This is a genomic window from Mesorhizobium sp. WSM4849, assembly GCF_055811385.1.
In genome coordinates this window covers 134,718-191,615 of the sequence record NZ_JBVVPW010000001.1, presented here as the reverse complement: position 1 = coordinate 191,615, position 56,898 = coordinate 134,718, and the positions used below count along the sequence as shown (strand labels likewise).

Sequence of the window (56,898 nt, the reverse complement as noted above, 5' to 3'; positions counted from 1 at the left end):
GCGCAAACGGCGCTGGCCGCGGGAACAGCAAGCCCCGGCAGGTTGGAGCGGGTACCGGCACCTCGCCCGGGAACGCCTGCAGAGACCGAGTTCCGGCACAATGTGCTCGGTTCGCCGCTAGACCCGCGCTACACGTTCGGCTCCTTCATCGAGGGACCGTCAAACCGGGTGGCCTTCGCCGCCGCCAAAGCGGTGGCGGAATCGCAGTCGAGCGCGGTGCGCTTCAATCCGCTGTTTCTTCACGCGACGGTGGGACTGGGCAAGACTCACCTGCTGCAGGCGATCGCGGCGGAATCGCTGAAGCAGAATCCGAAGTCGCGTGTAGTCTATCTCACCGCCGAATATTTCATGTGGCGGTTTGCCACCGCGATCCGCGACAACAACGCACTGACGCTGAAGGAACAGCTGCGCGACATCGATCTTCTCATCATCGACGACATGCAGTTCCTGCAAGGCAAGTCGATCCAGCATGAATTCTGCCATCTGATCAACATGCTGCTCGACAGCGCCAAGCAGGTGGTGGTCGCAGCCGACCGGCCGCCGTCGGAACTGGAATCGCTGGAGCCTCGCGTCCGCTCGCGCCTCAACGGCGGCGTCGCGCTCGAAATGTCGGCGCCGGATTTCGCCATGCGGATCGGCATGCTCAAGCTGCGCCTTGCCACCGCCAAGGCCGATGATGCGTCGCTCGACATCTCGGAGGAGATCCTCAACCATGTCGCTCGCACGGTGACCGGCAGCGGGCGCGAACTCGAAGGTGCGTTCAACCAACTCCTGTTCCGCCAGTCGTTTGAACCGCAGATCACAATCGACCGCATCGACGAGATCCTCGGCCACATCTATCGTTCGGGCGAGCCGAAGCGGGTGCGCATCGAGGACATCCAGCGCATCGTCGCGCGCCACTACAATGTGTCGAAGACCGAACTTCTGTCTAACCGTCGCACGCGCACGATCGTCAAGCCGCGGCAGGTCGCAATGTACCTGTCGAAAGTGATGACACCGCGCTCCTTGCCGGAGATCGGACGGCGTTTCGGTGGCCGCGATCACACGACGGTGCTGCATGCCGTGCGCAAGATCGAGGATCTTTCAGGCGTCGACAACACGCTGGCGCAGGAGCTCGAATTGCTGAGAAGACTCATCAACGATCAGGCCTGACCGGCCCGAAAAACAAAAGCGCGTCGCATTTGGATGGCTGCGACGCGCTTGAAATCTTTGTTTTTTATGCATGTCGTTGCCCCACAACCGCTGCGCACTTTTGGGCGACAAGCATTGGCTTGCGGACTTCGCCAGTTTTATCCCCAGAAAGCCCGCGTAACCGGCCCGAACCGGTAGCACGGGCTTGCGCTTACGGGTTTTTTCCTGTCAGTTTGTGCAGATTCTGAGCCTGTTCAGAGCTTTCGCGGGTTGCCGCTTGCCGGAGACCCGCTCATTCATTCAAGCGAGCCTGTTTCGTCATGCGTGTTATCCTGGAACGGTCAAATCTCCTGAAGTCGCTCAACCACGTTCATCGCGTGGTCGAGCGGCGCAACACCATACCGATCCTTTCGAACGTGCTGCTGAGCGCCGAAGGCGCCACCCTCGAAATGAAGGCTACCGACCTCGATCTGGAGGTGACCGAAGCCACGCCCGCCAAGGTTGAGCGCGGCGGGGCGACGACGGTTCCGGCGCATCTGCTCTACGACATCGTGCGCAAGCTCGCCGACGGCGCGGAGGTCATGCTGAAGACCGACGAGGACGGCAACGCCATGACGGTGACCTCGGGCCGCTCAAGCTTCCGTCTCCAGTGCCTGCCGCAATCCGATTTCCCGGAGCTTTCGGCCGGATCGTTCTCGCATATCTTCCGGCTCGATTCGGTCGCGCTCAAGGGCCTGATCGAGAAGACCCAATTCGCCATCTCCACCGAAGAGACGCGCTACTACCTGAACGGCATCTATCTGCACACGCATGACGCCGACGGCAAGCTGAAGCTGCGCTCGGTAGCGACCGACGGCCATCGGCTGGCGCGCGCCGAGATCGACGCGCCGGCAGGATCCGAAGGCATGCCGGGCATCATCATTCCGCGCAAGACGGTCAGCGAGCTGCAAAAGCTTGTCGATGACCCGGACGTCGCCGTGACCACCGAATTGTCCGACACCAAGATCCGTTTCACCATCGGCAGTGTCGTTTTGACCTCGAAGCTGATCGACGGCACCTTCCCGGACTATCAGCGGGTCATCCCCACCGGCAACGACAAGAAGCTGATCATCGACCGCCAGAGTTTCGCCGCCGCCGTCGACCGCGTCTCGACCATTTCGTCCGAACGCGGCCGGGCGGTGAAGCTTTCGATTGGAGAAGGCCAGGTTACGCTTGCGGTCAACAATCCGGATTCGGGCAGCGCCACCGAGGAACTGGCCGCGGACTATTCGTCCGACGCGATCGAAATCGGCTTCAACGCCAAATATCTGCTCGACGTCGCCGCCCAGTTGACCGGCACTGAGGCAAAATTCATGCTGGCGGACGCCGGTTCGCCAACGCTGATCCACGATATGGCCGACGAAACCACACTCTACGTGCTGATGCCGATGCGGGTATAGGCCGGAACGAGGCCATCTTGCTGTCATGACCGGAGTTGCGAAGCAGCCTGAGCACGATCAGCAGACTCGTATAAGTAAGCTGTCACTTACGAATTTCCGCAATTACGCAACGCTGTCGATCGGCCTCGACCCCGGCGCCGTGGTTTTTTCCGGCGACAATGGCGCCGGCAAAACCAACCTGCTGGAAGCGATTTCCCTGCTGACACCGGGTCGCGGTCTGCGCCGTGCACCTTATGCCGACGTGGCGCGTGAAGGCGGCGACGGCGGCTTTGCCATCCATGCCCGGCTCGATGGGCCGGACGGACCGGTCGAGATCGGCACCGGCGTTGCAGGCGGCGATGCCGCCGGCGAGAGCGGCCGGCGGGTGCGGATCAATGGCGCGGCAGCGCGCTCGGCGGAGGACATGCTGGAATGGCTGCGCGTCGTCTGGCTGACACCGGCGATGGATGCATTGTTCACCGGGCCGGCCGCTGACCGCCGGCGCTTTCTCGACCGGCAGGTGCTGGCGATCGATCCCGGCCACGGCCAGCGCGCGCTCGACTACGAAAAAGCGATGCGCGGCCGCAATCGGCTGCTCGCCGAAGGCTCGCGTGACGGCGCCTGGTTCGATGCGATCGAGACGCAAATGGCCGAAACCGGTGTGGCGATTGCCGCGGCGCGTGCCGAACTGGTGCGCCTGCTCGCCGCCATGATCGACAGGCTGCCAAGCGCCGGTCCGTTTCCGCAAGCCGACATCGGCCTGTCGGGTACGTTGGAAAGCGAAGTCGGCACCACCGCGGCTGTCGATGTCGAGGAGCGGTTCCGCCAAGCGCTTGCCGAAGGCCGCGATCGCGACCGCGCCGCCGGGCGCACGCTCGACGGCCCGCACCGTTCGGACCTCGTGGTGCGGCACCGGCCCAAGGCGATGCCGGCCGAACTCTGTTCGACCGGCGAGCAGAAGGCGCTGCTGGTCGGCATGGTCTTGTCGCATGCCCGGCTCACCGGCGAGATGTCGGGCATGACTCCGATCCTGCTGCTCGACGAAATCGCTGCCCATCTCGACAGCGGCCGGCGCGCCGCGCTGTTCTCGATCCTGGAAGAGCTGAATTGCCAGACTTTCATGACCGGGACCGATGCGGCGCTGTTTTCCAGTCTCAAGGGACGCGCGCAGTTCCTGACCGTCGATCACGGCACGGTCGGGCCAACCATTTGACTTCCTTGATATCGTTATCCCAAAAGTGCTGCGTACCCCGATGGCCGAGCCCGAGGGCAGGCTTTTTGGCACCATGCATTGGCGCCTGACAAGGTTTTTCTCCCGCTAAAGCGCGTCGCGTTCGACCGGCCTCATGCGACGCGCTTTAGGTTGTTGTTTTATGCATGTCGTCATCGCAAAACCGCTGCACACTTTTGCGCGACATGCATATATGGTCGGGCGATGATCACCACCGCGCTCACTAACGAAGAACTCGAACGCTACGCCCGCCACATCGTGCTGCCCGAGATCGGCGGCGCCGGCCAGCAGCGACTGAAGCGGGCTCGAGTCCTGGTCATCGGCGCCGGCGGCCTGGGAGCGCCGGTGCTTGAATATCTTGCCGCAGCCGGCGTCGGCACACTCGGCATCGTCGACGACGACAGCGTCTCGCTGTCGAACCTGCAAAGACAGGTGATCCACGGCACCGACGCTGTCGGCATGGCGAAAACCGACAGTGCCAAAGCGGCCATCGCCCGCATCAACCCCAACGTCGCCGTGGAACTGCACAATCTCAGGCTGACGGCGGACAACGCCCCTGCCCTCGTCGCCCGTTATGACATCATCGTCGACGGCTCCGACAATTTCGAAACACGTTATGCAGCGGCCGACGCCTGCGCTGCGGAAAAGCGGCCGCTGGTACATGCCGCCGTCGGCCGCTTCGACGGCTCGGTGACCGTGCTGAAACCGTTCGAGACCGGCGCGGACGGCAGGCCGAATCCAAGCTATCGCGATCTTTTTCCGGAACCGCCGCCACCCGGCCTGGTGCCATCCTGCGCTGTGGCCGGCGTACTTGGCGTGCTGACCGGTGTCGTCGGCACGCTGCAGGCTATGGAGGCGATCAAGCTGATCGCCGGCATTGGCGAGCCGCTGGTCGGCCGGCTGCTGCTTTACGATGCGTTGACAGCGCGCTTCGACACGATCCGCTACAAGAGAAACTAGACCTTGGGCAGCCTGGTTTCCGTCGAGCAGCTTCCGGCCGATTTCGACCGCTGGGACGAGGTGCTGGCGCTGATCATGCGCGCCTTCGCCGCCATGGACGGTGTCATCGCTCCGCCATCCTCGGCGCATCGGCTCACGGTCGAAAATCTCCGGGACAAGGCCCGGCAAGAGACGGGCTTTGCGGCGCTGAAGGACGGCAGGACCGTCGGCTGCGTTTTTGTTCTGGAGCGGGCCAACGATTTCTAAAGCGCGTCGCGTTTGACCGGCCTCATGCGACGCGCTTTAGTTTGTTGTTTTATGCATGTCGTTATCGCAAAACCGCTGCACACTTTTGCGCGACATGCATTATATCGGAAAGCTCGCGGTCGAACCGGACTTTCAGGGACAGGGCATTGCCAGGCAGCTGTTGCAAGCTGTCGAGGACCTCGCCCGCAACCGCGGCAAGCCTGCGATCGAGCTTCAGACGCGGATCGAACTGACCGGGAATCACGCGGCCTTTGCCCGGCTCGGCTTTCGCGAAACGGAACGGACAGCGCACAAAGGCTATGACCGTCCGACCTCGATTACCATCCGCAAGGTGACTTCGTAAGCCTGCGCTAACTTAAGATGGCATCACGTCCGCAGTGGCAGTACGCGATCCGGTGGACGGTGGCCATCGAAGAAGGCGCGGATGTTGATGATCACCTTCTCGCCCATGTCGATCCGGCCTTCGAGCGTCGCCGACCCCATGTGCGGCAACAACACGACCTTGCCCTTGGCGGCGAGCTTCAGCAATTTGCTGTTCAGCGCCGGCTCATGCTCGTAGACATCGAGGCCGGCGCCGGCGATCTTGCCGTCCTGGATCAGCTTGACCAGAGAGTCCTCGTCGATGATGTCGCCGCGCGCTGTGTTGACGATGTAAGCGGACGGTTGCAGAAGCGCCAGCCGCCGCGCCGAAAGCAGGTGGAAGGTCGCCGGCGTCGACGGACAATTGACCGATATGATGTCCATGCGGGCAAGCATTTGGTCGAGGCTTTCCCAATAAGTCGCCTCCAGCTCGTCCTCGACTGCCGGCAGCACGCGATGGCGGTTGTGATAGTGGATCGACAGGCCAAAGGCCTTGGCCCTTCGGGCGACAGCGGTGCCGATGCGGCCCATGCCGACAATGCCGAGGCGTTTGCCCCAGATACGCCGGCCGAGCATCCAGGTTGGCGACCAGCCGGCCCATTTCTTGTCGCCGGTCAGCACATTGGCGCCTTCCGCAAGCCGCCGCGGCACCGCCAGCATCAGCGCCATGGTCATGTCGGCCGTATCTTCGGTCAGCACGTTCGGCGTATTGGTGACGGTAATGCCCTTCTTCGCTGCTGCCGACACGTCGATCTTGTCGACGCCGTTACCGAAATTGGCGATCAGCTTGAGGTTGTCGCCAGCCTGAGCGATCAGCGCCGCGTCGATTTGATCGGTTATGGTCGGCACCAGCACGTCGGCTTCCTTGACCGCCGCGACCAGTTCCGGCTGCGTCATCGGCCTGTCTTCGACATTCAGCCGGGCGTCGAACAGCTCACGCATGCGGGTCTCGACCGGGTCGGGGAGCTTGCGCGTGATGACGACGAGGGGCCTTTTTCTGCCTACCATTGTTTCCTCGAACCCGACCTCGTTGAGACCTCTTTAACCAAGACAGGCGAAACTGCAGGCCGGTCGCGGTGCCAGTTCTTCATGTAACAAGAGGTTCCGCCGAAGACAAAGAAAAAGGGGCGCCAAGGCCGATGAGCCGGCGCCGAAAGGAATGAAAGTGTCTGGTTTCGCGTCGCTCCGCCTGGCCCTCAGCGCAGCATTTCTCGGCGCTCTCCTTCATTCCTCGCATGTGGCGGCACAGAATGCGGCAGCACCCGCCCAGAGCACAACGCTCGGCCCGAGCGGCCTGCCGCTGCCGCGTTTCGTCAGCCTGAAAGCGGGCCGCGTCAACTCCCGCGTCGGACCAGGCGTCAACTATTCCGTCGACTGGATGTATATGAAGCCCGGCCTGCCGATGGAGATCATCCAGGAATTCGACACCTGGCGTCGTGTGCGCGATGCCGACGGCTCGGAAGGCTGGATCAACCAGTCGCTGCTTTCAGGCCGCCGTACGGCGATCGTGGCTCCCTGGCAGCGGGGCAAAGATGCCCGAGTCAATCTTCTCGGTGACCCGGAAAAGGATGCCAGCATCGTCGCGATCATCGAGCCGGGCGCCATGGGTACGATCAAGTCCTGTGACGGCCAGTGGTGCGAGATGACCTTCAACGGCCACACCGGCTGGCTCGCCCAGTCGCTTGTCTGGGGCGCTTATCCGGGCGAACGGGTCAAGAACTGACTTCTTCTTGTCGGTCGGGATCATGGTCTAGAGGCCGATACTGGCGAGACGGTATCTCGCGGCCTTATGAAGAGCGGATCAACCGGAGCGTTTGGGGCGCAGCCTCACCACGATGTCGACATTGGCGATCTCCATGCCTTCCGGCGGCTCCGGCAGGTTGGAAACCGTGACAGGACCACTGGCGATATCGAAGATCCTGTTTTCGCCTTCAATGTAGAAATGATGGTGATCGGAGGTGTTGGTGTCGAAGTAGGTCTTCGACCCCTCGACGGCCAGGATGCGCAGAAGGCCCGCCCGGGTGAATTGATGAAGAGCGTTGTAGACGGTGGCAAGCGAAACCGGCACGCCGGCGGTGATCGCCTCCTCGTGCAGCTCCTCGGCCGACAGATGGCGGTCGCCTTTGGCAAAAAGCAGATCGGCCAGCGCAATGCGCTGACGCGTCGGCCTCAGGCCAGCTTCGCGAACCCGCTTGTCCACAGAGACATTTTCCTTCCGGCAGCCCAGATCCATCTATCCGTCCAAGCTCAAAGTTTCGCCTCAAGATATGCCCAGAATGGCAAAAAACGAATATTGACCGAAACTGGACACCCCCCGACATATATTCTGTCGCCCGAATACGATCAATAGCGCGCATTGACCCAGGCAGACGGGCGGGTTAAGCGCAAACGCCGGTTTCCGGCCTGAAATAGATTGTGTTAGGAAACCAACGACAAGGGCGCGCTACCGCCCGGACGATTATTGGGGACGGAGATTGATGGCGGTTTCGAAATCCAGCTACGATTACGAGGAACTGCTTGCCTGCGCCCGCGGCGAGCTGTTCGGACCTGGAAACGCCCAGCTCCCCTATCCGCCGATGCTGATGTTCGATCGCATCACCGAAATCAGCGAGACGGGCGGTGCCTTCGACAAGGGCTTCATCCGCGCCGAATTCGACATCAAGCCGGACCTGTGGTTTTTCGCCTGCCATTTCATCGGCAATCCGATCATGCCGGGGTGCCTGGGCCTCGACGCCATGTGGCAACTGACGGGCTTCTATCTCGGCTGGCTCGGCGAGCCGGGCAAGGGCATGGCACTGTCGACCGGCGAAGTGAAATTCAAAGGCATGGTGACGCCGTCGGTCAAGAAGGTGGAATATGGCGTAGACTTCAAGCGCGTGATGCGCGGGCGGCTGGTGCTTGGAATCGCCGATGGCTGGCTGAAGGCGGATGGCGAACCCATATACGCAGCAACGGATCTCAAGGTGGGTCTGTCCAAGCAATCGGCCGCCGCCTAACCGGCGCCTTCACAGCGCCGCGAGTCCGCGGGACGCGCAAGGAAGCTGTAGAACTTTAATTTGCGCATGATCCTGGTCCGACAGGTTTCGGGTTCATGCGCTGGAAGGAGTTGCGAATGAGACGGGTCGTAGTGACGGGCCTCGGCATCGTGTCGTCGATCGGCAACAATGCCAACGAGGTGCAGGCCTCGCTCCACGATGCCAGATCCGGCATCAGCTTCTCCGATTCCTTCGCCGAACACGGCTTCCGCTGCCAGGTCTGGGGGGCGCCGACGCTCGACCCTTCCGCGCTGATCGATCGTCGCGCCATGCGCTTCCTGTCGCAAGGCGCGGCCTGGAACCATGTCGCCATGGACCAGGCTATCGTGGACGCTGGACTGGGCGAAAACGACATCACCAATGAGCGCACCGGCATCGTCATGGGATCGGGCGGACCGTCGACCCGAACCATCGTCGAAGCCGCTGAAACCACGCTCAAAAACGGCAGCCCCAAGCGCATTGGTCCGTTTGCGGTGCCGAAGGCGATGTCGTCGACCGCTTCGGCGACGCTCGCAACCTGGTTCAAGATCCACGGCGTCAACTATTCGATCTCTTCGGCCTGCTCGACCTCGGCGCATTGCATCGGCAATGGCTACGAACTGATCCAGTGGGGCAAGCAGGACATGGTCTTTGCCGGCGGCCATGAGGACCTCGACTGGACGATGTCGGACCTGTTCGACGCGATGGGCGCCATGTCCTCCAAGTTCAACGACCGGGCATCGGCCGCCTCGCGCGCCTATGACGTCGATCGTGACGGCTTCGTCATTGCCGGCGGCGCCGGCGTGCTGGTGCTAGAAGAGCTCGAGCACGCCAAGGCGCGCGGCGCAAAGATCTACGCCGAGGTCGTCGGCTATGGCGCGACCTCCGACGGCTACGACATGGTGGCGCCCTCGGGCGAAGGCGCGGTGCGCTGCATGCGGCAGGCGCTGGCGACCGTTTCTTCGCCGGTCGACTACATCAACACGCACGGCACCTCGACGCCGGTCGGCGACTCCAGGGAAATGGGCGCAATCCGCGAGGTGTTCGGCGACAAGATGCCTTTCATCACCTCGACGAAATCACTGACCGGCCATTCGCTGGGTGCGGCCGGCGTGCAGGAATCGATCTACTCGATCCTGATGATGCAAGGCGGCTTCATCGGCGAGAGCGCCCACATCGAGCAGCTCGATCCGGAATTCGAGGGCATGCCCATCGTGCGAGAGCGCATCGACGATGCCAGGATCGACACCGTTTTGTCCAATTCGTTCGGTTTCGGCGGCACCAACGCAACGCTGATTTTCCAGCGCTATTCCGCATAAGGATTGCCGACCATGGACGGATTGATGAAAGGCAAGCGCGGGCTTGTCATGGGTGTCGCCAACGACCATTCGATCGCCTGGGGCATCGCCCGGAAACTGTCCGAACATGGGGCAGAACTCGCCTTCACTTTTCAGGGCGAAGCCTTCGGGCGCCGGGTCAAGCCGCTCGCCGACAAGCTCGGCTCCTCGCTGGTCGTGCCTTGCGACGTCGAGGACAGCGCATCGGTTGCCGCTACCTTCGAGACCTTGGGCGAGGCCTGGGGCGGGCTGGACTTCGTCGTCCACGCCATCGGCTTTTCCGACAAGAACGAGCTGAAGGGCCTTTACGCCGACACCAGCCGCGACAATTTCGTCCGCACCATGGTCATCTCCTGCTACTCCTTCACCGAGGTCGCCCGTCATGCCGCCGCGCTGATGAAGGGCAGCGGCTCGATGATCACGCTGACCTATGCCGGTTCCGTCCGTGTCATGCCGAACTACAACGTCATGGGCGTCGCCAAGGCCGGTCTGGAAGCCAGCGTCCGCTATCTCGCCAACGACTACGGCCCGCGCGGCATCAGGGTGAATGGCATATCGGCCGGTCCGGTGCGGACATTGGCGGGCGCCGGGATTTCCGATGCACGCCACATGTTTTCCTACCAGCAGCGCAACTCGCCGCTGCGCCGTACGGTGACCATCGACGAAGTCGGCGGTTCCGCGCTCTACCTCCTGTCCGACCTGTCGTCGGGCGTCACCGGCGAAATCCACTATGTCGATTCCGGCTACCACATCGTCTCGATGCCGACGCTCGACGAGTTGAAACGGACCGACAACGGACGAGAGTAATTTCGGCCTTTAGAAGTTGCCTTGATCCCCGTGAACGCCGCCTCAGCGGCGCGCCGCGAGAACCTTGAACATGCCGTCGCGGGCGATCTCGGCATGGCTGGAGAAGGCGGCCGCCAGCACCGGCTCGTAGGGAAGCTGACGGTTCGCCACCATGAACAGCCGCCCACCCGGCTTCAGCGCCTTTGCCGCGGCGCGGATCATGCCGGCACCGATCTCCGGCTCGGCCGCCCGGCTGCGATGGAAGGGCGGGTTCATGACGATGGCGTCATAGCGCCGCTCGACCGGCTCGCTCAAAAGATCGATCCAGAAGAAACCCGGTTCCGCCGCTGTATTGCCGATATTGCCTTTCGCCGCCTCCAGCGCATCGAACTCGGCCTCGTAGAGATCGAGCGCCGATATGCCAGGTGAGCAGGCGGCGACCTCGGCCGCCACATAGCCCCAGCCGGCACAGAAATCGGCAACGCTGCCACGCAGGTCGCCGGGCAGATTGTCGACCAGCAATTTCGAACCTGTATCGATCTTGTCGAAAGAGAACATGCCTGGCGCGGTGCGGAACCGGGCCTCGAGCAGAAGGGTTGGATTGGCGGCGCGAAGCGCTGCCGCGATCGCAGCATCGGCAGGTCGGTGGAACCAGAAGGCGATGCCGTGATGTTTCGGCAAATGGCCGTCGAGCGGCACAAGCTCGCCGATGCGCTTGCGCAGGCTGGCAATGCCATCGTCCTTGGCGCCGGCAACGATAATCGATCCGCCCGGCCTCACACGCTCAATCGCCTCAGCGATGTGCAATTCGTTTTGCCCGCGATGACGGCCGGCAAGCACCAGGGCCGCATCGAAACCTTCGCCTTCCGGGCGCGGCGTGACCGTGAAGCCCGACCCCTGCAGCGCGCGAAAATGCGGGCGGAAGCCTTGCACCAGATGCAGTGCCGCATCGAAACCTTCGGGCAGGCGGAAGCCGGGTTCAGCGCGGAGAAAGAGGACACGCTCGCCCTTACGCGGCAGGGGGACAGCCTCGGCCTCGAACGGATGGAACAGTGTCTTCAGCGGCTCGGCGGACATTCTTCGATCTCGAAATGCAGCTGGCTTGTCTAGAAAATGAAAACGGGCGCGACCTGTCGGCGCGCCCGTTTCGACTGTATCGCTTCGCATCGGCCCGAATCGGAATCGATTTCGGAAAGCACAATGCGAACATTCAAAGCCTTAGAGCGTACTATGTGCGTCCATTTTGGACGCACGTCGCTCTAAATCGCTCAGGCGGCGTCTTCTTCGCCTTCGGCCTTCTTGTCGCGGGCGATTTCCTTGCCCGTGGCCTGGTCGACGACCTTCATCGACAGGCGGACCTTGCCGCGTTCGTCGAAGCCCATCAGCTTGACCCAGACCTTGTCGCCTTCCTTGACGACGTCGGAGGTCTTGGCGACGCGATCGGTAGCGAGCTGCGAGATGTGGACGAGGCCGTCACGCGGACCGAAGAAGTTGACGAAAGCGCCGAAGTCGGCGGTCTTGACGACCGTGCCCTCGTAGATTTCGCCGACTTCCGGCTCGGCGACGATGGTGTGGATCCACTTCTTCGCCGCCTCGATCTCCTTGGCATTGGACGAAGCGATCTTGACCGTGCCGTCGTCCTCGATGTTGATCTTGGCGCCGGTCTTTTCGACGATCTCGCGGATGACCTTGCCGCCCGAGCCGATCACGTCGCGGATCTTGTCGGTCGGGATGTGCATGACCTCGATGCGCGGCGCGAATTCGCCGAGTTCGGCACGCGCGCCGGACAGCGCATGGCCCATTTCGCCGAGGATATGCTGGCGGCCGTCCTTGGCCTGGTCCAGCGCGATCTTCATGATCTCCTCGGTGATGCCCTCGATCTTGATGTCCATCTGCAGCGAGGTGATGCCGTTGGCGGTGCCGGCAACCTTGAAGTCCATGTCGCCGAGATGATCCTCGTCGCCGAGAATGTCGGAGAGCACCGCGAAGCGCTCGCCTTCCTTGATGAGACCCATGGCAATGCCGGCGACCGGCTTGGCCAGCGGAACACCGGCATCCATCAGCGCCAGCGAGGTGCCGCAGACGGTGGCCATCGACGACGAACCGTTGGACTCGGTGATCTCCGAGACGACGCGCAGCGTGTAGGGGAACTGGTCTGATGTCGGCAGCATCGGGCGAATCGCGCGCCAGGCCAGCTTGCCGTGACCGATTTCGCGGCGGCCGGGCGAACCCATGCGACCGGTTTCGCCGACCGAATAGGGAGGGAAGTTGTAGTGAAGGAGGAACTTCTCCTTGTACATGCCGGTCAGCGAATCGACATACTGCTCGTCCTCGCCGGTGCCGAGCGTGGCGACGACCAGCGCCTGGGTCTCGCCGCGGGTGAACAGCGCCGAGCCGTGGGTACGCGGCAGGACGCCGACTTCGGAGACGATCTTGCGGACCGTCTTCAGATCGCGGCCGTCGATGCGCGAACCGGTGTCGAGGATGTTCCAGCGCACGACCTTGGCCTGGAGCTCCTTGAACACGGTGCCGATCTGTTCGGACGTGTATTTTGCTTCCTCGCCTTCGGCGGGTGCGAACGCAGCCTTGACCTTCGCCTTTACGGCGTCGACGGCGGCATAGCGCTTCTGCTTGTCGGTGATCTTGTAGGCATCGCGAAGCTCGCCTTCGACGATCTTCAGCATCTCCGCTTCAAGCGCCGAATAGTCCGGCGCGGTGAAATCGCGCGGATCCTTGGCGGCGACCTCGGCCAGCTTGATGATCGCGTCGATCACCGGCTGGAAGCCGCGATGGCCGAACATAACGGCGCCGAGCATCAGGTCCTCGCCGAGTTCTTTGGCTTCGGACTCGACCATCAGCACGGCGTCGGAGGTGCCGGCGACGATCAGGTCAAGCTTGGATTCCTGCATCTCGTCGACATGCGGATTGAGCACATATTCGCCGTTGATGTAACCGACGCGGGCGCCGCCGATCGGACCCATGAAAGGGACGCCGGACAGTGTCAAGGCCGCCGAGGTGGCGACGATCGACAGGATGTCCGGGTCGTTTTCGAGATCATGCTGGACGACGGTGACAACGATCTGCGTGTCGTTCTTGTAACCGTCAGCGAAGAGCGGGCGGATCGGACGGTCGATAAGGCGGGAAACCAGCGTTTCCTTTTCGCTCGGACGACCTTCGCGCTTGAAATAGCCGCCCGGGATCTTGCCGGCGGCATAGGTCTTTTCCTGATAGTTGACGGTCAGCGGGAAGAAATCGAGGCCGGGCTTCGGTTCCTTCATCGAAACGACGGTGGCGAGAACCTTGGTTTCGCCGTAGGTGGCGAGCACCGCGCCGTCAGCCTGGCGCGCAATCTTGCCGGTTTCGAGGATGAGCGGGCGGCCGCCCCATTCGATTTCCACTTTGTGGTGATTGAACATGTCTTGTCCTTCATATGCGGAAAGGGCCGCGCCGTTTCACCGTGCGCGAGTGCCCCTTTCCCTTGGCTTCGTTTCTCGGGCAGCCACGGGCAAGACAACGGGAAGCTCGGGTAAATCCGGCGCGGTGCCGGGCGAGCGTCCTGCAATCCTGCCCCATGACCGTCCATGGGCGGTTTCGAATGGCCCTGTGCTATCTCGAAACCGGGTCTGGCCAATCGATCCGACTGGCCTTGCGCATGACCCCGAAAACCGCGGCTCTCGGAAAATGCCTTGCGCAAATTCAAAGTTTCAGAGCGTCCAAATCGTTGCGCGGCGCTCTACTTCCTTCATTAGAGCAATGGACTGCTCCAATGCGCGACCGGCGGGCCCTCGAAAGAACCCGCCGGTCAATTCGTCAACGGCGCAGACCGAGCTTCTCGATCAGCGTCTGATAGCGCGCGTCATCCTTGCGCTTGAGATAATCAAGCAGGCTGCGGCGCTGGGAGACGAGAGCGAGCAGACCACGGCGGGAATGGTTATCCTTCTTGTGGTCCTTGAAATGGTCGGTCAGGTTCTTGATGCGCTCGGAAAGGATGGCCACCTGGACTTCCGGGGACCCGGTATCGCCCTTGGCGGTTGCGAATTCACCCATCAATTCCTTCTTGCGCTCGGCAGTAATCGACATCGTGTTTTTCCTTATCTGTTTGAGGAAACGGGACGCCCTCGGCCGGGATGTCGTCCAGCAGGGGCCGGTACAAGCAACGTGTCATTGCACGATGCTGCGGCGCATATAGTGCAATTCAGGCAAAAACACCAGCCCAATTCACAAGCCGGCTTTTGGCTGCACAAACGAAGATTTGTTTTCGGCTAAAGCCACTTCTTCCATCTGAAGAAAGCGATAAGCCCGAGCGCGACAACGGCCATGAACACGAGCGCCGCCGGATATCCGTATTGGGCCTTCAGCTCCGGCATGTTCCATGGCGAGGTTTCGGGATCGAAGTTCATGCCCCACACGCCAGCGAGAAAGGTGAGCGGGATGAAGATCACCGAGACGATCGTCAGATAGCTGATGACATCGCTGGTGCGCGCCTGGCTCAGCGACAGATGCATCTCGATCAGACCGGTCAGCATGTCGCGCTGGGTTTCGACCAGTTCGATGAGCCGAAGCGAGTGATCGAGCGTGTCGTTGAGGAAGATCTTGGTCTCGGGCTTCACATAGGGCACGTCGTTGCGGATCAGCGTCGCCAGCGCATCGCGCATCGGCCAAAGCACCCCCTTCAGCACATTGGCGTCGCGCCGCAACTCGTGAAGCCGCCGCATCTGGTGCTTGTCCGCCGCGCGCAGCATCTGATCCTCGATGCTGTCGACCAATTCGCCGGCAGTCTCGATCGGCGGGAAATAGCTGTCGACAATGGCGTCGATCAGCGCATAGGCGAGATAGTCAGCGCCGCGTGCGCGCAGCCGGTTGGGCATCGAGCTTGCGATGCGCTTGCGCACGGGATCGAACGGATCGCCTTCGCGCTCCTGGAAGGTGACGACGAAGTTCCTGCCGAAAAAGACCGCGATCTGCTCGTAACGATGCGCGGTGACGTCGTCGATCATCCTGACGACGACGAAGGCATGGTCCTCGAAGAAATCCACCTTCGGCCGCTGGCCAGTGTTGACGACGTCTTCCAGCGCCAGCGGATGCAGGCTGAAAATCCGGCCGATCTCCTCGATCAGCGGGATGTTGGCGAGACCGGTACAATCGAGCCAAATGACCGGCCATGTGTCGCAATGAGCGTTGACGTCGTCGATGCTGGCATTTTCGATTGTCTCGAATTTGTCGGGCGACATCAGCGTCAGTCGCAGTTCGCTGCGCCGCGCCGCCGGGTCGGCGATCAGCGTGCCCGGTGATGCGCCGACCGGCGGCCGCCGCGCTGTCACCGGCGCCCGCTTCTTGATCGTCTCGGCCTTTGCCATGTGCCCCTCGGATGTTACGTCTGATCGAGATTAGACGACGGGACTCACCCGGCAAAGACCCGCTTCGGCTTGAACATGCCTTGTTCGACGGCGCCGATGGCGACCAGCTTGCCGCGCGCCGTAGCGCAGGCTTCCTCGGCTTCCACCGGCGCGTCGCGGCCACGGATGATGACCGGATTGCCGAGGCGGATTTTTGTTGCAGCGTCGTCGCTGATCGCGATTTGCGGCAGGCAGTCGAGCGCGGCCGATGTGTCGACCAGAAGCGCATCGATGGCGTCGAAATCGACCGGCACCGTGTCCGCTGAATCCGAACGTTCATCGCCCTGTTCGCCGAATCGAGCGGCTTCCAGCTCGGCGATGGTGACGAAGTCTTCCTGCGTGAACGGCTCGACCTCGATCCGGCGCAGTTCGGCGATATGACCGAAACAGCCGAGGTCGCGGCCCATGTCGCGGGCCAGCGAGCGCACATAGGTGCCCTTACCGCATTCGACCTCGAAAATGGTGCGATCCGCACTGTGCTCAATCAGGTCGAGACGGCCGATCTCGACCTCCCGCGCCGGGATGTCGACCGTCGCGCCGTCGCGGGCAAGGTCATAGGCGCGCTCGCCTGCGATCTTGATGGCCGAAAATTGCGGCGGTGTCTGCATGATGATGCCGGTGTATTTCGGCATCAGCAAAAGCACATCGGCTTCTGCCGGACGCTGGTCGGAGCTTTTCGTCACCGGCCCTTCGAGGTCATCGGTCGAACGCTCCTCACCCCAGGCAACCGTGAAGCGGTAGACCTTGGCGCCATCCTGGACATAGGGCACGGTCTTGGTCGCTTCGCCGAGCGCAATCGGCAGCATGCCGGAAGCGAGCGGGTCGAGCGTGCCAGCATGGCCGGCCTTTTCCGCCTGGAACAACCATTTGATCTTGGAGACGGCTTCGGTCGAGCCCATGCCGACGGGCTTGTCCAGCACCAGCCAGCCGGAGATCGGCCGGCCCTTCTTCTTGCCGCGACGCGCCACTATTCTTCGTCCTTGTCGCTGTGTTTATTCTGGTCGCCGGGGCCGAGATCGCGCGCCACTTCGGGCGAGTGCAACAATTCGTTGATCTTCTGGAAATTGTCGTAGCTGGTGTCGAGCCGGAAGCGGAATTCCGGCATGTACTTCATCTGCCGGAGCGCGCCGGAAACGCGGCCGCGGATGAATTTCGCATGCTTGTTGAGCGCTTCGACCACCGCATCGGCATCGCCAGCGCCGAGCGGCGAGACGAAGGCGGTGGCGATCTTCAGATCGGGCGACATGCGCACCTCCGAGACCGAAACCACGGCGTTCTCGACCAGCGGATCGATGATCTCGCCGCGTTGCAAGGTTTCCGACAGCGCATGGCGCACCTGCTCGCCGACGCGAAGCATGCGCTGGGATGGACCTGACGTGGTTGAACGGGGCATTTTTCTCTATCCTGAAATCGTGAGGCACGGGATGGGACCGCGCCGCATGTCTCATATGCTTTGGGCGGCAGCCTTTCGACCACCGCCCGGTCTCAGTAGATGCTCGAACTCAAGTTGCTCGAAACTCAGAGCGTCCTGGTCACCATCTCGACGCGGAAGCACTCGATGACGTCGCCGACGCGCATGTCTTCGTAGTTCTGGAAGGCCATGCCGCATTCCTGGCCGCCCGGGACTTCCGCGACTTCGTCCTTGAAGCGCTTCAGGGTCTTCAGCGTGCCTTCGTGGATGACGACGTTGTCGCGGATCAGGCGAACGCCCGCACCGCGCTCGACCTTGCCTTCGGTGACACGGCAGCCGGCGATCTTGCCGACCTTGGTGATGTCGAAGATCTCGAGGATCTCCGCATTGCCGATGAAGGTCTCGCGACGCTCCGGCGAAAGCAGGCCGGAGAGCGCCGCCTTCACGTCATCCACGAGGTTGTAGATGATCGAGTAGTAGCGGATCTCGATGCCTGCCGCCGCGGCAGCAGCACGCGCCTGCACATTGGCTCGGACGTTGAAGCCGATGATCGCGGCACCCGAGGTTTCCGCCAGCGACACATCGCTTTCGGTGATGCCGCCGGCGCCCGCATGAACGATGCGCGCACGCACCTCGTCGGTGCCGAGCTTGTCCAGGGCCGCGCTGATCGCTTCGATCGAGCCCTGCACGTCGCCCTTGATGACCAGCGGGAATTCCTTCAGGCCGCTCGTCTGCAGTTGCGACATCATCTGTTCGAGCGAGCCGCGCTGGCCGGCATGCTTGGCCACCGCCTTCTCACGCGCCAGACGCTGGCGGTATTCGGTGATCTCGCGGGCGCGGGCTTCGTTGTTGACCACCGCGAAGCGGTCGCCGGCCTGCGGGGTTCCCTGCAGACCGAGCACCTCGACCGGCATCGCCGGCGGCGCTTCCTTGATCTGCCCGCCGCGGTCGTTGACCAGCGCGCGCACCCGGCCCCATTCGTTGCCGGCAACGAGGATATCGCCAGGCATCAGCGTGCCGGTCTGGACCAGCACGGTGGCGACGGGGCCGCGGCCCTTGTCGAGCTGGGCTTCGATGACGACGCCCTCGGCGGTGCGGTCCGGATTGGCCTTCAGGTCGAGGATTTCGGCCTGCAGCAGGATCGCTTCGAGCAGCTTGTCCAGATTGGTACCCTTGGTCGCCGACACTTCGACGTCCAGCACCTCGCCGCCCATCGATTCGACGAAGACTTCGTGGCGCAGCAGTTCCGAGCGCACCTTCTGCGGGTCGGCATCATGCTTGTCGATCTTGTTGATCGCCACGATGATCGGAACGCCGGCCGCCTTGGCATGGCTGATCGATTCGATCGTCTGCGGCATCACGCTGTCGTCGGCCGCCACCACGAGGATGGCGATGTCGGTCGCCTGGGCGCCGCGGGCGCGCATCGCCGTGAAGGCGGCGTGGCCGGGCGTGTCGATGAAGGTGACCTTGTGACCGTTCTTCTCGACCTGATAGGCGCCGATATGCTGGGTGATGCCGCCGGCCTCGCCGGACACGACATTGGCATTGCGGATGGCATCGAGCAGCGACGTCTTGCCGTGGTCGACATGGCCCATGATGGTCACCACCGGCGGACGCGGCTCGAGATCTTCGGGACGATCGGCGATGTTGAACAGGCCTTCCTCGATGTCGGACTCGGCGACGCGGCGAACCGTGTGGCCGAATTCGGTGGCGACCAGCTCGGCCGTGTCGGCGTCGATGACGTCGCCCGGCTTCAGGATCTGGCCCTGTTTCATGAAGAACTTGACCACATCGACGGCGCGCTCGGACATGCGCTGCGCCAGCTCCTGGATGGTGATGGTTTCGGGCAGTATCACTTCGCGCATGACTTTCTCGCGCGGTTCATTATGCAGCGCGCGCTTGAATTTCTCCTGGCGCCGACGCATCGACGACAGCGAACGCGCTCGCGCATCCTCATCGGAAAGTGCGGCATTCAGCGTCAGCTTGCCGCGGCGGCGATCTTCCTCGCCCTTGGTCGGCTTGGCCGGTCGCGCCACTTCGGGCGTGACCGGACGGCGCACCGGCGCTCCGGCGCCAGTGCGCTTCGGCTTGACGTCCTCGTCGTCGACCGTCGCCAGTTCGGCAGCCAGCGGCGCGCGGCGGCGCGCCTCTTCCTCGGCACGCCGGCGGGACTCCGCTTCGGCCTGCAGCCGGGCTTCTTCCTCGGCCTGGCGGCGCGCGGATTCCTCGCGCTCGCGACGGCGGCGCTCTTCATCCTCGGCGCGGCGCTTGGCCTCGTCGATGGCGCGCTGGCGATCCTCGACGTCGCGCACCTTCGAGCCCTCAAGAGCCCGGCGGCGCGCCTCCATCTCATTGCGCGACAATTCGTTCAGCACCATGCCGCCGCGTTCGACAGGCGGCAGAGGCGGCGGCGCCTTGGGCGCCTCCTGCACAACGGGCGCTGCCGCGACCGGCGCCTTCGGCGTGAAGACGGACGGGGCAGCGGCCGGCTCCGGCTTGTCACCGGGCAGCGAGAACTTGCGCTTCTTGGTCTCGACCACGACCGCCTTGGTGCGGCCATGCGAGAAGCTCTGGCGCACGGTGCCCTGTTCCGTACCGGGGCGCTTCAGCGTCAAAGTCTTCTTCGGCGTAACACTCAACGTCTTGTCGTCGCCCGATTTCGTATCGTTCATTCCATATCCTCTGCGGCATCATCTTCGTCAGCAACGGCCGCAAGCATTGCCAGATCGTCCGGGGAACCGCCCCGATATCGGTCGAGCGCAACCATGCGCTTCTGGACCGCCCTGCCCGCGTCTCCCGCGAGAACGGCAGCATGTATCACATTTGTACCCCCCAATGCCAAGCTCAACTCGGCCTCGGAGAAAAGTTTGTAGGCAGGGATGGCGGGGCCGCCAAGGTGGACGGTTGCCCGTCGCGCCTGGCTGATCTTGCGGACGCCGTCATCTGACGCCTCGGTCGCATGCAACACGAAAAGCGCCAGCCCACCACGCACCGCGCTCTCGACCTTGGTGGCGCCGAGCGCGATCGCGCCTGCCTTGCGGGCAAGACCGAGCATGCCCAGAGCGGATCTGGAAAGCAGCCCGTCGACCATGCCGCCGAGATCGGTCGCCACGGTCACCTGCGCCTTGAAGGCGCGAGCGAACAGGTTTTTCGCTGCCGCCTTGTCGATATGTAGGCGGTCGGCCGTCACCCAGCAACCGCGGCCGGGCAGGTTTTTCTTGATATCCGGAACGACGGCCGAATCCGGGCCGACGACGAAACGGATCAATTCATCCGGTTCGGCTTGTCTGCGCGTGACGATGCAAGTGCGATCGTTCATCTCGTCCAAGGGCGGGTTGTGTGCGATGCGGTTTCACCTCACGCACCAACGGCTTCGTCAGCCGTCACGTCTTCGGCTGCAAGCTCGTCTTCGGTGATCCAGCCGGCCTTGAGGCGGGCGGCCAGAACCATCTGCTCGGCATCGGCACGCGACACGCCGTGACTGGCGAGCACGCCGGGGAACACCTTCGTCTCGCCGTCCTTGCGTTCCTTCCAGCCGGTCAGGTCATCGGCCGCATAGCCGGCGAAATCCTCGATCGTCTTCACGCCGTCCTCGCCGAGTGTCACCATCATGGCGGTGGTCACGCCGGGAATCTCACGCAGCTCGTCCTTGACGCCCAGCGCCTTGCGCTTCTCGTCATGCTCGGCTTCGATCTTCTCCAGATACTCGCGGGCGCGGGCCTGGATTTCCGAGGCGGTGTCCTCGTCGAAGCCGTCGATCGACGCGATCTCGTCAGCATCGACATAGGCGACTTCCTCGACGCTGGTGAAGCCTTCGGAGGCGAGCACCTGGCCGACCATCTCGTCGACGTTGAGCGCATCCATGAACAGAGCCGAGCGTTCGACGAACTCCTTCTGGCGGCGCTCGCTCTCTTCCTGCTCGGTCAGGATGTCGATATCCCAGCCGGTGAGCTGCGAGGCGAGCCGGACATTCTGGCCGCGGCGGCCGATGGCCAGCGACAGCTGGTCGTCCGGCACCACGACCTCGATGCGTTCGGCGTCCTCGTCGAGCACGACCTTGGCGACTTCCGCCGGCTGCAGCGCGTTGACGATGAAGGAAGCGGCCGAAGGCGACCACGGAATGATGTCGATCTTCTCGCCCTGCAATTCGCCGACCACTGCCTGAACGCGGCTGCCGCGCATGCCGACGCAGGCGCCGACCGGATCGATGGAACTGTCACGCGAGATGACGGCGATCTTGGCGCGCGAACCCGGATCGCGGGCGACCGACTTGATCTCGATGATGCCGTCGTAGATTTCCGGCACTTCCATGGTGAACAGCTTCGCCATGAACTGCGGATGGGTGCGCGACAGGAATATCTGTGGACCGCGCTGCTCGCGGCGCACGTCATAGACATAGGCGCGGACGCGATCGCCATATTTGTAGTTTTCGCGCGGGATCAGCTCGTCGCGGCGGATGATCGCCTCGCCGCGGCCGAGATCGACGATGACATTGCCGTATTCAACGCGCTTGACGGTGCCGTTGACGATCTCGCCGATGCGGTCCTTGTACTCGTCATATTGGCGATCACGCTCGGCCTCGCGCACCTTCTGCACGATGACCTGCTTGGCCGACTGGGCGGCGATGCGGCCGAAATCCATCGGCGGCAGCTGTTCGGCAATGAAGTCGCCGAGCTGGGCGTCGGGATTGCGCTCGCGCGCCGAGGAAATGGCGATCTGCGTCGCATAGTCGTCGACCTTCTCGACCACCTCCATCAGCCGCTGCAGCTTCATCTCGCCGGTATTCGGATTGATGTCGGCACGGATGTTGGTTTCCTGGCCATAGCGCGAGCGCGCCGCCTTCTGGATCGCATCGGCCATGGCGGCGATGACGATCGACTTGTCGATCGACTTTTCACGCGCGACCGCATCGGCGATCTGCAGCAGTTCAAGCCTGTTGGCGCTTACAACCATCGTTTTTCTCCCGAGCTTGTTGCCGAGCCTTGCGCCCGGCAGCCCAATCACATTTCCTGTTCGGTTTCATCTTCCGCGCCCGCTTCTACGCCCTCTGGCGCGTCTTCGGGTTCGCCGCGGCGCTTCTTAGCTTCCTTGCGCGCCCTGTTGTCCTTCGACAGTGCGTCGCGGATAAGGTCGTCGGTCAGGATCAGCCGTGCTTCGGCAATCGCATCGTAGGGCACACGCACCGTCGGCTGTTCGCCATAGGCCGCCTTGTCGCGCTCGATCAGCACGCCGTCCGCGTCGCTCTCGGCGATCTTGCCCTTGAAGCGCTTGCGGTCGGCGACAAGGACCGAGGTTTCCATCTTCACCAGATGACCCGTCCAGGTCGCGAAATCCGACTTACGGACCAGCGGCCGGTCGATACCCGGCGACGACACTTCGAGATGATATGCCTTTTCGATCGGATCATCGACATCGAGCGCAGGCGACACCGCCCGGCTGACCTCTTCGCAATCCTCGACGGTCATGGTGCCGTCCTCGCGCTCGGCCATGATCTGCAGCGTCAGCCCGTTCTGGCCCGTCAGATGCACCCTGACAAGGCGGAAGCCGATGGCACGCAGCACCGGCTGCACGATCAGCGCGATGCGCGCATCGATGCCGCTTTCGCGGATGATGCGGTCGTCGCCGTCGGTTGCCGTTGCCGTCATTCGATTCCTGTGGCTTCATTGGCGGTCGGAAGGTAACAAAAAAGAGCGGGACCGGGTGGACCCACTCTTCGCCATACCGACCAAGAATTTGAGCTTGATATAGACGATCGCGGCCGTCGTTTCAAGTCCGTATGCAGGGCCGGGCGAAACTGCCGGCGGCGGCAGCCTTGCACAGGGCGCATGGCGGCCATGCGGCGACGTCCCTGTGATATCAGGCAATACGCGCCTATCTATGTTGCGCTGCACAAATCCAATCACGCATAGCAGCAGGCGAAAGGGCATAATCATGACCAACCGCAAGGTTTTCTCGGCCATCGGCGATTTCTTCACCGTGTTCGGCAGCGCCGTCGCCGCTTCGCACGCCGTCGAAGCCGGCCGCAAGCCGCGCGCGCACGATCTGCGCAATCTCGGCATGGATCCGGCCGCCTTCCACAAGATCGGCCGCTTCTAAGACCGGCGACCGCAGGGCGAGGACATCTTTGGTCCTCGTCGAAGGCAAAGCGCGCGATGCGCGATGCTTAACGAAATATGCCTATCATCGGACGAAGGTGAGATAGGCCGGCCGCCGGCCTTCGCGAATGGCCTTGGCCTCGTAGCGGGTACCCGGCCAACCCTCATAGGGCCGCTGCCAGTCGGCTGCCTCTTCAGCCTGCCACGCAAACGCATCATGTGCCCGGCAGTGCAGCAGCGTCCAGTTCACATAGCTGTCGATATCGGACGCAAAGCGGAATTTTCCGCCTGACTTCAGCACGCGCGCGAAACGGTCGAGATTGACCGGACTGACGAAGCGGCGCTTCCAGTGTTTCTTCTTCGGCCAGGGATCGGGATAGAGCAGGTCGATGCCGTCGAGCGAGGCTTGCGGGAGCCAGTCGAGCAGGCGTGTGGCGTCGTCGTCATAGACCCGAAGATTGGCAAGCGGCCGTTCCCTGACCGCCATCATCAGCTTGGCCATGCCGTTGACGAAAGGCTCGACGCCGACAAAACCGGTCTCAGGAGCCGCCGTCGCCCGATGCAGCAGGTGCTCGCCTCCGCCGAAACCAATTTCGAGATGAATGGCGCGGACATCGGCTTCGAACAGGCTGCGCAATTCGGCCGGCGGTCCAGCCGTCAGATCGAGCCGGTAGGTGCTGAAGCCGCTTTCCAGTGCCGCTGCCTGCTGCGGACGGATGGTCTTGCCGCGCCGGCGACCGAAAAATGCTTCGGTCGCACGGCTTGGCCGGTCTTTCGGATCCATGGACGCCGCGGCTAGGCCGCGACTGCTTCGGCGGGCGCTTCGGCGAGTGCATCCTTGAGCGCCTTGGCGAGGTCGGTCTTTTCCCAGGAGAAGGACCCGTCGCGGCCGGCCTTGCGGCCGAAATGGCCATAAGACGACGTCTTGGCGTAAATCGGCTTGTTGAGATCGAGGTGACGGCGGATGCCGGACGGCGACAGGTCCATCACGGTGCGCAGCGCCTGCTCGAGGTTTGCCTCATCGACCTTGCCGGTGCCGTGCAGGTCGACATAGACCGACAGCGGCTGGGCGACGCCAATGGCATAGGAAAGCTGAATGGTGCAGCGATCGGCGAGCTTGGCGGCTACCACGTTCTTGGCGAGGTAGCGTGCCGCATAGGCTGCGGAACGGTCGACCTTGGTGGTGTCCTTGCCGGAAAAAGCACCGCCGCCATGGGGTGCAGCACCGCCGTAAGTGTCGACGATGATCTTGCGCCCGGTCAGGCCGGCGTCGCCGTCTGGCCCGCCGATGACGAATTTGCCCGTCGGGTTGATGTACCAGTTGCAGCTGTCGGCGATCTTCAACTCTCCCAGCGCCTCGCGGATATAGGGTTCGACGACGTTGCGGACCTTCTTCGAATCCCAGCTGGCGTCGAGATGCTGGGTGGACAGCACGATTTGCGTCACTTCCGCCGCCTTGCCGTCGACATAGCGGACGGTGACCTGGCTCTTGGCGTCCGGCCCGAGCCGGCCGGCATCGCCGTTGCCCTCATGGCGCGCGGCGGCCAGCAATTCGAGGATCTTGTGGCTGTAGTAGATTGGTGCCGGCATCAGATCCGGCGTCTCGCGGCAGGCATAGCCGAACATGATGCCCTGGTCGCCGGCCCCTTCCTCGCCTTGCCGGTCGGAGGCATTGTCGACGCCCTGGCCGATATCCGGCGACTGGCCGTGCAGCAGAACCTCGATCTTTGCCGTCTTCCAGTGGAAACCGGCCTGTTCATAGCCGATTTCGCGGATCGCCTTGCGGGCGGCCGACTTGAATTTCGCTGGATTGACGAGCGGATGACCGGCGGCATCCATCAGGATGTTGCCGGCCTTGTCTTTCTTGAGCAGCGTCTCGGGGACGCGCACCTCGCCGGCGATGACGACGCGATTCGTGGTTGCCAACGTTTCGCAGGCGACGCGGACCTTCCAAGGGTCCATGCCGGTCTTTCTGGCCTCGCGATAGACCAGATCGACGATCTCGTCGGAGATACGATCACAAACCTTGTCGGGATGACCCTCGGCAACGGATTCCGAGGTGAATAGATAGTTTTGCCGCGTCACGGGTGTCCCCTCTTGAAAAAAACATCGGCACGCTGCCGATTGGCGCGCCACGTGTTAGCTGTGCCGGGCGGCGCTCGTCAAGCGGTGCGGTCATTCTGGTGTAAAAATCGCGCTATTATCTTATACCAACTGCGACCGGCTGTGACCGGCGGCAGGATGCCGCCAGCGTGCCTTAGCTCCAACACGTAGCTTCAACACGTTGATGAAAAAGACTTTGAGCATGGGCGTCGAGCAAAATCGATCCGCTCTCCGGCATGCCTATGGGATGTAAATTCCACGATGCGCGAGATCGCGAGAATTTGCCTGCCCCGCTATGACGGCCTCGCCATTTCCGGCTTTTTAAGGGTCGCCAACTCAGTCGGCCCAAATCAATCGACTTCGTCGGTGGAAAGGGCCTTCACAAGCTCGATGATCTTGCGACGTATCTTCACGTCGGCGATCTTGACGAAGGCCCGGTTGAGTTGAAGACCTTCAGGAGTGCCGCAGAATTCGACGGCAAAAGCCATTGATGCATCCTCGGCAAATCCGCGGTTGCCCACGGTCTCCTGGCCCGGCGCGTCCTCGAAAAAGAAAGCGACGGGAACGCCGAGTATCGAGGCGATTGCCTGCAACCGGCTGGCGCCAACGCGATTGGTCCCCTTTTCGTATTTCTGTATCTGCTGAAACGTTATGCCGAGGTTCTCGCCCAGCTTCTCCTGACTCATTCCCAACATATTGCGACGAAGCCTGATGCGACTTCCGACATGGATGTCGATAGGATTCGGCTTCTTCTTGTTTTCTTCTGCCATTTTTTCCTCGCCGAATTTTTCCGGCTTTTTGTGTTTTTCTGCCCAAACGAAGCCGGCGGCCAGTGCCCCAACACAACGACGTACCGACTTCGAGAAATTTCAGGCCGTTACAGTATGAGTTTCTAATGTGTCGACTGTCAATTCGCCCGTAGCTTTTGCCTTACATTCAATGTGAAAGCGGCCAGGGCAAACAGCAACAAGATCAGCAGTCCGTTAATGCGTCTTTGGCTGGAAGAAACGATGGCTTGATTGGAAATCGGAACATGGACATCGACCGCTCCGCGTGCGTCGATCGCCAGTGCATCGAGGATGCGCCCGCGCGGATCGACGACAGCGGAGATGCCGTTATTGGCTGCACGCAACAAGGGCACCCCGTTCTCCACAGCACGAACCTGCGCCTGCCTGAAATGCTGGTATGGACCCGGCGTGTCACCGAACCACGCGTCGTTCGTGACATTCACAATAAGCTCAGCTGACGTAGCGTCAATCGCCACCAGATCGGGAAAGATGACTTCATAGCAAATGAACGGAAGCATGCGGATGCCACCGGACAGCGTGATCGGATGCCGCTCATTGCCGGCCGCGTAAGTCGTCGGCCCGGCGACGAGCTGTTTGAGTCCTAAGCGGCCAAGCAGGTCGGCAAAAGGCAGATATTCGCCAAAGGGCACCAGATGAACCTTGTCGACAGCATCTGCGATTTCACCCTTGTCGTCGATCGCCACCACCGAATTGTAGTACCGCCTGTCGGCATCTGCCGCCGAGCCGCCCTCCTCCCGGACGACGCCGGCGATCAGCATCTGGCCGTCGCCAAGCATCTCTCCCAGCGCGGTCAGCGCATCGGGACGTTCGGCGAAAAAAAACGGCACGGAGGTTTCCGGCCACAGAATCAATTGCGGCTTGTCATGGCCGGCCTGCGGCGCCTTGGCCGAAAGCCCCATCAGCGTGGCGAAGATCCGGTCGGGCACCGAAGCGTCCCACTTCTCGCTGAGGTCGACAGCCGGCTGCACGATGCGGACGTCGATTGCGCGGGTTGCCGGCTCGACCTTGGCAGCAAGCCTGATATAGCCGAAGCCGACATGGGCCGCGACGAGAACGGCAAGCAGTGCAGCTCCCAGGCGGACATGCCGGCCCGCCGCAAGCAGGGCCGGCAGTGCAAAGACGAAGACCGCCAGCGCGTTCATGCCGACTATGCCGGTCACCGACACGCTCTGCATAAGCAAGGGCACCGGCATCGCCGCGTAGCCGACGGCATTCCAGGGGAACCCGGTGAAAAGAAAATCGCGCAGCCATTCCGCCAGGCCGAAGCCGAAGGCAAGAGCGGCGATGCGGCCGATGTCGTTGCTCCACAGCAGCCGGGCAACCGCTGTTGCGAAACCGTAGAAAAAGGCGAGCGCCAGCGGAATTCCGACCACTGCGAAGGGAAGCGCCCAGGCGAAACTGTCGGCCTCGACCAGAAGTGCCGAGCCGATCCACCACAGGCCGGCGAGAAAATAGCCGAAGCCGAACCACCAGCCGATGGCGAAAGCCGGCCGCAAACGCCGGAACCAACCATCGGAAGCTTCGCCGGTCGCGCCGTCGAGAAGCCAGACCAGCAGCGGAAACGAAACGAAACCGACGGCGAAGAAATCGTAAGGCGCCTGGGCAAGAACCGCCAGCGCCCCGGCAAGAAACGCCACAAGGGCGCGACGCCAACCCCACAGCAGAATTATCCGGCCGGCCAGGCGCTTCATCAATGCTTCCGAGTCGTGCGAATCACGGCAGAAGATTTATCAGGCCGCAGTCCACGCTCCAAACGGCCACCGCTTCAGCCAGCGTACCGGATTGAATTTCGGCTCGCGACCCGTTGCTGTCATTCGCAATCGTCGAGCCAATGGCAAAACACTGGATGTCTTCGGACCTTGGTAATACGCCCGCTCTCGGGATCAGTGCTTCGAATTATGTGAATATCAGACGATCGGCAATCCGGCGGCTTTCCATTCCGGATAGCATGTGAGGTATGGGAGTTTGTTCACGTCACACGCCGGCGGTGCGGTGCCGCATCGGGAGGCCGCATCCGGAATGTCAACCTGCATGACTCGTGACGGTGCGGGAGACCGGCATGATGTGGGCGAACATGCTGCGGGCGTTCCAGGTCGGGAAGGCTCTTGCGAGCGACAGGTCGCCGTCGAGCTGGATTCGGTCCTCGCGGGTGGCTTGGGACCAACTGAGCTGGCCGGCGTGCCATTTGACGAAAGCTTCGGCTTCCGCCGTGATGTAGAGGTCCTCGTCGAAGCCAGGGTAAGTCTTGCAGATCTCTGTGTCTCCGAGCTCGATGAGTAGCCAATAGCGCTCCCGGTGTGGGCGGCCGGTGAAGTCGAAGCGGATGACGACGCGTCGATCCGGGAGCCGGTCCCGGCGGAGCGCCTTGCACATCGACCACAGGGCCACAAAGGGGTCTAGGTGCTGGGGGGCGATCTCGAGCCAATGCGCGCCCCACTCGCCGAGCGACTGGCAGACCGTGAAGAGGTCGTGGCCCGCCAACGTGAGCTCGTAGTGGCGCCCGCGCCCGTCTGGCTTGGGATTCGACTCGACGACACCGACCCATTCGAGCTGCTTGAGCCGCTCTGAGAGCAGGGTACGGGAGAGTCCGGGCGCGCCCTCCAGGATCTCGCTGAAGCTTCCGCAGCCAAGGTACAGGTTGCGGATGATCAGCGGCGTCCAGCGCTCGGCGAAAATCTCGGCGCCACGGGCGATGGGGCAGTACTGGCCGTATGTCCTCATGACGGACGTCCTCACAACAGCAGTGTTGCGCATCCGCCTCCGATTGTGGAGTCCAGATTGTTGACTATACGGCAGCGGCCCGCCGTGGTCCGATGTGGCCTCTCTCGACGTGAGGAGGACATGATGACGACACCTATGACGACAACAACGTACGCAGAAGCCCACCACGGGAGCATGCAGCCAACCGTCGTGGAAATCGACGGGTTCCGAGGCCGGCTGATCAATGCCAGCCACGCCGACTACGATGTCGCCCGTGCAATCTGGAACGGCGCCATTGACCGGCGCCCGCATCTGATCGCCCGATGCATCGGGACCGCCGACGTGGTCGCGGCCGTGCGCTTCGCTCGCGACCACGATCTGGAGATCGCCATACGGGGCGGAGGCCACGGCGTGGCGGGCACCGCCGTTTGCGACGACGGGATCGTCATCGACCTCTCGGCGATGCGGGGCGTGCGGGTCGATCCCGCCGGCCGCAGGGCGTGGGTGCAGGGTGGCGCGCTGTGGGGCGACGTCGACCGCGAGACGCAGGCGCACGGCCTGGCCACCACCGGCGGAATCGTGAGCCATACCGGAGTCGCCGGGCTCACCCTCGGCGGTGGCATCGGCTGGCTGATGCGCAAGCATGGCCTCGCGGTCGACAACCTCCTCGCCGCCGACGTCGTGACGGCCGACGGCGAGCGGCTGCGGGCGTCCGAGGACGAGCACCCCGACCTGTTCTGGGCGTTGCGCGGCGGCGGCGGCAACTTCGGCGTGGTCACCTCGTTCGAGTTCCGCCTCCACCCCGTCGGGCCCACGGTTCTGGCCGGGCCCATCCTCTGGGACGCGAGCGACGCCGGGGAGGTCCTCCGTTTCTACCGCGACTTCATCCGCCACGCTCCCGACGAGCTCGGCACGGTCGTAAAATTCTGCACCGTGCCGCCTCTATCGGTCATTCCCGAGGAACTGCACTGGCGCCCGGTGGTGATTGTGGGCGCGTGCTACGCCGGGCCGATCGAGGACGGTGAGAAGGCGCTCCGCCCGCTCCGCACATTTCGGACTCCCCTCCTCGATCTGGCCGGGCCCAAGCCGTACGTGGTATTCCAGAGCGCGCTCGACTCGACCGTCCTCCACGGTTGGAACTACTACTGGAAGGCCACCCACCTCCCCGCGCTCCGCGACGACCTCATCGACGTGATCGCCGGGCACGCATTCTCCTGCTCGTCGCCACGGTCGTATGTGGCAATGTTCCATCTGAAGGGGGCGGTGAGCCGAGTGGCCGAGGGCGCGACGGCGTTCGGAAACCGGCAAGCGTCGCACGCGATCATCGTCCACGCTGCGTGGCGGCCCGGCGAGGACTTCGGCGACCGAGAGACGGCCTGGACGAGGGGGTTCCTCGCCGCTCTTGGCCGCTTCCGCGAAGGCGTCTACGTCAATTTCCTCGGCGGCGACGAAGACCCGGGCCGGGTCCGAGAGGCGTACGGCGACTCCGTCTTTGACCGGCTGGCTGACGTGAAGTCCTCGTACGACCCCGACAACGTCTTCCACCATAACCAGAACATCCGCCCGGGGCTGAGTGCCGGTGTGAGCGGTTCCGACGGCGCGGGCGATACTTGATAAATTTGGGGTGGTGTTGGATGGGTGCGACGCTGCCGGAGGCGCCTGGGCGAGTGCATAACCGGGCGCTAGGGCTGCGCGGCCGTGAATGACCGGTATCGGCGCATCTTCCCAATTGAGCACAGGCGTGGGAACTTCCGCTCACCAACCGTAGCGGAAATTCGCGGAATCGAAGATTATGCGCCGATGCACGACTACAATGCTGAATATCGAAGGCTGCGCGAAGCGGGTTTCTCCGGCTGGTCGGGAGCCACCATTGATTGTTGGGTAACGAGACGCTATTGGTGCCAGCCTTCGATCTGTAGATCGCCCAGCCGCTCAGCCTCCTCGCGTGGAACGGAGCGTACGGTCTGGGAAAAGGTCCAGACGTGACCTTCAGGATCGCGCGCCCTGTACTGCCGTTCACCGTAGAACTGGTCAGCAGGCTCCTGGACGATCTCGGCTCCCGCCGCCCTTGCACGATCACAGTGGGCATCAATGCCGTCCTTGAGGCGCACATAGACCGACTGCGTGTTCTTGCCGGCGATCGACGCGGGGCTGGCGACATGGTCGGCCCATTCGGCATCGACGATGATATAGCCGTCACCGAACCGCATCTCGGAATGGACGAGCCTGCCATCAGCGTCGCTGACCACCATGCTTGGCTCGAATCCGAAAGCCTTTTCAAGCCAGATCAATGCGGCGCGCGGATTCTTGTAGAATATGCCAGAGCCCAAGGTTGAGTGCTTGAACGGATCGTCGACCTTCATCGGGCGAGCGGCGTCTCTCAGGCCTGCTCGGCGCGCACCGCGCGCCGGCGGCGCTCGCCCTTCTGGGTCTCCACGATGCGCACGCGTTTGACGCGGCGTGGATCGGCGTCGAGCACAAGAAATTCGAAACCAGGTATGGCCTGCACCACTTCGCCGCGGGCCGGAACACGGCCAAGCGTGTTGAAGATCATGCCGCCGATCGTGTCGACATATTCGCCATGCTCGCCGGCGGCGAAATCCTCGCCGATCATCTTGGTGACTTCGTCGATCTCGGCCTTGCCGTCGACGACGAACACGCCCTCGCCGGTCTGGGTGATCATCGGCTCGTCCTCGTCATGCTCGTCCTCGATGTCGCCGACCACCATCTCGACGATATCCTCGAGCGAGGCCAGACCATCAGTGCCGCCATATTCGTCGATGACCAGCGCCATCTGGGTGCGCATCGCCTGCATCCGCCCCATGAGATCGGAGGCGAGCATCGACGGCGGCACGAAAAGCACCGGGCGGATCAGGTTCAGGTCGCCGATGGTGCGCGCGAGATCGACCTTGGCAAGATCGAGAAGCGTGGTGGCGGCGGCTTTCCTGGTCGTCCTGCCCTTCCTGACGCGGGCGATCTTGGTGATGTGAGCGAGCACGTCGCGGATGTGGACCATGCCGCGCGGGTCGTCGAGCGTTTCCGAATAGACCGGCATGCGGGAATGGCCCGACTGCTCGAACAGTCCCAGAAGATCGCCCAGGTTCGTCGTGATCTCGACCGCCTCGATATCGGCGCGCGGCACCATGACGTCCTCGACGCGCACCTCGCGCAGGCGCAGGATGTTGTTGAGCATGGCCCGCTCGCCGGGCGAGAAGGATCCGGGATCGCTCGCCGTTTCGGCAAGCGCGTCGGCGATCTCCTCGCGCAGGCTGGTGCCGTTGCGTTGCCTGAACAGGCCGAGCACGCGATCGAACAGGGAAGGACCGGCAGGCGATGGCTCGCTGTCGAAGCTGCCGGTCGGGATACTCGGACTAGAGCCCTCTTCCGTCTGTTCGGATGGCTTGGTCGCACTGCCAGCGTCTGGGCGGGCGGCAGTCTCTGGTTTGTCGTTCATCGTCGTCCGGTCATTTGATCTTTTTAGTTACGCGTAGGGATCGGGAATGGCAAGCCTCGCAAGTGCTGCGCGTTCGACGGCTTCCATTTCCTCGGCCTCGGCGTCGGTCTCGTGATCGTAGCCCAGCAAATGCAGCAGGCCGTGGATGACGAGATGGATGATATGGTTCTCGACAGGCTTGTCTTCCAGTGCGGATTCCCGCGCGACCGTCTCGGCGGCCAGCACGATGTCGCCCAGCATGGGGGGCAGCGGACCGCCCTTCGCGAGCGGAAAAGCCGGGAAAGACAAGACGTTGGTCGGTTTGTCCTTGCCGCGCCAACCGGCATTGAGGCTGCGGATATGGGCATCGTCAGAAAAGACGATGCTGAGCTCGGAACGGCCGGCCGCGCCGGTTTCGGCAAATGCAGCGGCAACGGCGCGATCGACCAGCCGCGTCAGCGCGGCCTCATCGGGCCAGTCGCCCGCTTCGACCGCTATATCGATGTCGACGGGAACCGGAAGGTCCCCGCCTACAGACTTTTTGTCCTCAGCCATAAGGCCGCATTCTTCAGCCTTCGGCGCCCAGGCCCCGGGCCAGCTTGCCGTCGCGGTCGTAGGCCTTGACGATCTCGGCGACCAGCGGATGCCTGACGACGTCGCCTTCGTTGAAGCGCACCGTCACCATGCCGGTGACGCCGTCGAGGATCCTGAGCGCCTCGACCAGACCGGATTTGGTGTTTTGCGGCAGGTCGATCTGGGTCGGATCGCCGGTGACGATCATGCGTGAATTCTCGCCGAGACGGGTCAGGAACATCTTCATCTGCATCGGCGTGGTGTTCTGCGCCTCGTCGAGGATGACGGCGGAGTGCGCCAGCGTGCGGCCGCGCATGAAGGCCAGCGGCGCGATCTCGATCACCTCGGCGGCTATCGCCCGCTCGACCTTGTCGGCCGGCATCATCTCGTAAAGCGCGTCGTAGAGCGGCCGCAGATAGGGATCGACCTTCTCCTTCATGTCGCCGGGCAGGAAGCCGAGCCGCTCGCCGGCCTCGACGGCCGGCCGCGACAGCACGATGCGCTCGACCATGCCGCGTTCGAGCAGCATCGCCGCATGCGCCACGGCGAGGAAGGTTTTTCCAGTGCCAGCCGGGCCGATGCCGAAGACGAGTTCGGACCGCTCCAGCGCGCGCATATAGGCGTCCTGGTTGAGCGAACGGGCATAGATCGTCTTCTTGCGCGTCGATATCTGGGCGGCGGACACCTTGCCCTTGCGCTCCAGCGTCGGCAGCGTCAGCTGGTCGTCGGCGGCGATCGCCATGCGCACGGCGCCGTCGACGTCCGATTGGCCGATGTCAGCGCCTTTCTGGAGAATGCCGTAGAGATTATCCAGGGCGCGGCGCGCCTGCTCGGCGGCCGAGGCGGAGCCCTTGATGGTCAGCTGGTTGCCTCGCGAGCGGATATCGACGCCAAGCTTCTGCTCAAGCCTGGCCAGATTTTCGTCGAACTGGCCATAAAGGGCGCTGGCAAGCTTGTTGTTGTCGAAAGTCAGAACGATGTGCGCCATATCCGAAGCCCCCGATGGTAGGTTCTGGGGCAGGTTCTTCACTTCCGCAGCGCTCAACCGTCTCTCCTCATCTGCCGAGACCTTCAGGCCAATTCGGCGAACAGGCTGTTGTAACCCGTCTTCGTGATTCGTACCTGGATAATCTCACCGATTTCGCCGGACATTTCATCAACAATAACCGGCTGCAGCCACGGCGAGCGGCCGACCTTCTGGCCGGCCTGGCGACCCGGCTTCTCGATCAGCGTGTCGATGGTGCTGCCGACCAGGCTCGCGCCGAAATCCTGCTGCTGCTTCAGCAGCAGCGCCTGCAGCCGCTGCAGGCGCTCGTCCTTGACGGCTTCCGGCACATGATCGGCCATTTCTGCGCCCGGCGTGCCGGGGCGCGGCGAATATTTGAACGAGAAGGCCGAGGCATAGTTCACCTGGCGGACAAGGTCCATCGTCGCCTCGAAATCCGCCTCCGTCTCGCCGGGAAAGCCGACGATGAAATCGCCCGAAAGCGCTATATCGCTCCGCGCGGCGCGGATCCGGTCGAGCAGCGTCAGATAGTCCTTTGCCGTATGCCTGCGGTTCATCGCCTTGAGTGTGCGGTCGGAGCCGGATTGCACAGGCAAATGCAGATAGGGCATCAGTGCCGGCAAATCACGGTGGGCGGCGATCAATTCGTCGTCCATGTCGCGCGGGTGGCTGGTGGTATAGCGCAACCGCGCCAGCCCGGGAATCTCGGCCAGCCGGAACAGCAGGCGGCCAAGACCCCATTCCTCGGTCTTGCCCCCTTTGGCTTCGCCCTCGCCATGCCAGGCATTGACGTTCTGGCCAAGCAGCGTCACCTCGCGCACGCCGGCTTGCGCCAGCCGCTCGGCCTCGGCGACGATCTGCGCCACCGGCCGCGACACTTCCGAGCCTCTGGTATAGGGCACGACGCAGAAGGTGCAGAACTTGTCGCAGCCCTCCTGCACGGTCAAAAACGCCGTGACGCCGCGCCTGACGATCTCGGCGTGTTTCGGCTGCGGCAGATGCTCGAATTTGTCCTCGATGGCATAGTCGGTCTCGACGATCTTTTCGCCGCCGCGCACCCGTGCCAGCACATGCGGCAGCCTGTGATAGGTCTGGGGGCCGATGACCAGATCGACGGCCGGCGAGCGGCGGATGATCTCGGAGCCCTCGGCCTGCGCCACGCAGCCGGCGACACCGACCAGCATCTCGCGGCCGGCCCGAGCCCGTTCGGCCTTCATCTCACGAATGCGGCCGAGTTCGGAATAGACCTTTTCGGCGGCTTTCTCGCGGATATGGCAGGTGTTGAGCAGCACCAGATCGGCATCGGCGATGGCGTCCGTCGCCACATAGCCGTCGGCGGCCAGCGCGTCGGTCATGCGCTGCGAATCGTAGACGTTCATCTGGCAGCCATAGGTCTTGACGAAGACCTTCCTGCTTGCGGCAGACGGTACGACCGCACTCTCGGCGGCAGTATTGGTTTCGTCCCGTTCTATCGTATTCAATTCCATCTGGCGGCTTCTAACGCCTTTCCCCGACAAAAAACAGACGATTCTGCCCGTAGAGCGGGATGCATTTGGATTGAACGGGGGCATCCCGCTCTATCTGTTTGTTTTAGCCGCATTTGTGCGACGCCAAGTGATTCCACTTGGCTGCAAAATGCTCCAGCACCGCGCGTCCTCTTGGACGCGCAAAGGATGCTGGTGCACTTGAATTTGCGCTGGAGCTTTTCCGGCGCCTACCGGCTCGGGTGCGGATCGGCGAGCGTCGCCTGCACCATATCGCGCACCCGACTCTCCATCAGCCTTGCCGTTTCCTTGCGGTTGGAGCCCTTGGAAAAGGCAACCGGCTCGCCGAAATGCACTTCGACATCGAGCCCGCCCTCTGCCATGAGGATCTTGAGATGCGGCATCAAATCCTCGTCACCGATCCAGGCGGCAATCGGCCGGTGCCTGCGGCCGAGCGGCACGCCGTGCAGGCGCGTATAGACGATCGCCACCGGCTGGATGAAGACCCGTTCGGCCGCCCCTTCCGAAATCGCCATCGAGGCAGCCCCGAACAGCGTGCTCTTGAACGGCAAGATCATGTTGCCGTCACCGGTCGAACCTTCGGCAAACAGCACCATGGCGTCGCCCTTGGCCATGCGGTTGGCGATCTCGCTCGCCTGGTCGCCCGACGAACGCTTGCGCTCGCGCTCGATGAAAACCGTGCGCTGCAGCTTCGACAACATGCCGATCAGTGGCCAGCCGGCCATGTCGGCCCTGGCGATGAACGTCACGTCGGCCATCGACCCCAGCACCATGATGTCGGTCCAGGAGATGTGGTTCGACGCAACCAATAGCGGGCGCTGATTGGACAGGGTCCCCTTGACATGAATGCGCATGCCCAGCGCCCGGATGATGAGCCGGTGCCAGATATTCAGGATGAACGTCTCGCGCCAGAGCCCGGTCTTCATCGACAGGATCTGCAACGGCACGAGGATCAACGAGCCTACGACAACGAGGCCCAGCGCCAGGAAAATCCTGATTTTTCCGATCATCCGCTCTTGGCCCTGCCCCACCTATGGCTAGAGCGACGTGCGTCCAATTGTACGCACAAAGTGCTCTCTAGCATTTTTGAATCTGCGCATCTGAATCTACGCATCGTGCTTTCCGAAAATCGGTTCCGATTTGCGGGCCGATGCGCTACCGAAGATCGCGGCGCATGACAAGCGCCCCGGTCGGGCCGTGCTCGGGCGATCTGTAATAGTTGGCACGTTTGCCGACCTCGCGGAATCCCAGCCGCCGATACAGCGCGATCGCGGCGACGTTGGTCTCGTCGACCTCGAGGAAAAGCGCCTCGGCGCGTTGCGCATGCAGTTCGCGCAGAACGGCATCCATCAGTTGCCAGCCAAGGCCCTGGCGGCGATGGGAGCGCGCCACCGCGACAGTTAGGACCTCGCCTTCGCCGGCCGCCAGGCGCGCCAGCACGAAACCGACCGGCGGCTTGGCACCCTGTCCGGTCTCGCGCGCGGCATAGCCGAACACCGTGTCCTGCTCGAGCAGTGCGGCGAATTCGTCGTCGGTCCACGGCCGGACGAAATCCTCGCGATGCAGCACCGACATGGCCGCGCTGTCGGCAATCGTCAGCGGCTCGAGCGCAAAGTCCCTGCGGCGCGGCTGGAGGAAAGGAATGCGCATCAGCTTTTCTTCCCGGCTTTCTTCCTGGACAGGATAAACCCGGCCTGCGGCTTGGCGTCCGCCCCGCGCAAATAAAGCGGTTTCGGCTTTTCGCCTTCACCCTTGGTAGCGGCCAGCCGGGCATAGATTGCGATATCCGCAGTGGCACTTGTCGGGCCGATGTCGAAGGCGCGCCCGACCGAAGCCGCAATTTGCGATGTCGCGGTGCCGGCCATAACCGGAGACCTATCCACCGCCATGGCGGCGGCTTGCGAAAGCGTGGTCACCGCGGGACCGTAAATCAAAACGGATGCTTCGTCGTAAAGTGCTGCATGGATTTCCTCGCGGCCGGCGTCGAGCGCAACGAGCACGGCGCGGCCGGGAAATGTCTCTTTCGCCTGCGCAGCCAGCGCTTCCAGCGTCGTCACCCCGATTGCCGGAATTTTCAGCGCCAGCGCCAGGCCCCGCGCCGCCGAGACACCGACGCGCAGGCCGGTAAAGGAGCCCGGACCGGTGGAGACAGCGATGGCGCCGAGGCCGGCATAGTCGGTCCCGGCCGCCTTCAACGCCTCCTCGATCACGGTCATCAAATGCTCGGCATGGCCCTTGCCGAGATCGAACACCGAACGGCCGAGCTCTTTCCCGACCGCCGCGTCGTAGACACAGGCGGCGCAGAGATTGGCGGCGCAGTCGATGGCAAGCAGCTTCATGAGGCGGCCGGTTGGAGCACCCGCTTGGGCACAGGGTTCGAAAAACAATTTCCCTGTGCCTGCCATGGCTCGTCCCCGCAAGAGGATAATGCATAATTCGTTTGGCGGCTTCGCTTCGATCTCGCCCGAAGGCGGTACCTTCCAGCGAGCGTAGCCGTTTGGGAACCGGTGCCGGACGCACTTATCCGGCCTGCTCGATGCGCAGCATGTGATTGTCCCAGACATAGTCCGGTTCGGACCTTATTGCGCCGCCCGCTTCGACGATTTCGCCGGTGCCTGTCGTCGCCATGAAGCTCGCCCCGTCGGGCGCCACGCCGCAGACCTCGGCCAGAGCGCTGGTGGCGACGATCCGGCCGCTGGCCGCATCGATGACGGCAAGCGAGTTGCCTTCCGGCGAGGACACGGCGACGGTACCGGCAGCAGGGTTGGCAGCGACCGAGCCTATATAGTTCCTGAAGCCGGACAGCACGTCCTGCGGCATGTCGAGCAGTTGCAGATCCTTGCCGCGCGCGGCGCGGCCGACCAGCAGCGGACGATCGGTGCCCGGCCCTCTGTGCTGGCAGCCGAACCAGACCGTGCCGGATTTTTCGGTATCCATGTGCCGGATCGAAAGCTGGTGCAGCGCCGGCGGCAATTCGTGCTTTTCGACGAGGTCGCCGGTAAGACGGTCGACCAGAACATAGGATGGCTTCATCGTCGCGATGTTGAGCTCGGCGCGGCCAAAATCGGGATGCGTCTCGATGCCGCCATTGGCGACGGCAATCGTCCTGCCGTCGCCCAGCAGCAGAAGCTCGTGCGGGCCCATGCCATAGGTCGGGAACTCACCAACCCGCTTGAATCTCGCACGCTCGTCGTAGACACCGACCACGCCGGCGGCATTGTCGAAATCGTTCTCGGTGGCGTAGAGCAGCGCACCGTCGGTCGAAAACACGCCATGGCCGAAGAAATGCCGTCCACTGACGCTGGCAATGGTCCGCGGCTCGTCGCGGCCCGTGTGGTCGAAGACCACCGCGAAGGTGCCGGGCTGCCTGGCAAAGACCACGGAGCGTTTCGACACCGGATCGAAGGTGACGTCATGACCGCGGGCGGGCAGGTCGATAGCGTGCAGGACCTTGCCGGCTTCGGACAGGATGGCCGCGCCATAGCTGCCGTCGCGCTTGACGAACGCGGTGGCGAAGACGGCGTCGGCGGCAAGCGTCTTTGCCAATGCCGAAGGCACCATCGCAGCAACAAAGCCAACGCCTGCGGCCCTGAGGAAATCACGACGATCGATCAAAGGAGTTTTCAAGAGACGGTCCTCTCGGACACGGTCTCATTCCTCGACACGGTGATTTTGACAGATCGGAGGGCTTCTTGGCGCCCAGCATCCATCGATCGTTTGAATGGATCATCGCAGGCGTTCGGGATTGGCCGAAGCCTCCCCAACTTCGTCATCCTTGGGCGGAGCAGGAGCGAAGCTCCGTCGCGGAGACCCAAGGATCCATGCCGTAATCTCAGCCGAAGAGTACGGCGGAGCAGAATTCTGCACCTAAGCAACGCTCTGAGGTCATGGCATGGATCCTGGGGTCTGCGCCGCGTCGCTGCGCTCCTTGCTCCGCCCCAGGATGACGAAGCGATGGGCGTTTCGGCCAATCTCCAAAGTGTGCGATCCGTCAACGCAAGCGCGTCCGGCCTGTCAAAACTTCCTCGCCGAGTAACTCGCCCCAAAAGTCGACGCCGTTTCGAGATCATGCTCAATCCCCGTCGAGTGACGAGAAGCCAGCGGTCAGGCCGAATTCAGTGGTCAGCCTGGTGCCGATCAGGGTCGTCAGGCTGGATGTCACCAGCGAAAAGTGGTCGAGCTTCTGGCGCAGCGACGGATCGGCGAGCGCCTTGTCGATCGGACCTCTGATGACCGTGGCGTCGGCGGCCCCGTTGACGAGCTGGATGTGGATCGATTCCGCCATCCAGCGCGCGTCGGGCGACAGCGCATCGCCAAGCCGCGAGGCCTGGAACAGCGCGTCCATGCCCGCAAGATTACCGGTCAGCGAACGCGCGGTGTTTTGCGAGCGCCAGTAGATCGCCTGTTTCGGCTTGTCGGCCTCCGGGCTACTGCCCAGAAAGCCTTTCAGGCGCACGTCACGGACCATCTCCAGTTCGTTGATGAAGACGCCGACCAGTTCGGTCACCGCTTCCGTGCCGTCGCGGTAGAGCGAATTTTGCGCGCCCGGATTGGCCCAAAGTGCTGCAAAACCGTCGGGCCTGTTCCAGGCGTCGCTGACCTCGGCAGCAATCGTTTTGATGTTGCCGGCGACGGCCGCGCCGTAAGCGCAACGATAGGGATCGTCCTTGCCGGCGAGCCGCTCGGCGCCATCGCCGTAAAGCACGAATTCCAGCGCGCCGAGCCCTTGCATGGCGACGCTCTTTGTCGCCAGCTGGACCGGATCGGCGGCGGTCCGGTCCTTACTGGCCAGCGCCGCCTGCACCTGCCTCAGGCCGATGCTCTTGCGGTCCGGCCAGAACAGCATGCGCTCCAACCGGTTGTTCTCGGTGATCGGTCCAATGCGGATGATCTCGACGATCGACCAGGCATCCACGGTGCCGGAGAACTCGGCGCGCGCTGCATCGAGATGGTCCTGCGAGGGCACGTCGCAAAGCGTGCGCATTGCCTTGGTCAGGCCGTCCGCATGGTCATGCAGGCGCGCATAGGCCGGGCGGACAAAGCCGTCGATCGCCCGCTGGATCACGTCGGAAGCCTTCACCGCTGCGGACGCCGGCAGTGCGCCGCCGAGGACCAGCGGGAGAACCAGAGCAAGCGCAAGACCCTTCGACATCAGAACGACTCCAGGAACTTGACCAGTGCGTCGCGATCGGCCGCATCGGCGGCGGCAAAGCGGTCGCGCGCCTTTTGCCCCTCGCCGCCATGCCACAGGATCGCCTCGGTCAGGGTGCGCGCGCGCCCGTCATGCAGGAAGAAGCTGTTGCCGTTGACGGTCCGGGTAAGACCGATGCCCCACAGCGGCGGCGTGCGCCATTCGCTGCCGGTAGCCTCGCCCACCGCTTGCCCGTCGGCGAGGCCCGGCCCCATGTCGTGCAGCAGAAAATCGGAATAGGGCCAGATCAACTGGAAGGCCTGCGCCTTGTTGGGCGAGCCGCGACGGGTGACGAATTTCGGCGTATGACAGGAAATGCAGCCCATGTCGTAGAACAGCTTCTTGCCGGCCAGCACATCTGGTTTGTCGAGATCGCGCCGCGCCGGCACGGCGAGATTTTGCGAATAGAAGGTGACGAGGTCCATCACCGGCGGCGGCGCCTCGACCGGGCCGAGGCGCTCCTGTGTGCCGTTGGGCATGGCAAGACATGCCTTTTCGGCCGCGGTGCAATCGCCCCAGTGGTTCGGCACTTCCGGCGTCGAAATGCCGATGTCACCGGCGAATGCGTCCGCCGCTTGCTGGCGGATCGATGGCGTCTGCGCCTTCCAGCCGAAGCGGCCGAGCGTCAGTTCGCCGCTTTGGCCGTCGCGCACGATGCTGGGCCTGCCGGAGATGCCGTCACTATTCCGATCGTCCGGATCGGCATGGGCGAGAATGTCCGCCGGCGCGATCTGCTCGACCAGGCCGAGGCCGATCATCGGCGGCGTCATGCGCGGCGAAAGCGTGGTCTGCGGATCGAGCGGCCCGTTGGCAAGATCATCAACCGAATAGCTCGGCTTGCGCAGCGAAACCACGGTACCGTCCGGCAGCGTGACTTTCTGCTCCTGATAGCCGACACGCATCCTGCCTTCGCCCCGAAGGCCCGGAACGGCCAGGTCCTGCAATTGCGAGCCATAGACCGGATCGGGGAAGTTAAGCACCTTGCGGGCGGCCAGCGCCGCCTTCTCCTCCTCGGTGCTCGCCTGCCGCGCCAGCCGCAGGAACATCGAGGTGGTACCGCTGCCGGCTTCCGGCGGATGACCGCGGCCGTCCTTCAGATGGCAATTCTGGCAAGCCCGCTCGTTGAACAGCGGCCCAAGCCCGTCCGATGCCTGCGTCGAGGAGGGCGACGATACCCAGTTCTTGCGGAAAAGGGCGTTGCCGAGCTTGAAGGTGCCCTGTTCTTCGAAGGTGATATTGGCCGAAGATTGCGAGAAGGCGTCCTTGTTGGCACCTTTTCGCGACGTGCCGGCGCCGCCCTGCATCGGCTCGAACTGCTCGGGCTCGGAAAAATCCTTGGTCGGCCTGGTTATTGCGATGACGCGCGCCAGATCCTTCGGCGTCAGATCGGTACGGCTGGTGGCGAGGCCCGCCGGTTCGGGCGCGCCGGCCAGCGCCGAGGCCGTAAGTGCGACCACTACGGCAAGCGAAAGCCCGCGAAGCCAGCTGTGTCGCGGGTTTTGCTGGGACGGCAGGCCGCAATCCTCGGCCCGCCGTAAGCGGCGCAAGAAATCTAAGGGGCGCCGCATTCCTGCATGTCCCTAATCCGCCTCGTCGGCCGATGCCGCGTTGAGCTGGCCGTATTTTTCTTCGCCGATCGAGGCGAGCAGGTCGAGTTGCGTCTCGAGAAAGTCGATGTGACCTTCCTCGTCGGACAGCAGATCCTCGAACAGCTTCATCGTCACGTAGTCGCCTGCTTCTTCGCAAATCTCACGCGAACGCTTGTAGGCAGTGCGCGCGTCATATTCGCCGGCAAGATCGGATTCGAGCACTTCCTTGACATTCTGTCCGATGCGCAGCGGCGCTACGGACTGCAGGTTCGGATGGCCTTCAAGGAAGATGATGCGGGCCACGAGCCGGTCGGCATGGTGCATCTCCTCGATCGATTCCGCGCGTTCCTTCTTCGCCAGCTTGGCGTAACCCCAGTCTTCCAGCAGCCGGAAATGCACCCAGTACTGATTCACTGCTCCAAGTTCCAGAAATAGAGCCTCGTTAAGCCGCTCTATGATCTGCTGTTCGCCTTTCATGGGTTCTGCTCCCGTATTGGACGCGCAGGCCTCTGACGCGATCCAGGTGTGAAACGACATCCACGCCGCTCGCCTCCGAGCGGGTGTGGTAATTTTCGGTTACCCGAATGATCGTTTCGACCACATTTGGGAAGCAGCCGCAACAGCGACCACGCTTCTGCATGGCATGATAGATCTTCGCCGGCACGATAAGCTGCCAGGGATCCTGATCCAGCAGCCCGACGATCGTCTGCTCAATCTCCTTTTCGGTGATGATGTTGCAATGGCAGATCAGCATTATTTGCTCTGTATGGCTGACGGCACTTGCTCGGCGCCGTGTGGCTTATTTTCTCAATCGAACCGAAAACCGATTTCCACTTTTCTTTATGCGGACCTTCGGTTCGGGGATCGTGCTCAAGGCCCTTGACGCCTTACTGGAACACTTTGTCTGGCGCATCGAGGCTGTCGGAGCCCTCGAACGCGATGGAATTGAGTTTCAGGGTGCCGACCGCGCGTTCGATCGATTTGGTCTGGTCGACCAGCGCGTCGATCGCCGCCTGCACGGTGGCATTGCCTTCCGTGTTGCCTTCGCCGATCTGCTGGTCATAGGCCTCGCCGCCAAGCGCCCGCGCCTTGATGGCTTCCATCTTGGCGACGGTGACATCCAGCTTGTCCGACAGTTCCTTGTCGATCGCCGGATCGGCCTCCTTGACCATGTCGGATACCGAGGGGCCTTCGACGACGGTACCGTCGAGGCGCGTGTAGCTGCCACGGTAGGCGGCGCGAATGCCGACGGCATCGTAGAGATGCGAGTCGTAGGTGTTGTCGGAGAAGCAGTCGTGCTCCTCTTCCGGGTCGTGCAGCAGCAGGCCGAGCTTCATGCGCTCGCCGGCGAGTTCGCCATAGGACAGCGAGCCCATGCCGGTGAGGATGGTCGAGATGCCGGCCTTCGGCTCGCCATCGACAAGGTTCTTGCGGGCGCCGCCGCCCTCCTTCCAATCGTTGACGATATCCTGCAGATCGGAAACCAGAAGGTCGCTCGCCGACTTCAGATACTGCGCGCGACGATCGCAATTGCCGCCGGTGCAGTTGGCGAGATCGTAGTCCGTATAGGGCCGTTCGCCGGCGCCCGGGCCGGTGCCGTGCAGGTCCTGGCCCCACAGCAGGAATTCGATGGCGTGATAGCCGGTCGCCACATTGGCCTCGATGCCGCCGGCCTCCTGCAGCGTGCCGGAGAGGAACTCCGGCGTCAGATTGGCGGCGTCGATCTTCTTGCCGTCGACCTCGATCGACTTGTTGGCGATCACATTGGCGGTGTAGAGCGCATTCGCGTCCGACTCGGTGCCGTAGTTCTCGGCGACATAGTCGATCAGCCCCTCGTCCAGCGGCCAGGCATTCACCTTGCCTTCCCAGTCGTCGACGATGGCATTGCCGAAGCGGTACACTTCGGTCTGCTGATAGGGAACGCGCGATGCCTTCCAGGCGTCGCGGGCGGCAGTCAGCGTTTCCACCGAAGGCTTGGCGAGCAGCGCCTCGACGGCCTTGTCGAGCGCCTGCGCCGCGGTCAGCGAATCTTCATACTTGGCGAGCGCAATGTCGGAATAGGTCTTGATGACCGCCTTGGCATCGGTTTCCGCCTTGGCCGGCAGCACGAATATCGCCGCCGTCAATGCCGCCGTGGCGCCGATCGCGGCGAGCCTGCCATATCGTGCCGTGATCATCGCTCTCATGATTGTCATCTCCTCGGAATTCAGTGAAATGCCGGCGCCAAAGGCGCGTCGGCAGGCAATCGGCGCCAAGGCAGGTCCCTGCCATTGGGCGGGAAACAGGCCGCGGCATAGCGCGGTTTGCGGAAGAAAGACATCGAAATGCCTCCAATCGAAAGGGTTCAAGGCCCAGACATCAAAGGGATGCGCTTGACGCGCAAGCTTCCATAAAGCGATGAAGGCACCGGAAGTCAACCAATTTCAGAGAGAAAAGCCAATCGAAACAACAGTTTAGAATTATTCTAAACTGCAAGTGTCAACTTTAGCCGTATTTTACCGTGTCGTCGTTAAATGGCACTAATGACGGACCGCCATTCCGGGTGCGACCCGCAAAGGCGGTCTTGCGGCGGCGCCAGACAATCGCCACTTGGCGAGACGTCCTAGACTTGGATTAAGGAATTGGGGCTGCGATGAAAAACGGTGTGGTCATTGTCGGTGCGGGTCATGCGGGCGTGCAAGCGGCCGCCAGCCTGCGCGAGGACGGGTACGACGGACCCGTGATCCTCGTCAGTGACGAGCACGAACTGCCCTACCACAAGCCGCCGCTGTCGAAGACCTTCATCAAGGATCAAGAGGCCAAACCGCAGCCGCTGCGCGGTGAGGCGTTTTATACCGGCAGCGCGATCGACTACCGGCCGGGCATTCGAATCGAGCGCATCGATGCCGGCGGCCGCAGGCTGGAGATATCAGGGGGTGGCGTGCTGCCGTTCGACCGGCTCATCCTGGCGATCGGTTCGCGGCCGCGCATCCTGCCGCTGCCGGGTTCGGATTTTTCAGGCGTTGTGTCGCTGCGCTCGCTCGCCGACGCGCGGCTGATCCGTGAATTGAGCGCACGGAGCGAGGATGTCGTCATCCTCGGCGGCGGCTTCATCGGACTGGAGATCGCCGCAACGCTCAAAGCGGCCGGCCGCAAGGTCACGGTAGTCGAGGCGGTCGACCGACTGCTCGGCCGGGCAGTGGCGCCGGTCATCGCGCGCCATGTACGGCAGCGGCTGGAAGCGACCGGTGTCCGCATCCTTACCGGCACCACGATTGCGCGGCTCGAAGGTGAGAGCGGCCGTGTCGCGGCCGCGGTCACCTCAAGCGGCGAGCGCCTGCCGGCGCAGATGGTCATCGTCGGCATCGGCGTCGTTCCGAATGTCGAACTGGCGCAAGCCGCAGGCATCGCTATCGCCAACGGCATCAGCGTCGATCAGCAGATGCGCACGTCGGTGCCCGAAATCCTCGCCATCGGCGACGCCGCCTCCTACCGGCACTGGCTCACCGGCGGCGATGTGCGGCTGGAATCGGTGCAGAATGCCACCGACCAGGCACGTCTTGCCGCCCGCACCATCGTCGGCCATGCGGTCGCCTTTGCGGCGGTGCCATGGTTCTGGTCCGACATCGGCGACATGAAGCTGCAGATGGTCGGCCTGATTTCGGGCGGCGACAGCCATGTCGTGCTGGGCGATGTCAACGAGAACAGATTCTCCATCTATCACTATGCTGGAAATCGTCTGCTCGGCATCGAATCGGTCAATCGGCCGGGCGACCATATGCTTGGCCGCAAGATGCTCGGCGCCGGCTTCTCGCCGACGCCGCATACGGTTGCGACGGGGCCGGACGGACTGAAGGCGGCGCTCGCCGCCTTCCAGCAGGAAGAGCCCGTCCGTGCCGCTGAATAAGGATATGTTGATATTCAGGTGATGCCGGCCTGCGAACGGCGGTTTCCTGCGCTTCCGGTACTCACGTACCCGAAAGTACGCTCCGTTCCGGTTCTCGGAACCCACCATTCTCGGCGCGGCCTGACCTGAATCTCATCGGAGCAGACGAGGGTCAGGCGGCGCGGACCTCGCGGATCGAGCTTTCCAGGACGTCGAGCGCTTCGTTCATGACTTCGTCCTGGATGGTGATCGGCGCCAGGAAGCGGATGACGTTGCCGTAGACGCCGCAGGTGAGCAGGATCAGCCCCTTGTCGAGCGCCTTGAGCCGGACCGCATTGGCGATCTCGGCCGATGGCAAGCCTTTCTTCACATCGTTGAACTCGACAGCGTTCATGAAGCCCGGGCCTCTGATATCGACGATCTCCGGCGCGTCGTCGCGGATCGATTGCAGCCGCTGCTTCAGCCGCGCGCCCAGCGCGTTGGCGCGGTCGCAGAGTTTCTCCTCGTCGATGACGTCGAGCACGGCATGCGCCGCGGCGACGCCGATCGGGCTGCCGCCATAGGTGCCGCCGAGCCCGCCGGGGTTCGGCGCATCCATGATCTCGGCACGCCCGGTGACCGCCGCCAACGGAAAGCCGCCGGCCAGGCTTTTCGCCATGGTGGTGATGTCGGGCGCCACTTCGTGATGATCCATGGCGAACATCTTTCCGGTGCGGGCAAAGCCGGTCTGCACCTCGTCGGCGATCAACAGCATGCCGTGCTGGTCGCAGATCTTGCGCAGCGCCGTCATAAACTCGCGCGGCGCCTCATAGAAGCCGCCCTCGCCCTGCACCGGCTCGACGATGATGGCGGCGACGCGGGCCGGATCGACATCGGCCTTGAACAGCCGGTCGAGCGCGGCCAGCGAATCGGCGACCGAGATCCCGTGCAGCGCCACCGGGAACGGCGCGTGGAAGACATCGGCCGGCATGGCGCCGAAGCCGACCTTATAGGGAACGACCTTGCCGGTCAGCGCCATGCCCATGAAAGTGCGGCCGTGGAAGCCGCCGGCGAAGGCGATGACCGCCGGCCGGCCTGTGGCGTTGCGGGCGATCTTGATGGCGTTCTCCACCGCCTCTGCGCCGGTGGTGACGAATATCGTCTTCTTGTCGAATTTGCCCGGCAGCATGCCGTTCAGCCGTTCGGCCAACCTGACATAGCTCTCATAGGGAACGACCTGGTGGCAGGTATGGGTGAAGCGGTCGAGCTGCGCCTTGACCGCCTCGATCACCTTGGGATGGCGGTGGCCGGTGTTGACGACGGCGATGCCGGACGAGAAATCGATGTAGCGGCGGCCTTCGACATCCCAGATTTCCGAGTTTTCGGCGCGGTCGGCATAGATTTGCGTTGTCATGCCGACGCCGCGCGAAATCGACTGGTTCTTGCGTTCGGAAATGGCTGAATTCTTCATGATGTCCCTCACCCGGCGGCGCCGGTTCTCGTTTGGATGACTGCCGGGAATTGTTCTGACCTTATTTCACGTTTTCCTCAAGTTGGCACTGGCGGCAGGCGATTGGGCCTGCCGCCGTTGGCGTCGTGTTCCTTCGCGAACAGCTGAATTTGACTCATGCCGTCCGCACAAACCCCTCGCTGGCCCTGAGCAGGTTGCGCGTATAATCCTTGCTGACGCGGCGCTCGACGAGGTCGTTCGCGGTGAGGTGCTCGACCGCCTCGCCGTTCTGCATCACCATCAGCCGCTCGCACATATGGGTGATGATGGCGAGGTCGTGGCTGACCATCAGGAAGGTCAGCTTGCGCCGCCGCCGGATCTCTTCCAAGAGGTTGAGCACCTCCGCCTGCACGGAAGCGTCGAGCGCCGAGGTCGGCTCGTCGAGCAGCAGGATCGACGGTTCGAGGATCAGGGCACGCGCAATCGCCACGCGCTGGCGCTGGCCGCCCGACAATTGATGCGAATAACGGAAGCGGAAGCCGGTGCCGAGCCCGACCTCGTCCAGCGCCCGCTGGATGCGCTTTTCGCCATCGGCAAAGCCGTGGATGGCGAGCGGCTCCTGCAGCAGGCGGTCGACGGTCTGGCGCGGATGCAGCGAGCCATAGGGGTCCTGGAAGACCATCTGCACCTTGCGATAAAAGGCCTTGTCGCGGCGCGCGCCGAGTTTTTTCCCGTTGACAGTGATGCTGCCCGAAGCGGCCGGTGCGAGGCCGGCGATTGCCCGCAGCAGCGTCGATTTGCCGGAGCCGGATTCGCCGACCAGGCCGAAGGATTCGCCGGACTGCACTTCGAGGCTGACGCCCTTCAGCGCGCGAAAGCGATCGAAGATCACCTCCAGCCTGTCGACGGAAAGAGCCGCCGTCATGCCGCCCACTCCGGCCTGCGATCGAGCACCGGCAGCGGGTGACGGTCGGCGCCGATCTTCGGCATGCAATTGAGCAGGCCGCGCGTATAGGGATGCTGGGCGCGGCCGAGCTCCGATGCCTTGAGCTGCTCGACCACCTTGCCGGCATACATGACGATCACCCGGTCGCAAAAGGACGAGACCAGGCGCAGGTCGTGCGAGATGAAGATCAGCCCCATGCCGCGCTCGCTGACCAGCCGGTCGAGGATGCCGAGCACGTCGAGCTGCACGGTGACATCGAGCGCCGAGGTCGGCTCGTCGGCGATCATCATTTCAGGCCCGGCGATCAGCATCATGGCGATCATGGCGCGCTGGCCCATGCCGCCCGACACCTCATGCGGATGCAGGTCGAAGACACGGGCCGGATCGCGGATCTGCACCGCCTCCAGCATGGCGAGCGCGCGGTCGCGGGCCTCCGCCTGGCCGACCTTCTCATGCGTGCGCAGCGTCTCGACGATCTGTCGGCCGATGCTCATCACCGGGTCGAGCGAATATTTCGGATCCTGCAGGATCATGGCGATGCGCTTGCCGCGCAGCGCCCGGCGGTCGCGGGGCGAGGCCGCGAGCAGGTCGATGCCGTCGAAAGCAAGTTTCCTGGCGGTGACCTCGGCCTGCGGCGGGGTCAGGCCCATGATGGCGCGGCCGGTCTGCGACTTGCCGGAACCGCTCTCGCCGACGATGCCGAGCCGTTCGCGGCCGAGCGAAAAGGAAACGCCGCGCACCGCCTCGATCCGGCCGGTGCGCGTCGGGAAGGTGACGCGCAGATCGTCGACCTCCAGCAGGGTGCTCGTTGGGTCGCCGTTCATTGGTCGCCGCTTCGGGGGTCGAGCGCGTCGCGCAGGCCGTCGCCGAGCAGGTTGAAGCCCAGGCTGACGATGAGGATGGCAAAGCCCGGTGCACCGGCCACCCACCATTGGTCGAGCACGAAGCGGCGGCCCGAAGCGATCATCGCGCCCCATTCCGGCAGTGGCGGTTGCGCGCCGAGGCCGAGGAAGCCGAGACCGGCGGCGGTCAGGATGATACCGGCCATGTCGAGCGTCACCCTGACGATCAGCGACGAGATGCAGAGCGGCATGATGTGGCGCAGCACGATGCGGAACGGCGAAGCACCCATCAATTGCACCGCCTTGATGTAATCCGAATTGCGCACGGTGAGCGTTTCGGCACGGGCAATTCGCGCGTAAGGCGGCCAGGAGGTGACGGCGATGGCGAGCACCGCATTCTCGATGCCGGGGCCGAGTGCCGCGACGAATGCCAGCGCCAGGATCAGCTTCGGAAACGCCAGAAAGATGTCGGTGATGCGCATCAGGATCGCATCGATCCAGCCGCCGGCATAGCCGGCGACGGTGCCGACCAGCAGGCCGATAGGGGCGGCGATGATGGCGACGAGAATGACGACGTAAAGCGTCCAGCGCGAGCCGAAGATGACGCGCGAAAGGATGTCGCGGCCGAGGTCGTCGGTGCCGAACCAGTGCTCGGCACTTGGCGCCAGCAGCCGCGAGCCCTTGAGGTCGCCGAATGTTGGCGAATAGGGCGCCAGCACATCGGCAAAGGCGGCGACCACCAGCAAAGCGATGATGATGAGCAGGCCGAGAAACGCCAGCCGGTTGGCGGAAAAGCGCCGCCACGCCACATAGGCACGGCCAAGCCTTGCCTGCATGCGCGAAGCCGGCCGCTCGCTGAGCAGCCAGTCGCGACGGCTTTGTATCGCTTCTGCGCTCATCGTACCTTGGTCCTTGGGTCGAGCACCCGGTAGAGCAGGTCGGACAGGAGATTGATGCCGATGAAAACCGAGCCGATGATGATGGTGCCGCCGAGCACCGCGTTCATGTCGGCGTTCTGCAGGGAATTGGTGATGTAGAGGCCGATGCCCGGCCATGAAAACACGGTCTCGGTCAGCACCGAGCCTTCGAGCAGGCCGGCATAGGAGAGCGCAATCACGGTGACCATCGGCACCGCCGCGTTGCGCAGCGCGTGGCCCCAGATGATGCGTGTTTCCGACAGGCCCTTGGCGCGCGCCGCCACGATATATTCCTGGGCAAGCTCGTTCAGCATGAACGATCGCGTCATCCGGCTGATGTAGGCGAGCGAGAAATAGCCAAGCAGCGAGGCCGGCAGGATGATGTGGCGGAAGGCATCGCGAAACACATCCCACTGCCGCTGCCACAGCGCATCCAAGAGATAAAAGCCGGTGATCGGCGTGAAGGTATATTCGTAGACAATGTCGAGACGGCCGGGAAAAGCCACCCATTGCAGCCTGGCATAGAACAGCACGAGCGCCAGCAGTCCCAGCCAAAAGATCGGCACGGAATAGCCGACCAGGCCGATGATCCGCACGATCTGGTCGATGATGCTGCCGCGCCGCACCGCAGCCAGCACGCCGAGCGGCACACCAAGCAATGCACCGATCAGCGTTCCCAGCGTCGCCAGCTCGATCGTCGCCGGAAAGGCGCGGCGAATGTCGGTCATCACCGGGTTGGTGGTCAGCACCGAGGTGCCGAAATTGCCGTTCAGGGCATTCTTCACATAGATGTAGAACTGCTCGATCAGCGGCAGGTCGAGACCCATCTCGCGGCGCGTCCGCTCGACGACATTGGCCGGCGCTCGGTCGCCGAGCACCGCCAGCACCGGATCGATGGGGATCACCCGGCCGATGAAGAAGGTCACCGCGAGAAGACCGAGATAGGTGGTTATCGCGATGACCAGGAAGCGGGCGATCGCCGACGCGACAGCGACAGCACGGGCGCTGTCGCGCCCTGCCGTCGCTTCGCTATCAACCGTGCTCATGCGGCGCGTCCGCCGGCATCACTCCTTGGAGATCTGGCCGACGAAGTTGGTGTCGAAGCTCGGGCCGAGCTCAAAGCCCTTGAGGTTCTTGCGCAGGCCGGCCACTTCCAGCTGCTGGTGGATGATGATGAAAGGACTGGTTTCGAGGACCTTCTTCTGCAGGTCCTGGTACATTGCGGCGCGCTTGGCAGCATCCTTCTCGAGCAACGCCGCTTCCGTCTGCTTGGTCAACTCCGGAATATCCCAGGCGTTGCGCCAGGCCAGCGTCTTGGTCTTGCCTTCATCCGAATTGTCGGAGTTGCTGGCGAAGGTCTGGGCATTGGAGTTCGGATCGAAGTAGTCCTGACCCCACTGGCCGATATAGATGTCGTGGTTGCGGGCGCGGTATTTGGTCAGCGTCTGCTTGCCGTCGCCGGGAATGATCTCCAGCTTGATGCCGGCCTGTCCCAGCGTCTGCTGGAACGATTCCGCCATGCCGGTCACCGGCTGGGTGTTGCGTACGTCCATGGTGACGCTGAAGCCGTCGGCCAAGCCGGCCTTGGCAAGCAGTTCCTTGGCCTTGGCGAGATCGAAGGTGAACGGATTCTCGTCTAGCTCGCCAAGCACGCCTTTCGGCAGGAAGGTCTGGTGGATCTCGCCGATGCCCTTGAGGATAGTCGAGCTCAAGGCATCATAGTCGACAAGATATTTGAAGGCCTGGCGAACCTCGGGCTTGGCGAGGTTCGGATTCTTCTGGTTGAGGCTGATGTAAAAGACCGTGCCCTTCGGCGCGCTGGTGGTGGTGAGATCGGCGTTCTTGGCGATGGCGTCGAGGTCGTTCGGCTCGAGATTGCGGGCAACGTCGATGTCGCCGGCCTCCAGCGCCAGGCGCTGGCCCGAGCTTTCCTTCATGTTGCGGTAGATGACGCGGGCAAGCTTGGCCTTTTCGCCGTGATAATTGTCGTTGCGCTCCATCACGACGACCTCGTTGGCCCGCCATTCGCGCAGCTTGAAGGCGCCGGAGCCGGCATAGCCGGTCTTCAGCCAGGCATTGCCGAAGTCATTGTCGTATTTGTAGTCGGCGCTGGGCGTCACCGCGGCGACATGTTCCTTGACCAGCTTGGCGTCGACGACCGAGGCGACGGTTGCCGACAGACAGTTCAGGACGAAGCTCGGCGCATAGGTCTTGTCGACGGTGAACTGGAACGTCGTGTCATCGACAGCCTTGGCCTTCTCGGTGACGTTGTCGCCATTGATGCCGAACTGGCCGATGATGAAGGCCGGGCTCTTGTCGAGCTTGATGGCGCGCTCGAACGAATAGGCGACGTCCGCCGCGGTGATCGGGTTGCCCGAGGCAAATTTCAGGCCGGGCTTGAGCTTGAAGGTGTAGGTCAGGCCGTCGTCGGAGACAGTCCAGCTTTCGGCGAGATCGCCCTTGACCTTGGACGTATCGCTGAGATCGAGGCGGACAAGAAGATCGTAAGTGTTGCCAGTGACCTCTGCGGTCGACAGCTCGAACGCCTCGCCCGGATCCATCGAGATGATGTCGTCGATCGCGAAACCCTCGACCAGCGTGTCGGCCGGCGTGACGGCAAGGGCAGGCGCACCGGCCAGAAGCAACGCGGACATGGCTGCGCCGGCGAGCAAGATGCGGGAGCGTAGAGCAAACTTTTCCATCATCATTTGTAACTGTTCCCTGTTTTTGTTGACCTGAGTTCCCGGCTCAGGGTTTTGGCATTTACTTGCCAAATCGAACGGTGACCCTGAACCGGTCGTCTTGGTGATTTTTATCCAGTTCGGCCTCACCATATCCGGCGGTTTCAGGCGCGGCAACGAGCATTTGCAAAGCTGTTTGTTGGACCAGATCAGGCAGCCACCACCGCCGGAAGCAACAACCCGGAGCGCAGCTATTTCAACGCGGTGATCAGGTCGGCGTCGGGAAAACAGGTGACGGCGCGACCTTTCCTGGCCTGCCATTTGCCGATCGACCGGCGTGTCTTGAAACCGGGCAGGCCGTCGGCGCTGCCGACGTCGTAGCCCTCGGCCTCCAGCGCCCGCTGCAGGGCGGCGATATCCGACCTGTGGAGCCCGCCAACCGCGCCCCAGCGCCCCGAAAAATTGCTGTCGCCATTCACGATGCGGTCAGCGCCGTGGCCGATGAACAGGGCGTAGAGATCGCTGGTGTTGTATTGCTTAAGCACGTAGAAATTGGGCGTGACGATGAAGGCCGGACCGCTGCGCCCGGCCGGCATCAAAAGAAAGCCTTCGGCCTTCAACTCGCGCGCCGGAAACGGCTTTGGCGTGGCACGTTCGATGCCCATATCAGCCCACTCGGAAATCCTCTTGCCCTGATCCGGCCCTTCGAGCGAACAGGAGACCGCTTCCGGGACCGTCACCTCGAAGCCCCAGCCGCGGCCCTTCACCCAGCCATAGTTGACAAGATAATTGGCGATCGAGGCCAGCGTATCCGGCACCGAGTTCCAGATGTCGGCCCGGCCGTCGCCATCGAAGTCGACGGCATGCCTGAGGAACGAACTCGGCATGAACTGCGGCTGGCCGAGCGCGCCTGCCCATGACGACTTCATCGCGCCGACCGGGGCCAGCCCACGCTCGACGATTTCGAGTGCCGCCATAAGCTCGGTGCGGAAGAAGTCCTTCCTGGTCGCCATGAACGCCTTGGTGCCCAGCACTTCGAAAGCGTCGTAAGGCATCTTCGCCGCGCCAAAGCCGGTCTCGCGACCCCAGATCGCCAGCAGCACCTCGCCCGGCACGCCGTAGCGCTTCTCAATCGCGGCGATCGTCCTGGCATTGGCCGCCTTGCGCGTGCGGCCACCGGCGGTCACGGCGCGAACCGTCTTTTCGGCGAAATAGGCGCCGGGCGAACCGAACTCCGCCTGATGCTGCTTCTGCGGCGTCTTCGCCTTTTTGCCCGGCATCACCAGGCCGGGCAGTTTGAGATTCGGTTTGACACCGTCGAAGGCGGCGTCGAAGGTTTTTCTGGAGATGCCTTTGGCGCTGGCTTCAGGCCAGAGATCGCTGCTGAGCCAGGCGTGGAACTGGTCGTCGATTTTTGCGGCTGAGGCGGGGGTGGCGAGGAGGAAGGCAGTCAGTGCGACGAGGAGAAAAGCGACGGCCAGCCTGCAAAGTCCGCGTTCTGTCGCGCCCCCCTCTGTCCTGCCGGACATCTCCCCCACTTGGGGGGAGATTGGCAGCTTTGACCACGGCGCTTTTTCTCCAACGCTGGAGGTTCGCGAAAGCCAGCGTAACGGCCAATCTCCCCCCTTGTGGGGGAGATGCCAAGTTTTGGCAAAGAGGGCAGGACAGAGGGGGGCGCCACAGAACGCAATCATCTCAAGCATACCTCCCCCACCAGCCTCAAAACGCCGTCCGCGAGCGCAGCGCGGCGGCCAGCGTGCCTTCGTCGAGATAGTCGAGTTCGCCGCCGACCGGGACGCCATGGGCCAGCCGCGTTACTTTGATATCGAAGCCGGACAATTGATCGGTGAGATAATGCGCGGTGGTCTGGCCTTCGACCGTAGCGTTGACGGCAAGGATCACCTCCTTGACCTCGCCACCGGCGACGCGGTCGATCAGCGAGCGAATGTTGAGTTGCTCGGGGCCGATGCCGTCGAGCGGCGACAGCGAGCCGCCGAGCACGTGGTAGCGGACATTCATGGCGGCCGCCCGCTCCAGCGCCCACAGGTCGGCCACGTCCTCGACGACGATAAGCGTGCCGGCGTCGCGGCGCGGATCGGTGCAGATCATGCAGGGGTCGGATGTATCGACATTGCCGCAGGTCGAGCAGATGCGCACCTTGTCGACGGCCTCGCTCATGGCGGCGGCCAGCGGCGACAGCAACTGCTCCTTCTTCTTGATGAGGTGAAGCGCTGCCCGCCTGGCCGAACGGGGCCCGAGCCCCGGCACCTTGGCCAGAAGCTGGATCAGGCGTTCGATCTCGGGACCGGCGATTCGCTTCGACATCGCATCGGTTTAGGATTTTTCAATGGGTTTTGGAACACTCCTGCGGCGTGCGGCCTTCAAACGCAACGACGCCGCTGCCGTCAGTAGGCTTCCAGCGGCCTGCCCTGGCCGGCGATCATCGCGCCGATGGCGTCGGTGTTCTCGGGCGTCGATTCAAACGACATCGTCGGCTCGGCCGGCGCCGCCGGGAATGACGTGACCGGTCGCGCACCGGCGGTGCCGCCGAAACGGGCCGCGTCCGGCTCTTGCATCGCCACAAGCGTCGTCTTCTCTGGCGTCGTCTTCTCTGGCGTCGCCTTTGCCGGTTGCGATGCGATTGCGGTCACGTAGGTTGCCTTGGCGAATTCTGCCTTGGCGGCCGGCGCCGCGGAGGCCACGAGCGTCACCGGTGCGGCGCGCGCCGAATTCCGCGGTGCGGACTGTGCCATGGCGACCGTGGGCTCGTCCGGCAACGGTTTCCAGTTCCGGCCGCGCTTTTCGTAGAAGGCGTTGCCGCCGGCGACCATGGTGTAGTGCATGTTCTTGTAGGGGAAACGCAGGCCGGCGGTGTGAAAGAACATCGAGTTCTTCAGCTTGGCCTTGCGCTCGCCCTTGAGCACCGCCTCGGCGGCTTCCTCGACATCGGGCATCGCCTTCGAATTCATCCGCCGTGTCATCACGCCCGGCGCGAACTGGCCACGCTCGCCGACTACCTCACAGATGGTGTTGCCGTGCTTGCCGGAGCGCAGCCGGTTCATGACCACCGTGCCGACAGCAATCATGCCGTCACGGCTCGACCGGTTGGATTCGAAGAACATCGCGCGCTGGAGGCACTCCTTGTCCTTCGCTGTGTGGCTGTAGGGCCGGGACCTGACGGCATCGGTCAGGCTGGCCACGGACAGGCCGTGCGTGGTCTGACTGCAGGCGGCCAAAAACAGCGGAGAGGTGATGACGCCGAGCAGCAACGGCGTCTTCCATCGGGTCGCGATCAAAGATATCCCCTCATTCTGTCGCCAGCCCGCCCCTGGTTGCGGCAAGAATGAGACACTTTCAGGCAAAAAGATGGCTAAAGCGTTATTAAGTGTACGGAGTTGCCGAATGGACACACCGGTGGAGCAAGCGACCGCCGGATCGCGGCATGGCACTCCATGGCCACTATAACGGCATGGATCCTATCTTAGGATCTCCACAGGAGGGGCTTCCCCAAGGCTGGAGCAATGGGCTCAGTCGACCGGCATAGCTATCAACACACCTTAGAACGGCAGCTTCATTCCCGGCGGTATCGGCAGTCCTGCGGTCAATGCTTGGGTCTTTTCCTGCATCATCTGCTCGACCTTGGCCCTGGCGTCATTGTGGGCGGCGAGAAGCAGATCCTCCAGAATCTCGACCTCGTCCTCCTTGAACAGCGACGGGTCGATTTTCAGGGACTTCATCTCGAATTTGCCGGTCAGCGTCACGCTGACCAGGCCGCCGCCGGCCTGTCCGGTGGCTTCCAACGTGGCGATCTCGTCCTGCATGGCCTGGAACTTGGCCTGCATTTCTTTCGCCTTGCCCATCAGGCCGAGAAGATCTTTCATCGCGTGGTCCTCTACGATTGATCTGGTTTCTTGTTTGAGCATA

General features: G+C 63.1%; 53 protein-coding genes and 1 pseudogene (1 of these 54 cut by a window edge). 13 read left to right on the top strand and 41 right to left on the bottom strand.

Annotated elements, in window-relative coordinates; translation table 11 throughout:
* From dnaA to AC0L3L_RS00875, 6 genes and pseudogenes are all read left to right on the top strand, one after another.
* On the top strand, positions 1–1,152 hold the 3' portion of the coding sequence (gene dnaA, locus AC0L3L_RS00900) for a chromosomal replication initiator protein DnaA (RefSeq protein WP_095493587.1). It extends 393 nt beyond the left edge of the window; only the last 1,152 of its 1,545 coding nucleotides appear in the window; its start codon lies off the left edge, out of view; it ends in the stop codon at positions 1,150–1,152.
* A gap of 299 nt (positions 1,153–1,451) precedes the next feature.
* Positions 1,452–2,570, top strand: a complete 1,119-nt coding sequence (gene dnaN, locus AC0L3L_RS00895; RefSeq protein ID WP_123146529.1) for a DNA polymerase III subunit beta — start codon at positions 1,452–1,454, stop codon at positions 2,568–2,570.
* Positions 2,571–2,595: 25 nt separating this feature from the next.
* The gene (gene recF, locus AC0L3L_RS00890) at positions 2,596–3,762 is read left to right on the top strand and encodes a DNA replication/repair protein RecF (RefSeq protein WP_473636208.1); all 1,167 of its coding nucleotides are present in this window, start codon (positions 2,596–2,598) and stop codon (positions 3,760–3,762) included.
* A 222-nt stretch (positions 3,763–3,984) separates the two neighbouring features.
* Positions 3,985–4,740, top strand: a complete 756-nt coding sequence (locus AC0L3L_RS00885) for a molybdopterin-synthase adenylyltransferase MoeB (RefSeq protein ID WP_473636207.1) — start codon at positions 3,985–3,987, stop codon at positions 4,738–4,740.
* Positions 4,741–4,743: 3 nt separating this feature from the next.
* Positions 4,744–4,986, top strand: coding sequence for a hypothetical protein (locus AC0L3L_RS00880; protein ID WP_473545209.1), 243 nt, complete (start codon positions 4,744–4,746; stop codon positions 4,984–4,986).
* Between the two features lie 100 nt (positions 4,987–5,086).
* Positions 5,087–5,329 (top strand): annotated as a pseudogene (locus tag AC0L3L_RS00875) (GNAT family N-acetyltransferase); the annotation flags it as partial.
* 23 nt (positions 5,330–5,352) lie between these two features.
* On the opposite strand, the gene AC0L3L_RS00870 reads toward AC0L3L_RS00875, so the two are convergent.
* Positions 5,353–6,354 carry a 2-hydroxyacid dehydrogenase gene (locus AC0L3L_RS00870; RefSeq protein WP_123146526.1) on the bottom strand — a complete coding sequence of 334 codons (1,002 nt, stop codon included), beginning with the start codon at positions 6,352–6,354 and terminating at the stop codon, positions 5,353–5,355.
* A gap of 157 nt (positions 6,355–6,511) precedes the next feature.
* Here AC0L3L_RS00870 and AC0L3L_RS00865 point away from each other — a divergent pair, with 157 nt between their 5' ends.
* On the top strand, positions 6,512–7,069 hold the full coding sequence (locus tag AC0L3L_RS00865) for an SH3 domain-containing protein (protein ID WP_473483828.1): 558 nt from the start codon (positions 6,512–6,514) through the stop codon (positions 7,067–7,069).
* 78 nt (positions 7,070–7,147) lie between these two features.
* Here AC0L3L_RS00865 and irrA read toward each other — a convergent pair whose 3' ends face one another.
* Positions 7,148–7,579, bottom strand: a complete 432-nt coding sequence (gene irrA, locus AC0L3L_RS00860) for an iron response transcriptional regulator IrrA (protein WP_473483831.1) — start codon at positions 7,577–7,579, stop codon at positions 7,148–7,150.
* A gap of 244 nt (positions 7,580–7,823) precedes the next feature.
* Between irrA and fabA the strand changes: the two genes are divergently transcribed.
* The 3 genes from fabA to fabI all read left to right on the top strand — a co-directional run bounded on the left by fabA (position 7,824) and on the right by fabI (position 10,504).
* A complete protein-coding gene (fabA, locus tag AC0L3L_RS00855; RefSeq protein WP_023802127.1) occupies positions 7,824–8,342 on the top strand; it encodes a 3-hydroxyacyl-[acyl-carrier-protein] dehydratase FabA in 519 nt (172 codons plus the stop codon).
* A 116-nt stretch (positions 8,343–8,458) separates the two neighbouring features.
* Positions 8,459–9,679 (top strand): beta-ketoacyl-ACP synthase I, encoded by a 1,221-nt coding sequence (fabB, locus tag AC0L3L_RS00850; protein WP_123147394.1) that lies wholly within the window; start codon positions 8,459–8,461, stop codon positions 9,677–9,679.
* A 12-nt stretch (positions 9,680–9,691) separates the two neighbouring features.
* Positions 9,692–10,504 (top strand): enoyl-ACP reductase FabI, encoded by an 813-nt coding sequence (gene fabI, locus AC0L3L_RS00845; protein WP_473636206.1) that lies wholly within the window; start codon positions 9,692–9,694, stop codon positions 10,502–10,504.
* A 42-nt stretch (positions 10,505–10,546) separates the two neighbouring features.
* Here fabI and AC0L3L_RS00840 read toward each other — a convergent pair whose 3' ends face one another.
* The 10 genes from AC0L3L_RS00840 to rimP all read right to left on the bottom strand — a co-directional run bounded on the left by AC0L3L_RS00840 (position 10,547) and on the right by rimP (position 22,935).
* Positions 10,547–11,560, bottom strand: a complete 1,014-nt coding sequence (locus AC0L3L_RS00840) for a class I SAM-dependent methyltransferase (RefSeq protein ID WP_473636205.1) — start codon at positions 11,558–11,560, stop codon at positions 10,547–10,549.
* Between the two features lie 191 nt (positions 11,561–11,751).
* Complete coding sequence (gene pnp, locus AC0L3L_RS00835; RefSeq protein ID WP_095493596.1) at positions 11,752–13,899, bottom strand: polyribonucleotide nucleotidyltransferase; 2,148 nt, start codon at positions 13,897–13,899, stop codon at positions 11,752–11,754.
* Between the two features lie 394 nt (positions 13,900–14,293).
* Positions 14,294–14,578, bottom strand: coding sequence for a 30S ribosomal protein S15 (gene rpsO, locus AC0L3L_RS00830; protein WP_407660271.1), 285 nt, complete (start codon positions 14,576–14,578; stop codon positions 14,294–14,296).
* Between the two features lie 167 nt (positions 14,579–14,745).
* Entirely contained in the window at positions 14,746–15,840 is a 1,095-nt protein-coding gene (corA, locus tag AC0L3L_RS00825; RefSeq protein ID WP_473636204.1) for a magnesium/cobalt transporter CorA, read from the bottom strand.
* Positions 15,841–15,884: 44 nt separating this feature from the next.
* Entirely contained in the window at positions 15,885–16,847 is a 963-nt protein-coding gene (truB, locus tag AC0L3L_RS00820) for a tRNA pseudouridine(55) synthase TruB (RefSeq protein ID WP_473483842.1), read from the bottom strand.
* The gene (rbfA, locus tag AC0L3L_RS00815) at positions 16,847–17,272 is read right to left on the bottom strand and encodes a 30S ribosome-binding factor RbfA (protein ID WP_473636203.1); all 426 of its coding nucleotides are present in this window, start codon (positions 17,270–17,272) and stop codon (positions 16,847–16,849) included. The genes truB and rbfA overlap by 1 nt, the downstream gene beginning before the upstream one ends.
* A 125-nt stretch (positions 17,273–17,397) precedes the next feature.
* A complete protein-coding gene (infB, locus tag AC0L3L_RS00810; protein WP_473636202.1) occupies positions 17,398–19,962 on the bottom strand; it encodes a translation initiation factor IF-2 in 2,565 nt (854 codons plus the stop codon).
* The gene (locus AC0L3L_RS00805) at positions 19,959–20,609 is read right to left on the bottom strand and encodes an RNA-binding protein (protein ID WP_473636201.1); all 651 of its coding nucleotides are present in this window, start codon (positions 20,607–20,609) and stop codon (positions 19,959–19,961) included. The genes infB and AC0L3L_RS00805 overlap by 4 nt, the downstream gene beginning before the upstream one ends.
* A 38-nt stretch (positions 20,610–20,647) precedes the next feature.
* Positions 20,648–22,243, bottom strand: a complete 1,596-nt coding sequence (gene nusA / locus AC0L3L_RS00800) for a transcription termination factor NusA (RefSeq protein WP_352951398.1) — start codon at positions 22,241–22,243, stop codon at positions 20,648–20,650.
* Between the two features lie 47 nt (positions 22,244–22,290).
* The gene (rimP, locus tag AC0L3L_RS00795) at positions 22,291–22,935 is read right to left on the bottom strand and encodes a ribosome maturation factor RimP (RefSeq protein WP_473483852.1); all 645 of its coding nucleotides are present in this window, start codon (positions 22,933–22,935) and stop codon (positions 22,291–22,293) included.
* Positions 22,936–23,221: 286 nt separating this feature from the next.
* Here rimP and AC0L3L_RS00790 point away from each other — a divergent pair, with 286 nt between their 5' ends.
* Positions 23,222–23,386 (top strand): hypothetical protein, encoded by a 165-nt coding sequence (locus tag AC0L3L_RS00790; protein WP_473483854.1) that lies wholly within the window; start codon positions 23,222–23,224, stop codon positions 23,384–23,386.
* Positions 23,387–23,470: 84 nt separating this feature from the next.
* Here the strand turns inward: AC0L3L_RS00790 and trmB are convergent, their stop codons facing one another.
* The 5 genes from trmB to AC0L3L_RS00765 form a co-directional block, all read right to left on the bottom strand.
* Positions 23,471–24,169, bottom strand: coding sequence for a tRNA (guanine(46)-N(7))-methyltransferase TrmB (gene trmB / locus AC0L3L_RS00785; RefSeq protein ID WP_473636200.1), 699 nt, complete (start codon positions 24,167–24,169; stop codon positions 23,471–23,473).
* A gap of 11 nt (positions 24,170–24,180) precedes the next feature.
* Positions 24,181–25,470: a methionine adenosyltransferase gene (gene metK, locus AC0L3L_RS00780; RefSeq protein ID WP_473636199.1), complete on the bottom strand. Its 1,290-nt coding sequence runs from the start codon at positions 25,468–25,470 to the stop codon at positions 24,181–24,183.
* 368 nt (positions 25,471–25,838) lie between these two features.
* The gene (locus AC0L3L_RS00775; protein ID WP_123146516.1) at positions 25,839–26,258 is read right to left on the bottom strand and encodes a helix-turn-helix domain-containing protein; all 420 of its coding nucleotides are present in this window, start codon (positions 26,256–26,258) and stop codon (positions 25,839–25,841) included.
* Between the two features lie 137 nt (positions 26,259–26,395).
* On the bottom strand, positions 26,396–27,988 hold the full coding sequence (lnt, locus tag AC0L3L_RS00770) for an apolipoprotein N-acyltransferase (RefSeq protein ID WP_473636198.1): 1,593 nt from the start codon (positions 27,986–27,988) through the stop codon (positions 26,396–26,398).
* Positions 27,989–28,319: 331 nt separating this feature from the next.
* Positions 28,320–29,018, bottom strand: coding sequence for a winged helix-turn-helix transcriptional regulator (locus AC0L3L_RS00765; protein ID WP_473636197.1), 699 nt, complete (start codon positions 29,016–29,018; stop codon positions 28,320–28,322).
* A gap of 174 nt (positions 29,019–29,192) precedes the next feature.
* Here AC0L3L_RS00765 and AC0L3L_RS00760 point away from each other — a divergent pair, with 174 nt between their 5' ends.
* Positions 29,193–30,611: an FAD-binding oxidoreductase gene (locus AC0L3L_RS00760; protein ID WP_473636196.1), complete on the top strand. Its 1,419-nt coding sequence runs from the start codon at positions 29,193–29,195 to the stop codon at positions 30,609–30,611.
* 278 nt (positions 30,612–30,889) lie between these two features.
* Here the strand turns inward: AC0L3L_RS00760 and AC0L3L_RS00755 are convergent, their stop codons facing one another.
* The 14 genes from AC0L3L_RS00755 to AC0L3L_RS00690 form a co-directional block, all read right to left on the bottom strand.
* Positions 30,890–31,360 carry a VOC family protein gene (locus AC0L3L_RS00755; RefSeq protein WP_473636195.1) on the bottom strand — a complete coding sequence of 157 codons (471 nt, stop codon included), beginning with the start codon at positions 31,358–31,360 and terminating at the stop codon, positions 30,890–30,892.
* Positions 31,361–31,377: 17 nt separating this feature from the next.
* On the bottom strand, positions 31,378–32,451 hold the full coding sequence (locus AC0L3L_RS00750) for a hemolysin family protein (RefSeq protein WP_123146513.1): 1,074 nt from the start codon (positions 32,449–32,451) through the stop codon (positions 31,378–31,380).
* A gap of 27 nt (positions 32,452–32,478) precedes the next feature.
* The gene (ybeY, locus tag AC0L3L_RS00745) at positions 32,479–32,985 is read right to left on the bottom strand and encodes an rRNA maturation RNase YbeY (protein WP_473636194.1); all 507 of its coding nucleotides are present in this window, start codon (positions 32,983–32,985) and stop codon (positions 32,479–32,481) included.
* Positions 32,986–32,998: 13 nt separating this feature from the next.
* The gene (locus AC0L3L_RS00740; RefSeq protein ID WP_287305617.1) at positions 32,999–33,991 is read right to left on the bottom strand and encodes a PhoH family protein; all 993 of its coding nucleotides are present in this window, start codon (positions 33,989–33,991) and stop codon (positions 32,999–33,001) included.
* 83 nt (positions 33,992–34,074) lie between these two features.
* Positions 34,075–35,496, bottom strand: a complete 1,422-nt coding sequence (miaB, locus tag AC0L3L_RS00735; RefSeq protein WP_473636193.1) for a tRNA (N6-isopentenyl adenosine(37)-C2)-methylthiotransferase MiaB — start codon at positions 35,494–35,496, stop codon at positions 34,075–34,077.
* A gap of 227 nt (positions 35,497–35,723) precedes the next feature.
* On the bottom strand, positions 35,724–36,524 hold the full coding sequence (gene olsA / locus AC0L3L_RS00730) for a lyso-ornithine lipid O-acyltransferase (RefSeq protein ID WP_473636192.1): 801 nt from the start codon (positions 36,522–36,524) through the stop codon (positions 35,724–35,726).
* Positions 36,525–36,669: 145 nt separating this feature from the next.
* Complete coding sequence (rimI, locus tag AC0L3L_RS00725; RefSeq protein ID WP_095493615.1) at positions 36,670–37,164, bottom strand: ribosomal protein S18-alanine N-acetyltransferase; 495 nt, start codon at positions 37,162–37,164, stop codon at positions 36,670–36,672.
* Complete coding sequence (gene tsaB, locus AC0L3L_RS00720) at positions 37,164–37,853, bottom strand: tRNA (adenosine(37)-N6)-threonylcarbamoyltransferase complex dimerization subunit type 1 TsaB (protein ID WP_473636191.1); 690 nt, start codon at positions 37,851–37,853, stop codon at positions 37,164–37,166. Before tsaB ends, rimI begins: the two co-directional genes overlap by 1 nt.
* A 181-nt stretch (positions 37,854–38,034) precedes the next feature.
* Complete coding sequence (locus tag AC0L3L_RS00715; protein WP_473636190.1) at positions 38,035–39,141, bottom strand: DUF1513 domain-containing protein; 1,107 nt, start codon at positions 39,139–39,141, stop codon at positions 38,035–38,037.
* A 445-nt stretch (positions 39,142–39,586) separates the two neighbouring features.
* Positions 39,587–40,666, bottom strand: a complete 1,080-nt coding sequence (locus AC0L3L_RS00710) for an imelysin family protein (RefSeq protein WP_473636189.1) — start codon at positions 40,664–40,666, stop codon at positions 39,587–39,589.
* On the bottom strand, positions 40,666–42,273 hold the full coding sequence (locus AC0L3L_RS00705) for a di-heme oxidoreductase family protein (protein ID WP_473636188.1): 1,608 nt from the start codon (positions 42,271–42,273) through the stop codon (positions 40,666–40,668). Before AC0L3L_RS00705 ends, AC0L3L_RS00710 begins: the two co-directional genes overlap by 1 nt.
* Positions 42,274–42,285: 12 nt before the next feature.
* Positions 42,286–42,771 (bottom strand): bacterioferritin, encoded by a 486-nt coding sequence (gene bfr / locus AC0L3L_RS00700; protein ID WP_077377191.1) that lies wholly within the window; start codon positions 42,769–42,771, stop codon positions 42,286–42,288.
* The gene (locus AC0L3L_RS00695; protein ID WP_123146504.1) at positions 42,737–43,048 is read right to left on the bottom strand and encodes a (2Fe-2S)-binding protein; all 312 of its coding nucleotides are present in this window, start codon (positions 43,046–43,048) and stop codon (positions 42,737–42,739) included. Before AC0L3L_RS00695 ends, bfr begins: the two co-directional genes overlap by 35 nt.
* Before the next feature lie 133 nt (positions 43,049–43,181).
* Positions 43,182–44,471, bottom strand: a complete 1,290-nt coding sequence (locus AC0L3L_RS00690; RefSeq protein WP_473636327.1) for an imelysin family protein — start codon at positions 44,469–44,471, stop codon at positions 43,182–43,184.
* Positions 44,472–44,926: 455 nt separating this feature from the next.
* Between AC0L3L_RS00690 and AC0L3L_RS00685 the strand changes: the two genes are divergently transcribed.
* The gene (locus AC0L3L_RS00685) at positions 44,927–46,180 is read left to right on the top strand and encodes an NAD(P)/FAD-dependent oxidoreductase (protein ID WP_473636187.1); all 1,254 of its coding nucleotides are present in this window, start codon (positions 44,927–44,929) and stop codon (positions 46,178–46,180) included.
* A gap of 151 nt (positions 46,181–46,331) precedes the next feature.
* Here the strand turns inward: AC0L3L_RS00685 and AC0L3L_RS00680 are convergent, their stop codons facing one another.
* The 10 genes from AC0L3L_RS00680 to AC0L3L_RS00635 all read right to left on the bottom strand — a co-directional run bounded on the left by AC0L3L_RS00680 (position 46,332) and on the right by AC0L3L_RS00635 (position 56,855).
* The gene (locus tag AC0L3L_RS00680; protein WP_473636186.1) at positions 46,332–47,609 is read right to left on the bottom strand and encodes a 4-aminobutyrate--2-oxoglutarate transaminase; all 1,278 of its coding nucleotides are present in this window, start codon (positions 47,607–47,609) and stop codon (positions 46,332–46,334) included.
* A 154-nt stretch (positions 47,610–47,763) separates the two neighbouring features.
* A complete protein-coding gene (locus AC0L3L_RS00675; RefSeq protein WP_473636185.1) occupies positions 47,764–48,513 on the bottom strand; it encodes an ABC transporter ATP-binding protein in 750 nt (249 codons plus the stop codon).
* Entirely contained in the window at positions 48,510–49,358 is an 849-nt protein-coding gene (locus AC0L3L_RS00670; protein WP_473526090.1) for an ABC transporter ATP-binding protein, read from the bottom strand. The genes AC0L3L_RS00675 and AC0L3L_RS00670 overlap by 4 nt, the downstream gene beginning before the upstream one ends.
* Positions 49,355–50,275, bottom strand: a complete 921-nt coding sequence (nikC, locus tag AC0L3L_RS00665; protein ID WP_473483912.1) for a nickel transporter permease — start codon at positions 50,273–50,275, stop codon at positions 49,355–49,357. The genes AC0L3L_RS00670 and nikC overlap by 4 nt, the downstream gene beginning before the upstream one ends.
* Positions 50,272–51,339: an ABC transporter permease gene (locus AC0L3L_RS00660; protein ID WP_473483915.1), complete on the bottom strand. Its 1,068-nt coding sequence runs from the start codon at positions 51,337–51,339 to the stop codon at positions 50,272–50,274. Before AC0L3L_RS00660 ends, nikC begins: the two co-directional genes overlap by 4 nt.
* Before the next feature lie 18 nt (positions 51,340–51,357).
* Positions 51,358–53,001, bottom strand: a complete 1,644-nt coding sequence (locus tag AC0L3L_RS00655; protein ID WP_473483918.1) for an ABC transporter substrate-binding protein — start codon at positions 52,999–53,001, stop codon at positions 51,358–51,360.
* Between the two features lie 224 nt (positions 53,002–53,225).
* Positions 53,226–54,503, bottom strand: coding sequence for a lytic murein transglycosylase (locus tag AC0L3L_RS00650; RefSeq protein ID WP_473636184.1), 1,278 nt, complete (start codon positions 54,501–54,503; stop codon positions 53,226–53,228).
* Positions 54,504–54,693: 190 nt separating this feature from the next.
* The gene (gene recR / locus AC0L3L_RS00645) at positions 54,694–55,299 is read right to left on the bottom strand and encodes a recombination mediator RecR (RefSeq protein WP_473636183.1); all 606 of its coding nucleotides are present in this window, start codon (positions 55,297–55,299) and stop codon (positions 54,694–54,696) included.
* An 80-nt stretch (positions 55,300–55,379) separates the two neighbouring features.
* A complete protein-coding gene (locus AC0L3L_RS00640; RefSeq protein WP_473636182.1) occupies positions 55,380–56,270 on the bottom strand; it encodes a cell wall hydrolase in 891 nt (296 codons plus the stop codon).
* A 261-nt stretch (positions 56,271–56,531) separates the two neighbouring features.
* Positions 56,532–56,855, bottom strand: coding sequence for a YbaB/EbfC family nucleoid-associated protein (locus AC0L3L_RS00635; protein ID WP_023802083.1), 324 nt, complete (start codon positions 56,853–56,855; stop codon positions 56,532–56,534).
* Between the last annotated feature and the right edge of the window lie 43 nt (positions 56,856–56,898).

Bases quoted from the DNA above. Each gene is read 5' to 3' on its own strand.
- dnaN (WP_123146529.1), top strand. From the start codon at position 1,452: ATGCGTGTTATCCTGGAACGGTCAAATCTCCTGAAGTCGCTCAACCAC.
- recF (WP_473636208.1), top strand. From the start codon at position 2,596: ATGACCGGAGTTGCGAAGCAGCCTGAGCACGATCAGCAGACTCGTATA.
- AC0L3L_RS00885 (WP_473636207.1), top strand. From the start codon at position 3,985: ATGATCACCACCGCGCTCACTAACGAAGAACTCGAACGCTACGCCCGC.
- AC0L3L_RS00870 (WP_123146526.1), bottom strand. From the start codon at position 6,354: ATGGTAGGCAGAAAAAGGCCCCTCGTCGTCATCACGCGCAAGCTCCCC.
- irrA (WP_473483831.1), bottom strand. From the start codon at position 7,579: ATGGATCTGGGCTGCCGGAAGGAAAATGTCTCTGTGGACAAGCGGGTT.
- fabA (WP_023802127.1), top strand. From the start codon at position 7,824: ATGGCGGTTTCGAAATCCAGCTACGATTACGAGGAACTGCTTGCCTGC.
- fabB (WP_123147394.1), top strand. From the start codon at position 8,459: ATGAGACGGGTCGTAGTGACGGGCCTCGGCATCGTGTCGTCGATCGGC.
- fabI (WP_473636206.1), top strand. From the start codon at position 9,692: ATGGACGGATTGATGAAAGGCAAGCGCGGGCTTGTCATGGGTGTCGCC.
- AC0L3L_RS00840 (WP_473636205.1), bottom strand. From the start codon at position 11,560: ATGTCCGCCGAGCCGCTGAAGACACTGTTCCATCCGTTCGAGGCCGAG.
- pnp (WP_095493596.1), bottom strand. From the start codon at position 13,899: ATGTTCAATCACCACAAAGTGGAAATCGAATGGGGCGGCCGCCCGCTC.
- corA (WP_473636204.1), bottom strand. From the start codon at position 15,840: ATGGCAAAGGCCGAGACGATCAAGAAGCGGGCGCCGGTGACAGCGCGG.
- rbfA (WP_473636203.1), bottom strand. From the start codon at position 17,272: ATGCCCCGTTCAACCACGTCAGGTCCATCCCAGCGCATGCTTCGCGTC.
- infB (WP_473636202.1), bottom strand. From the start codon at position 19,962: ATGAACGATACGAAATCGGGCGACGACAAGACGTTGAGTGTTACGCCG.
- AC0L3L_RS00805 (WP_473636201.1), bottom strand. From the start codon at position 20,609: ATGAACGATCGCACTTGCATCGTCACGCGCAGACAAGCCGAACCGGAT.
- nusA (WP_352951398.1), bottom strand. From the start codon at position 22,243: ATGGTTGTAAGCGCCAACAGGCTTGAACTGCTGCAGATCGCCGATGCG.
- rimP (WP_473483852.1), bottom strand. From the start codon at position 22,935: ATGACGGCAACGGCAACCGACGGCGACGACCGCATCATCCGCGAAAGC.
- AC0L3L_RS00790 (WP_473483854.1), top strand. From the start codon at position 23,222: ATGACCAACCGCAAGGTTTTCTCGGCCATCGGCGATTTCTTCACCGTG.
- trmB (WP_473636200.1), bottom strand. From the start codon at position 24,169: ATGGATCCGAAAGACCGGCCAAGCCGTGCGACCGAAGCATTTTTCGGT.
- AC0L3L_RS00775 (WP_123146516.1), bottom strand. From the start codon at position 26,258: ATGGCAGAAGAAAACAAGAAGAAGCCGAATCCTATCGACATCCATGTC.
- lnt (WP_473636198.1), bottom strand. From the start codon at position 27,988: ATGAAGCGCCTGGCCGGCCGGATAATTCTGCTGTGGGGTTGGCGTCGC.
- AC0L3L_RS00765 (WP_473636197.1), bottom strand. From the start codon at position 29,018: ATGAGGACATACGGCCAGTACTGCCCCATCGCCCGTGGCGCCGAGATT.
- AC0L3L_RS00760 (WP_473636196.1), top strand. From the start codon at position 29,193: ATGCAGCCAACCGTCGTGGAAATCGACGGGTTCCGAGGCCGGCTGATC.
- AC0L3L_RS00755 (WP_473636195.1), bottom strand. From the start codon at position 31,360: ATGAAGGTCGACGATCCGTTCAAGCACTCAACCTTGGGCTCTGGCATA.
- AC0L3L_RS00750 (WP_123146513.1), bottom strand. From the start codon at position 32,451: ATGAACGACAAACCAGAGACTGCCGCCCGCCCAGACGCTGGCAGTGCG.
- ybeY (WP_473636194.1), bottom strand. From the start codon at position 32,985: ATGGCTGAGGACAAAAAGTCTGTAGGCGGGGACCTTCCGGTTCCCGTC.
- AC0L3L_RS00740 (WP_287305617.1), bottom strand. From the start codon at position 33,991: ATGGCGCACATCGTTCTGACTTTCGACAACAACAAGCTTGCCAGCGCC.
- miaB (WP_473636193.1), bottom strand. From the start codon at position 35,496: ATGGAATTGAATACGATAGAACGGGACGAAACCAATACTGCCGCCGAG.
- olsA (WP_473636192.1), bottom strand. From the start codon at position 36,524: ATGATCGGAAAAATCAGGATTTTCCTGGCGCTGGGCCTCGTTGTCGTA.
- rimI (WP_095493615.1), bottom strand. From the start codon at position 37,164: ATGCGCATTCCTTTCCTCCAGCCGCGCCGCAGGGACTTTGCGCTCGAG.
- tsaB (WP_473636191.1), bottom strand. From the start codon at position 37,853: ATGAAGCTGCTTGCCATCGACTGCGCCGCCAATCTCTGCGCCGCCTGT.
- AC0L3L_RS00710 (WP_473636189.1), bottom strand. From the start codon at position 40,666: ATGTCGAAGGGTCTTGCGCTTGCTCTGGTTCTCCCGCTGGTCCTCGGC.
- AC0L3L_RS00705 (WP_473636188.1), bottom strand. From the start codon at position 42,273: ATGCGGCGCCCCTTAGATTTCTTGCGCCGCTTACGGCGGGCCGAGGAT.
- bfr (WP_077377191.1), bottom strand. From the start codon at position 42,771: ATGAAAGGCGAACAGCAGATCATAGAGCGGCTTAACGAGGCTCTATTT.
- AC0L3L_RS00695 (WP_123146504.1), bottom strand. From the start codon at position 43,048: ATGCTGATCTGCCATTGCAACATCATCACCGAAAAGGAGATTGAGCAG.
- AC0L3L_RS00690 (WP_473636327.1), bottom strand. From the start codon at position 44,471: ATGATCACGGCACGATATGGCAGGCTCGCCGCGATCGGCGCCACGGCG.
- AC0L3L_RS00685 (WP_473636187.1), top strand. From the start codon at position 44,927: ATGAAAAACGGTGTGGTCATTGTCGGTGCGGGTCATGCGGGCGTGCAA.
- AC0L3L_RS00680 (WP_473636186.1), bottom strand. From the start codon at position 47,609: ATGAAGAATTCAGCCATTTCCGAACGCAAGAACCAGTCGATTTCGCGC.
- AC0L3L_RS00675 (WP_473636185.1), bottom strand. From the start codon at position 48,513: ATGACGGCGGCTCTTTCCGTCGACAGGCTGGAGGTGATCTTCGATCGC.
- AC0L3L_RS00670 (WP_473526090.1), bottom strand. From the start codon at position 49,358: ATGAACGGCGACCCAACGAGCACCCTGCTGGAGGTCGACGATCTGCGC.
- nikC (WP_473483912.1), bottom strand. From the start codon at position 50,275: ATGAGCGCAGAAGCGATACAAAGCCGTCGCGACTGGCTGCTCAGCGAG.
- AC0L3L_RS00660 (WP_473483915.1), bottom strand. From the start codon at position 51,339: ATGAGCACGGTTGATAGCGAAGCGACGGCAGGGCGCGACAGCGCCCGT.
- AC0L3L_RS00655 (WP_473483918.1), bottom strand. From the start codon at position 53,001: ATGATGATGGAAAAGTTTGCTCTACGCTCCCGCATCTTGCTCGCCGGC.
- AC0L3L_RS00650 (WP_473636184.1), bottom strand. From the start codon at position 54,503: ATGTCCGGCAGGACAGAGGGGGGCGCGACAGAACGCGGACTTTGCAGG.
- recR (WP_473636183.1), bottom strand. From the start codon at position 55,299: ATGTCGAAGCGAATCGCCGGTCCCGAGATCGAACGCCTGATCCAGCTT.
- AC0L3L_RS00635 (WP_023802083.1), bottom strand. From the start codon at position 56,855: ATGAAAGATCTTCTCGGCCTGATGGGCAAGGCGAAAGAAATGCAGGCC.